Genomic DNA, 43,355 nt, shown 5'->3' with positions numbered 1-43,355 from the left:
ATTCTTTTGTGTAATTTCTTTATTTATCATATTTAAATTATACATCAAAAGTGGATCCCTCGGGACCCACTTTTGTATTTGGAAAAGAAAAAAAGAGCCATCTCGCTGTAGAAATCACTTTCTATTTTGAGACAGCCCCTTACTAGTGGAGGTAACAGTTTACCTTTTGCCTCCGTTGTTTTTGTTATTCATCAGTTGAATTTACTACACTATGATGTCTACCATAAAAAAAGTAAACTATAAAACCTAAGACAAGCCATACAACAAATCTTATCATTGTTATCACTGGAAGTTGTGTAATTAGGAATCCGCAGGATAAAACTGCAAGGCCAGGTACAATTGGTGAAAAAGGTACTTTAAATGATCTTTTAATATCTGGTCTCGTCTTTCTCATAACTATAATTGAAATCGAAACTACAATAAATGCTGCAAGTGTTCCTATATTAGTTAATTCTGCAACTACACCAATTGGAGTAAATCCAGCTGTTAACGCAGTAACTATACCAACTAATAATGTACTCTTTGCTGGTGTTCCAAATTTAGGATGTATTTTACCAAAAACCCTTGGAAGAAGACCATCTCTTGACATTGCAAACAAAATTCTAGTTTGTCCAAACATCATTACTAAAAGAACAGATGTTATACCACAGATTGCACCCACCGATACTAGTGCAGATCCCCAGTTTACGCCTACTTGCTGAAGCGCAAATGCAACTGGAGCTGATGTATCTTTAAATTGTAAATAAGGCACCATACCTGTAAGAATAGCTGACACAACAATATAAAGTATTGTGCAAACAATAAGTGATGTTATAATTCCTATTGGCAAATCCCTTTGTGGATTTTTTACTTCTTCAGCCGCAGTCGAAACTGCATCAAAACCAATGTATGCAAAGAATATTATAGCTGCACCTTTGAATACTCCACTCCAACCATAGGGCATAAATGGGGTCCAGTTTGATGGATGAACATGAAACACGCCAATGCAAATAAATAATAAAATAACAACAAGTTTTATACCAACAATTACATTATTAAACTTAGCACTTTCACTAACGCCTCTTGTTAATAGTGCAGTAATTGCTGCTATAATTAATATTGCAGGAAGGTTTATCATTCCACCATGAATTCCTGGAGCATTTATTAGTGCTGGTGGAAGTTTAATTCCTACCGAGTCTAGAAGACTTACCATATATCCAGACCAACCTATAGCAACGGCTGCTACTGCTACCGCATATTCAAGTAATAAGTCCCAGCCTATAATCCATGCCCAAATCTCTCCAAGTGCTGCATACCCATAGGTATAGGCACTTCCCGCCACGGGAACCATTGCTGCAAATTCTGCATAACATAATCCTGCAAAAGCACAAGCTGCACCTGAAATCATAAATGATATTATAAGTGCAGGTCCAGAATAATTAGCTGCTGCGATACCAGTAAGTACAAATATACCAGTTCCGATTATAGCACCAATTCCAAGCATTGTAAGTTCAAAAGCACCCAATACCTTTTTTAAAGATTTTCCACTTCCATCTCCTTTAGACTGTGCTAGTAATTGATCAATTGATTTTTTTTTAAGTAAATTTTGTTGCATTAATACATCCCCTCTTTAAGCTTGTCCTTCTTATGTTTTTTACTTATAAAATAATATTGTATATTTATCTTATGAATTATATTCCGTATAATTATTCATTATATTGAATATTTAAAATATTTAAAAGAGAGAAAAACAAACAATTTAAGCAACCTACAAAGATAAAGTCACGAATGCTATCATTTGCTTCCATTTATATAGTTTTTTAAAAAACAAAGTAGAAGAAATACAGGTCGATATTTTAACAATAATCTTCAAAAATAATTAAAGTAATGATATACTAAAAATAAACCATAATTGTAATCAGTATACAATTGAATAGTATAGCGGAAGGGGAACTTAAGTTGGATAATAAAGTAATAAGAATATTAAGTATATACGGAGATTCTATGAAGAAATTGTATAAATTTGTTCCAAAAAATTGTATAAAAGCTACTCCATATACAATATCAGATGTGTTAGGATATGACTTGGAAGTAAATATAGATGGAGTTATATTCACTGGAAAAGACGATAATTCTTACATAGGTATAAATAGCTCTAATAGAAATTATACAGAAGAAGAATTAATTGCTTTTCAAAAAATACTTGTAAAATGTTATACGTACCCATTTGGAGGCCTAGAAATTTCTTTTGGATTAAACATTTTTACCAATGATAAAACAGAGAAAACAATAAGAGCTCTCTTAAATAAATATAAAATAGAACCTTTGTTAGAGAATTTGGATTCAGAAGGTCATATAGAATTAAAGATTTCAAACGTGAAATACTTTGCTACACAGTCTTTTATAGAATTTATTTTAGAGTTGCAAACATTAACTCATTTATTAGATGAAAGATATGATCAGAATTTTCACATGTAATAAATTATTAGAACTACATAACTAACTCTTAACAATTTCTACCTTGTATTTTCGCCAAAAACAATGGAAAACCCTTGAATTCAAGGGTTTTCCATTGTATCAAAATTGGTTTCTTTCTATCGCAAGCGCAACATTTTCAGGAGAAAGCGGTAACTTATAGAAATTGATTCCTAAAGCATCATAAAGCGCATTTCCAATAGCTGACGGCACAGAAATCATTGGATGTTCACCTATTCCTCTGGCACCAAAAGGCCCATCTGGTTGGGGATTTTCAATTAAAATAGGGACTATCTCCATTGGAATATCCTTTGCTGTAGGTATTTTATTGTCTGTAAATGAAGGGTTCATAAGTCTACCCTCTGGACTAAACTTATAACCTTCAATTATTGCAGATCCAATTCCTTGGAGTACTCCACCCATAATCTGGCCTTTAACAAGCTTCCTGTTGATTGCCTGACCTATATCAAAAGCAGAGGCAATTTTAATGATTTGAATGTCCCCGGTTTCAATATCAACCTCAAGTTCAACTCCATGAGCTCCAAAAGTCCAGTCAAGAGCTGGTAATCCCTGTCCTGTTACTGGGTCAAGGAAAGTAAGTCCATTGGCCATATAAGTTCCCTTTGCTATAAGCGGTCCGCCGATACCATTACCACTTTCGTAAGCATAACCAAGTGCAAGATCTTTGTACTTTATTCTTCTCTGCTTATGATGGATATGATAAATATACTCATCTCCATACGTCAGATCTTCAACTGAAGTTCGAAGCACCTGTGCAGCCATTTCTTTCATTTGTTGTAACATATTTTGTGCACATTTCTTTACAGCATTTCCACCCATAAATGTATATTTTGAAGCAACAGTCGACCAATCATAAGGATGATGGTCTGTGTCATTATCCCACATTACCTTTACCTTTTCTATTGGCATGTCAAGTACTTCTGCAGCAATTTGTGCCATTACTGTATTTGCTCCCTGTCCTATATCTACAACACCAAGCATAATGCGGATATTTCCATCATCGTCCATCTGCATAATTGCAGATGTAGAAGTATGAGGAGGCATTGCAGGAGCCTTCTGAAGACAAGCAAGACCCTTTCCCCGTAATTTTCCCGTTTTAGAGCTTAATTTTCGTTCTTCTTCAGATTGATATCCTGTCCATCCAATTTCCTTTGCGACAGCGGCCAGGCATTCCTCAGGTCGTCCTGAATTTTCATTTATAAGCTCTCCACTGATTGTATGACAACCGCTTCTTAATATATTCTTCATGCGGAACTCATAGGGATCCATTCCAAGTATTTGTGCCACCATATCCATCTGTCGTTCCATAACCCAGTGTGTTTCAAGATGCCCAAACCCTCTGTAAGCAGTACTGAAGACTTTGTTTGTATAAAGTGTTCGAGAGTGAAGTTCAATATTAGGTATCTCATAGGCTCCCGCACCTGAATAGGTTGCTGACTTTCCAACATTTACACCATAATCAGCATATGCCCCACTATCCCAATCATAATATATTTCAGTAGCAGTAATTTTCCCATCTCTTTTTACACCAGTCTTAACATGTCCGCGCATCCCAGCCCTAGTAGGAAGTTGATTAAATTCCTCTTCCCTTGTTGCAATTAACTTTACAGGACGGCCTTTGCATGCACGTGAAAGCACTGCTACAAGTGGTTCAAGGTGTATTCCTGCTTTACCTCCAAATCCTCCCCCAACATAAGGTACAATTACCTGTATATCTGCTGTGGATATATTAAGTGCTTTTGCAAGTAGCTTACGTATTGCGAAGGGAGATTGCGTTGAAGACCATATTTTAATCTTATTTGTATAGGTGTCAGCCTGGGCTATAGCCACATGAGTTTCCATAGGTACATGGGCTACTGCAGGCAGGGTAAGCACGTTTTCAACAATTATATCAGCCTCCGCAAATCCTTTCTTGATATCACCCTTTATCATCTTATTCCAGCTAGCAATGTTGGAATCAGGCTGGGGGAAGAAAACACCTTTACAATATTCAAGATCGTTTATATCTTCATGGACAAGTATCTTGCCCTCTAATGCTTCATCTAAAGTTTGTATACTTGGAAGCTTTTTATACTCAATTTTAATTTTGCTTACTGCAAGTTCAGCGGTCTTTTCATCTATTGCGGCAACAGCCACAACTGGCTCCCCTTGATATCTTACAATACCTCTTGCGAGTATTCGCTTATCAACCATATAAATTCCAACTAGATAAGGTATATCATCACCAATAAGTACAGCTTTAACACCAGGTAAAGCTTTTGCCTCGCTTACATCTAACGATACAATTTCTGCTCTAGCATATGGAGAATAAAGGCACTTTCCATAAAGCATTCCCGGTAATTCCAGGTCCACCGTATAGATTGCCTGGCCCGTTACTTTTTCTAGTGCTTCAACTCGATCAGAAGATTTTCCAATATGGCGGTATTGTTTATCACTCATTTTTCATTTCCTCCCTTTCAAGTTTAGCAGCTGATGTAATGGCCGTTATAATTGGGAAATAACCTGTACACCTACAAAAATTGCCTGCAATAGCTTCCTTTATTTCTTTTTCATCTGGATCAGTATTTCTGTCTAAAAGGGCACGTGCTGACATTAGCATACCCGGAGTACAAAAGCCACATTGGAGTGCATCATGGCTTACGAATTCTCGTTGGAGTATTGAGAGTTTTCCACTTATATTAAGGCCTTCTACTGTTATAATGTTTGCATCCATAGCTTCTAATGCAAGTACAATACATGAATTTACAGCAAACCCATTCATTATTATTGTGCATGCCCCACATTCACCTTCCCCACAGCCTTCCTTTGAACCGAAAAGTTTTAACTCCCTGCGTAAAAAATTAAGCAGTGTCATGGTTGGATCAATATAAGTGCATACTTGTTCCCCATTTACGATACACTTAAGTGGCACTGGTTGAAGCCCAGAATCAACATGAACAAAACAGTTTACTTTATTATTATGGTTTTCGCACATATTATTTACCTCCCATTGATGATAAATGTAGCAGTGCACGTTTTACAAGAACCCCTGAAACATGAAGACGATATTCAGCTGATGACCTAACATCTGAAATCGGTCTTATAATATTACATATTTCTTTACCAGCTGCAGTCGCAATCTCTGTCGTTAAAGGCTGAGAACTTAGGGTTTCTTCAAGCTTTACTATCCTAATTGGGGTTGGTGCCACAGCGGTCATAGCCAATTTAACTTTTTTATCCGCTGTTAGCCTTGCAGTTACACCTACTATACCAAGATCATGTCCCTTTATCCTTGCCTGCTTTAAAAATATACTAGTATCACCCTCAGTAACATTTGGAATCGAAACACCTATAACAAGTTCATTATCCTTAAGCACTGTTTTCTTAACACCAGTAAAGAATAAATTAATATCAATTGTTCTTCCGCCTTTTGCATTCGCTATATGAACTTTTGCATCGTAAACCATAAGTGGACCGGCAAGATCGGCACCAGGTGAGGCATTACAAATGTTTCCTACAAGCGTAGCACGGTTTCTAAGTTGATAACAAGCTAGTGAATTTGCTGCTTGTACCAATGCTGGATACTTTTCAAGTATTAATTTTGATTCTGCAACCTTATTAACTGTAACGCAGGCACCTATAAATAATCCTTCATTTATTGTATATTCTAGCCTGTTTGTCTCTGGTATATCTTTTATATCAAGAATATGTTTCGGCATTGCTATATTATGGTGAAGGATGACCATTAAGTCTGTACCACCAGCGAGAATTTTAGTATCGGCATTTTGCTCTAGATAATTCAGAGCCTCAGTTAGGAGTTGGGGTTTTACGTAATCAAACTTACTTAACACGATTTACCTCCTTAGTGTACTCCCGAAAGCGCACACCTATATATTTTTAATATTCATTATTAAAAATTAATCTTGAATATTCTGAATTCTAATCCTATAATTGCTCAAAAATAGTAGTGTCGATATAAAACTCCACAGCTCAACCATGGAGTTTTTATTCATGGTCTTTATCTATTTAACATTCACATTTTCATCAGATTTTATCTTGTAATCCTCATTCATTAAACCAAATTTACTTAAAATATAGAAAATAAGTGATAATAAAACGCCTGTTACTGCAGCAAATGCCATACCTTTGAACTGTACTTGCCCAATAGTAATGCTAGCACCACTTACTCCAATAACAAATGTAACTGCACCTAAAACCATATTATAGTTTTTACTAAAGTCAACTTTTTGCTCAACAAACATTCTAATACCTTGAACAGCTATTATTCCATAAAGAAGCATTGTAATGCCCCCCATAACTGGCCCTGGAATAGAAGATATTGCAGCAGCTATTTTACCTATACATGAGAAACAAATTGCAAGTAAAGCAGCTCCTCTTATTACCCATACTGAATAAACACCTGTAATAGCCATTACACCTATATTTTCTCCGTATGTCGTATTTGGTGGGGATCCTGTGAATCCAGAAATTACATTACTAAGACCATCTCCAAGTAATGAGCGGTGAAGTCCGGGATCCTTCATTAAATCTGCTCCGGTAATTTTCCCAGTTACTATCAAATGACTAATGTGCTCCGCAAAAACGACTATAAAAGCGGGAGCCATTATGGCTATCGCACTAAGATCAAACACTGGAGCCTGGAATTTAGGTAAAGCGAACCATGGCGCAGACGCTATTGATGCAGTATCAACCATTCCCATTGCAAGCGCAAGGATATAGCCTAGTATTACAGCTGTAAGTATTGGTATAACCTGAAAGAATCCTTTAAAAATAATAGATCCAATTATACCAACACCCAATGTGAAGAGAGATACAATTAAAATGTTAGGATCAACAACATATGGCATAACTATCTTTCCAACTGCTGTTGCTGCAGGAGCTAAACCTGCCTGCACTGCTGCAACTGGAGCAAGTTCAAGTCCAATAATTGCAACAACTGCACCCATAACAGCTGGAGGCATTACGACATCAATCCATTTTATTCCAAATCTTTTTACAACAAAGGACATTAATATAAAGAATAGACCAAAACAAATAAATCCGGCTTGTGCGTGACTAAACCCTCCATGAGATCCAATAATTAGAAAAGTTGGTGCTAGGAAAGCAAAACTAGAACCAAGGTATGCTGGTATACCTCCCTTAGTTACGAAGCTATAAATAAGTGTGCCCACACCATTCATAAGTAAGGCAATGGCAGGGTTTATTCCAAATAGAATTGGTACTAATATGGTGGCGCCAAACATTGCTGTCAAGTGTTGAAAGCTGAGAGGTATAGTCTCTAGAATCGGAAGTTTTTCATGAATTCCTACGATACGCTTCATTTTTTTACACTCCTTTTTAATATTTATAATAAATAATTATTTAAAGCAGCAAAATAAACTTTGGCTATAGTCTACTGAACTGCAAATAAATCAAATTAATATTTAATCGTTTACACTAAAAGAGATAAATAGGGACAGTTACTAAGAAATTAAAGAGCCGCCTTCTTTAACAAACAATATCTAGTAACTATCCCTTAGGTGTAATTTGTAATTATAATGTTATATGATGTTATTTGAAAATAAATCCGTAATGATCCGCACCTATGCCTTCTTTTACAACTCCTACTGTTGCCATAAGCTTCATTCCTACCTCAGGGCACCCTACTTCTAATTGTCCACTTACAACAAGACCATTTGTGAATTTAACAATTCCAAAACCTAAATATGGTTTCATATAGCCCTCTGGAAGATTATATACTTTTGTATAGGTTACAAGGGTTACTTCTCCTTCTAGTGGAACTTCGTCAAACTTTCTATTTTCACATTTTTTACATACATAATGCTTTGGATGGTGAAGCGTACCACAAGCTGTACATTTATAAGCATATATTTTTTGCTCCATAATTATGATTCCTCCTTTGTGAGTATTGTTGCGACAACATTATTTCCAAAACCACCAAAGTTAACAGTAAGTCCAGTTTTAGCACCCTCAACTTGACGTCCTGTAGCTTCTCCCCTTAGCTGCTTAACAATTTCTACAACCTGAGAAACCCCAGTTGCACCAAGTGGATGTCCCTTTGCCTTTAATCCACCAGAAGGGTTAATTGGGATTTTACCACCAATCTTTGTTTCTCCATTTCGAGCTGCTATATGCCCCTCACCTCTCTTAAAAAAACCAACCTCTTCAGATTCAACTATTTCTAGTATTTGAAATGCATCATGAAGCTCTGCAACATCTATATCTTGCGGTGTAAGTCCTGCCATTTTATATGCCATTTGTGCTGCAAGACGAACAGCAAGTAAATCCGTAGGTACTTCTCGTTCAGCTACCGCATGTGTATCTGTCGCTTGGCCTATACCTGCTATTTTTATTGGTTTCTTCTTGAATTTATCTGCTTTGTCCATGGCACATAATAAAACTGCTGCTGCCCCGTCAGATACAGGACACACACTATACAATCGAAGTGGCTCTGCAACATATGGATTCATTACATTTGCATCCTCATCCTCTGTTATGCAATAAAGATTAGGTACCACTTGTATATGTGCTACTGGATTATGCATTGCATTCTCGTGATTTTTAACCGCCACTATTGCTAAATCCTTTTCAGTTATTCCATATTTATCCATGCATAATTTTGTAAAGAGTCCTGCGAGGGCTGGCAAAGTTAGTCCATAATTATATTCAGCCTCGGGGTGAAGCATTGTTGCAACAAAATCAGTTCCTTCCCAGCCGCTAACAACCCTCATCATCTCTCCGCCTACCACAAGCACACAATCACACATACCACTAGCTATAGCCATATAGCCAAGTTTTATAGCTGATGCTCCTGATGCTGGACCATTTTCTATTGTTTCAGCCATTGCTGGTCTTAAATTCAAATAATCCACAAGTGCAGATGCAATACCGCTTTGTTTATTTAGGATACCTGCACCCATTGTTGACACAAACACCTGATCAATCCCATGGCCGATACCTGTCTTTACACCAGCATCATCCAGTGCCTGGATAGCTGCCATACTTAACAAATCAGAAAATGTTCCGCCTGACATTTTACCAAATTTAGTATGGCCAACTCCTACAATACCAACCTCTCTCATCTTTTATATCCTGGAATCTGAGAGTAAGTTTCTGGAAGGATAGGATGATCTGCTGTTTTAAGTAATTCTTCCTTTACAGGACGACGTCCACCGAGCTTAGCCTCTTTATGTTTTTCCCACAATGCTTTAGTTAACACATATGTTGGTACTCCACCTAGTTCATGCCAAATTTCAGGTCTTGATTCAAGCTCATATTCAATCATCCATCTTTTAAATCCATTTGGACTCTCAGCAACAATCCAAACTTCTTCTTGATTTAAGAAATCTAAATGGTATTCCATTTTTGCAGCAAATAATTGCGCCCCAATTCTAAGCCCTTGCTTTAATGTCATCGTATGATAAGACATTCCTACCTTATCGTCAACCATACGCCCATTAACAATACCAACCAAAATTCCATCTATTGTTCCAATTAGGCAATATTCATCTTTTACTCTGTATCTGTAGTAACCTAAGAGCTCAGAGTATATTCTAGATGCAACAATATCATAAAAGTCGACTTCAACTGTCATTAAAGGTTTCACTGCTTCTAAGATGTGTGGCACTTCTTCCCTAGCAATTTGACGAATTACTAATTTTTCTCCAGTTGCCATAGTAATGTACTTAGGTGGATAAATTACCATTGGTGTTTCTTTTGGTCTAAGGCTTTGTTCCATTTTATCTACTATCATTATTTATCATCCTTTCAAATTATATTTTTTATAGTTTAATTGAGAAATAAAGCAGCTTTAATATTAATCTATTCTGCGTCAAACGCTACTATACGCGAAATGCAAGATTCTCCGCCTTCAAATCTCCATGGGAAACATCCTATTACCAATCTTTTGCCGAGTACTTTATCAATATCTCCACCGACATTTTCAGCATGAACAATGTTAACTGGGAATAGGTCATAGTGCATTAATTGATAATCATCCTCTGGCCAGAAATCTTCGATCCCTTTACCGTATTTAGCTTTTAAATATTTATCTGCACGTCTTGCTTCCTTTGGTGCCCATTCACGTATCTTTGTATTCATCGGATGATCTGCGGAACCACAGTCAACACCTATCCATTTAAATTGCATTTCCTTACACCAATTCGCAAATTCCTTTGTAGGCCCTGGATGTCTCATCATTACTCTTTCCTCATCTGCCTCAGGTTCATCCCAACCATATTTATGATAGCCAGTGTGTATAATTAAAATATCACCTTTTCTAACATCTGCTCTATCCATTATGTCCTTTGAAGTATATATTCCATAATCCTCAGCTATATCAGATATATCAACAACAACTCCAGGAGCAACAAGCTCTTCTAGTGGAATACTTGCTATATCTCTTCCATGTGTACAAAAATGTAGTGAACCATCAAGATGAGTACCAACGTGATTTGAATGAGTTAGGACCTGCCCATTTGCACCATTTGATGAGAGTCTTTTGAAAAACTTAATTTCAAGAGGCTCATAAGTTGGCCATGCTGGTGTTAAATGACTAATCTTTTGAGTTAAATCATACATTTTTACATTTTTAAAAAAATCAATAATATTCATAATAAACCCTCCATTTTTAATAAATTATTTTAAACTGTCTTTTTAATAAAAGAGGTAAGTGCATCTTCAAAACATTTCATTGGTGGATGAACTACACCTGCCCCTACTTGGCCGACACCGGCCCTATTACATGCAATTCCAGTATTTATTACGGGTAATATTCTTGTCTCAATAACTTTTCTAATATCAATTCCAGTTGGTGTTCCCCTAAAGTTTATATTTGGTATTTTAAAGGCATTATTTTCTGCGCAAGTTATTTCATACATGCTTGTCGTGTAATTTATAGCATCCTTTGGTGTTCCCCCTACAAATTGAACAATTGCTGGGGCAGTCGCCATTGCAAACCCACCTATTCCTGCTGTTTCTGTTATACAACTATCTCCAATGTCAGGATTCGCATCCTTTTCCTCAAACCCTGGGAAGTAAAGACCTTCAACGAGCTCACATGGTGCTGTAAACCATTCATCTCCTGTACCTGATACCCTTATCCCAAAATCACTACCATTCCTAGACATTGTATAAACAACAGTACTATTTGGAATATCACTTAAAGGATCTAAACTACATTTACATGCTGGCATTGATATGTTCAGGAAAAAATGATCATTTTTATCTATAAAGGATAGTACATCTGCTTTTTCATCATTGGAGAATTTGGTTTTAACAATGCAAGTTGCAAGTTCCCTAAACAATAATGAGGTTCCTGCCTTATTTCTGTTATGGCACTCATCTCCCATTTGTAGACTTTGAGCTATTATAGTTTTTAAATCTACACTTCCCTTTATTTCCATTGCTTCTCTAAGTACAGGTGCAAGCACCTTTTCCATCCAGTTAAGCCTATCTATAACTTCTTGGCTAAATGCTCCAAACCTGAGTACCTTACCTAACCCTTCATTAAAAGTACAATAAGCAAAATTTCCAAAGGTTTTATTTTGCAAAATCCAAACTGGCATTGAGCTTGTAACTACGCCTGCCATGGGTCCTACAGTGGAATGATGATGACAACAATCAAATATTATTTCCCCTGAAGCTGCAAGTTTCCTTCCATCCTCCTCATTTGTTACTAATCTTTCATATATAAGTCCACCAACAATTGCCCCTTTAAGTGGTTCGCACATATCATTCCAAGATATGGGTGGTCCTGCATGAAGAATTGTTTTTTTTGTCATTCCAGGTATACTTGATCCAGCAGTTCCTACGCCAACAATTATTGGTTCAGCTGCAAGAAGTCTTGTGATTGCTTCTTTATTTGCTTTTTCAATTTTATTACTTATGCTCACTTCTTCCAAAACAGAAAGTTTCATACTCGCCTTTGTTGGTGGTCTCCAATTAACATGTATACTTTTTACCTTTTGTTCTTTTAAATCCTTTTGGAAAGACTCCAATCCAAGATTTATAACAATAAGTTCCTTACTAAATAACTTATTTATCGCAGTCATTGTACATCCCTCCTTTATATTTTATTTAATTTCCCAAGAATTAATGAGGTTAGTTTAACAGCTTGAGCATTAGAAGGCATTAGAATAACTCCTTCTTTTTCTAATTTTTCACTTTGGGATTTGTAATTTTGAGGATCGACCTCTGTACCACATATATAACCAATTACACATAAATATTTATTTCTATTTTTCATAGCTTTTTTAGCATTAATTATAGTTTCAAGCATTTCTCCTGCTGGATCAATGTTTGATCCATACCCAAGCACAAAATCCATAAGTACTATCGCAACTTCATCATCCACTGCTTCCTTTGGGAGCCTTTCTACTCTGGCAATTGGGTCTATCATAGGATGTGGTTTACCAAGAGTAAAATCATCATCTCCCAGGTCAAGGCATGTGTGCTGCTTGCTAATATGCACATCCTCTAATCTAAGTTCAGGGGACAATGGAATATTGGAATATAGCCTATAGCCATCCTTGCCTAACATCTTCATTGCTTCATCCGCCAAGGTTCCACCAGTATATAAAGCTCTTAAATATTTTTGTCCACTACTAAACTTTTTGCATTCACTTTGGACAATTACATCAATTTCCTTGTCTGTTAATGTAAAGCCAATAAAATCTTCTATTTTCTTTCCTTTTGACAGCAATACTGCCTTTCTTGCTGCATCCTCTAAATCTACACTTGAGTAAGCACCGTATTTCTCAATCTCGATTCTATCACCACCTATAAAGCTTGCAACAACTGGCTTATTTGTGGTTTTTACCATATTTAATATTTTTTGCGCTACCTCAGGTGCTGGTGGTTTAGAAATTAACACAATAATCTTTGTTCCATCATCATCTATTAAGGCTTTAAAACCCTCAATCATCATAATTCCACCAATTGCACTCTTAAGATCTCTTCCACCTGTACCAATAACTTGGGATACTCCGCCGCCCATTTTATCTATAATTACGGTAATTTCCTGTGTTCCTGTTCCAGATGCTCCCACAACACCTATATCTCCTCGTCGTACAACATTTGCAAAACAAAGAGGTACTCCATTAATAATTGCAGTGCCACAATCTGGTCCCATAACTAAAAGTCCCTTTTTTCTACCTAGTTCCTTTAATTCTATTTCTTCTTCAACTGTAACATTATCGCTGAAAAGCATTACATTAAGATTATTATTTAATGCTTTTTTCGCCTCATAAGCAGCATATGCTCCAGGTAAGGATATAATTACCATATTAGCCTTCTCTAGATATTTAACCGCGGCACCAAGCGTTGTCGGTTTATATTCAAGTTCAGCGTCATCAAAATCAACCTTAGCATTTAGTAATTCATCGACCTTTTTAACGATGATTTCTAATGAGTTTTCATCAATACTCATTGCTGCTATGAAAAAATCATTTGGTGTTAATCCCTTTATTTCATCATTTGATAAGTTCAAATTTTCTGTTAGCTCCTTATTGAGGTCTGTTCCCATACCAACTATAACTTCTTTGACACTTGGCATTTTTTTAATTTCCTTAGTTATTAACATTAATGCCACAGAATCATAGTAAGTATTTTTTCTAATATCCACGCAATGATTCATTTAACCATTCCCCCCTATACCCTAAGTTTGTTAAAATCTTAAGCCCAACGTAAATTCCAAGTACTGTGTCAGTTCCTGATGTTTCACCGTATCCAATAACTTCTATCAAAGCTTTTATAATGATTGAAGCATTTTCATCATAAACATTTAGAATTGATGCCATTAAATCCATAACAGCCTCATTTGTCTCTCCAACTGACGAATGCTTTAACATTTCAGAGCTAACTCTAGTTGTTTTGTGCAAGCTTGAGTTAATGATTTTACAGTGAAATTCATATATTCTAGCGTTATCTAGATTATAATAACTTCCCATATATATGTACGAAATCATTAAACCACTAATAAAATCATCCATTGCTGGTGTAAGCCCACATCCGAAACCTATAACTGACTCTGCTCTGCATCCTATTTCATCTACATTTGCTTTTAGCACACCATAAATAAAATTTATAAACCTATACTTTATAAATTCAAAGTTTTTATCAAAAGGATATTGATTAAAAGTGGCAATTTTAAGCTCTGGTAGTTTACCTCCAAGCATATTTATAAGTGGGCCCATACCATTAAGTTTTCCAAAAGTTCTTAACCCTTGCTCAATAATCTTTATGTTCTCCAAAAGTTGATTTTCCGAACAATTTTTAGTATTTATTTCAGCAAGAGATGACCATTTATAAGCATCTTTCATTTCTATAAATAAATTCCTTTGACTACAATAAATTTCATTTTTGCTAAATTCAAATTTCAAACCTCGTTTTATATTTAGATCATTAAAATCGACTTGTTCTAAACCTGCTACAATCACACTCATCGGCGACATTTTCTTACCTTTACTTAAAAGTGTTATGAAAAAATTATCACATTCAATATTACAAGCATTCTTAAAGACAGAGTGAACATAACCTCGTACTATTTCTCCTTTCAAAATGATTTTTTGGAGATCCTCGCATATAATTAACCCCTTCAATAAAACCATCCCTTTACTTTAATCTTATTATTAAATTTATGTTTATATTCTCTACTACCCTTGTAATAAACTTCTAAATATTCTAGCAACTAATTGTTAACAATTACCAATTGCTTAATATTTATTTCAATAATTACATTTGTAATCATACTATTCTATGTTAATAACTAACAAAAAGGCTAACTCACTAGGAGCTAGCCTTTTATTATATTTTAATTAGGTCTATTGCCTTAAGAGCAATTTCAAGATTAAGTCTACTGTCTCCATTCTCTAAATCAAGTCCCGTAATATCACTTATTTGTTGTACCCTATAAATGATTGTGTTATAGTGCATATACATATTCTCAGCTATTTTTTTCATGTTTCCATCGAATTCAAAATATGCCTTTAAAGTCTTGATAAGTTCTGAATTATTTATCTTATCATATTCTATAAGTGGCTTTATTGTATCAGAACAAAATTCAAGAAGTTCACCCTGAAGACCCTCGAATGCAAGAATCCTATATAATCCCAAATCATCATAGTGTTTAATAGTGCTCATATTTGTGTTGCTTAAACTCTCAACAATTAATTTTGCTTGCCTATGACTTTTATATAATTGTTCAACCTTTTCATAGGAACGCCCTATACCTATTGTTAGCTCATCACTATGGAATTTTTTTAAAGCTTCATCTAATATCTTCTGACAAAAATAAATGACGTCACTCTTTATTACTTGAGGATTTTTACTCTCCTCACTTCCATAAAGTATTAATATTCTATCACTTTTATCAACATATACTACTTTTTCTCTATTAAGTTTTGCAATTCTACCCGTTATAAACAATAAATCACTTATGCCTTCGCGTTGCAAACTCGCCTTATCAATTACATGTTTATTTGAAGAATATATATCCTTTAAAAGAATTACAATAACAGTATATTTAAGGGTCATATGCAAGTTAAATGTTTTTGCTCTTTCTATTGCTCTTTTCTGCCTATTTTCATTATCACTTAGTAAATCATCTAAAAACTCAATTTTATAATTGCTTTCCATATTATATATAGAAAGTTTTTTAACAAAATCCAGTGCAATTATGTGTACATATGACTCTATAAGCATATTATCTAGAGGAGTTAAATCTTTTTTGTCAAGCCAAACAAAAACACATCCATATTCAACATTTTCTATAACTATTGGAATAGCCACCCTTTCAATAATCCTTCCTCTAATTTCATCCTTATGTACTTTATAACATCCTTCATCATCATAATTACTCTCTTCGATGTACTTCAGACTTATATGCTCATATATAATGTTATCAATCTCATTTCTATCTTCTTCATTACAGATTATTTCACAACTATCACTCATATTTTCGTATATTGCCAATGAATTTCCTATGTTCTCATGTAATTTCCCAGCTATTTCTTTTAGACTACCACCCCTCATCATAATGCTTAGGACTTCTCTATTAAACCCATTAATTTTTATGAGCATATTCATTTGATCATTAATTACCTCAGTAAGTATGCCTGATATTATGTCAGTATGAGAAATACAAAAAGGTACTTCAATAATTGGAAAACCTAATTCATCTGCTAGGTTAATAACATCAGTGGGCAATTCGCTAACATATCTACCCACCTTGATACCAAGACCAACTACACCTTTCGTATTTAATTTAGGAATAAGTTCAAGAAGTACATTAATATTATCCTTTATAGAGTAAGCTGTTGTAAGTAAAAACTCTCCTGCCGTAACCCACTCCAAAATATCAGGTACCTCCATAACATTTACCTTTGTTATTCTTCTAGATAAACCTGCAGCTCCACCTAAAATTTTGGCACCGCTAAATATCTCAAGGGTTAGCAATTTTTCCAAGGAAATCCCCAAATAACGGTACAATTAATCACATCCTTTATAGATTAATATAATTTTTTTGATATTCTTTCATTATATATTTTTTTACATTTAATTACAATAAGTTTTCATCGAATATACTAATCATTTAATCCCTTTCCATTGAGAATTTGCTGCATACATTTTTCAACCCTTGACTCTCGGGTTTTAGATTGTTTGGGTTGAGAAAAATAGAAAATGTATGCCCTTTGCCGTCCCGGCGTCAATGCTTCAAAAGCAGTTTTCAAGGCAGAGATTTCATCCAATTTATTTTGAAATTCTTCGGAAATTATGAATTCTGTATTCTTTTTAAAATTCACTTCCAAACCGGCTTTTTCAACTTCAATGGCTTCATAAATATAATCTTTCAAGATGGCTTCCATTGCAACTATTTCTCCAACATTGGTGAACCGAATCTGGCGTCCCGCCTGTACATTCTCCGTTTGCTTAATTAGAATACCCTGGGCATCATGTAACAAGGCACCTTTGATAAACAGAATCGCACAGTATTCTTTAAATCCATGTATTAAAACTATGTTTCCTTTCTGAAACGTGTAACAAGGAACACCCCACTTCAATTCTTCGGTCAGCTGACAGTCAAGAATGATCATTCTCAATTTCTCAAATTCTTCCTGCCACTTTTGGGCTCTACTTAAAAATTCATCAACCTTAGGATTCATTCTATTATTTGTCATCAAGGAACACCCCTCTTCAATTTTACTAGTCTTGTCAAACGTGACTATTACTCTTCTTTTGAACATTATATAGTAATTATTTTTTAAAATCAATCTGTGTTAAAAGAATTAGATATAATTAAAAGGATTATAACCTGTAATATTTTATATGTAGAATTAATATAATTTAGGTTATAATGTATCTAAGTCACAACGGTAAAATAATGTGGAATAAGGAGGTCTTTTTAAATGAATAAGAAATTAGTCTTAAGTGTAATGTTAACAGCAATTTTGCTTGCAACACCTATAACCAATGTATACGCTGATTCATATAAAAGTGTTACTATAGGGTCTGATTTGACGAATCAACAGAAAGAAGACATGCTAAAGTATTTTGATGTAGATAGAAATAGTGCGAGTGTTGTTGAAGTTACAAATAATGAGGAGAAGGAATATCTAGGAGATACAGTATCTAAAGATCAATTAGGTAATAAGTCGATATCATGTTCCTATATTGAGCCAACAACTAATGGTGGTTTAGTAGTAAATACAAATAATGTAACTTGGGTAAATGCTAATATGATAAAGAATGCCCTAATTACAGCAGGAATTGAGAATGCTAATGTTAAAGTTTCTGCACCATTCGCTGTATCAGGTACGGCAGCTATGACTGGCATACTAAAGGGATTCGAAAATAATAAAGACGGTAAGAAATTAGATGAAAGTACAAAGAAAACAGCTAATGAAGAGGTCGCAGTTACAGGCAAACTAGGTGAAAAAATTGGACAAGATAAAGCTGCTGGATTAATCAATGAAGTAAAGAGTGAAGTTATAAAAGATAAACCTACGACTGAGGAAGGTATAACAAAAATAGTAAATGATGTTACAAATAATTATAATTACGATCTGTCTAAAGATGATGTAAGTAATATTGTTGGATTAATGACAAATGTAAATAAATTAGACTTAGATTACAACAAAGTAAAAGGACAGCTTGAGGGTGTAGCTAGTACACTGAAAAATACATTAGATAGTGATAAGACTAAAAGTTGGTTCGCAGGAATATGTGCTTCTATTGGGAATTTCTTCAAAGGAATATCAGATAGACTAAATTTATAATAAAACCCACAACTAATTAAATTAGTTGTGGGTTTTATTGGTGGAGGGAAGCGTAGCCACGCTATTATTCCTTATTATTTACCGAAAGTTTCTTTCCAATCTTTTGCAAATTTTTCTATTCCATTATCAGTTAATGGGTGTTTTATCATTTGTTTAATAATTTTAAGTGGTACTGTAGCAATATGTGAACCTGCAACGGCTGCTTCTGTAACATGCATTGGAGTTCTTATACTTGCAGAAATTATCTCCGTATCTATTCCATGTACTTTAAAAATTGTAACAATAGTTCTTATTAAATCCATAGCATTGGCGTTTATGTCATCAAGTCTCCCAATGAAAGGACTTACATAAGTAGCCCCTGCTCTTGCAGCAAGTAATGCTTGTCCTGCAGAGAATATTAATGTTACATTTGTTTTTATTCCTTCTTTTGAAAGTACCTTTACAGCCTTAAGCCCATCTTGAGTCATTGGTATTTTAACAATCATGTTTTTATGTATTTTAGCTATTTCTCTTCCTTCTTTTATCATGCCCAATGAATCTAGTGAAATAACTTCTCCACTTATAGGTCCATCAACAATAGCTGCTATTTCTTTTATAACTTCATTAAAGTCTCGACCTTCCTTTGCTATTAGAGACGGATTAGTAGTTACACCACAAATAACACCCATTTCATTAGCTTCACGTATATCTTCAACATTGGCTGTATCAATAAACAATTTCACAATTAACGCTCCTTCATTTTTAAATATTATTTTAATAAAGTAACTATATGTAAGCAAATAAGACTAAACTTATTATTTAAATCATACTTACTGACTTAATAAGAATCCAACAGCCATTAAAACCTGACTGTCAGAATTTATTAAGAGGTACAAATTTTGCTTGAAAATTATAGTTTAAGTTCTTCTGTATTATCTGTATTAAGTGTAACCTTTCCTGATTTTTTTACCATAAATGCTACTATCCCGGCACCTAGAATGAAAGATCCACCTAGGAAGAACATACTAGCATTAAATGATCCTGTTGCATCCTTTATATATCCAACAATGTATGGTCCAAAGAATCCACCAAGATTACCTATGCTATTAATAAGAGCTATACCACCTGCAGCAGCAGCTCCTGTTAAAAATGATGGTGGAATAGCCCAGAACGGAGAATATGAACCAAATGATCCGCAAACAGCGATAGTTAATAATATGAAAGCTCCGATTATGCTGAATTTTGCAACAAGGACACTTGCAATCATTGCAACTGAAGCTACTGTTAAACATGCAGCAACATGAAAACGTCTCTCATTAGTCTTGTCAGAATGGATACCAACCAGATACATAGTAACCATAGCACAAAAATACATAAAGCCTACAATCCATCCTAAATTCATAGTGCTGATGTTAAGTGATGTAGCTAATCCTTTAGTAATAGTCGGTAAGAACATATTTATTCCATAGTAACCCGTCATCCAGAAAAGATAACCTATAGATAGTACCAGAACATCTCTGTCCTTTAAAGCGTCCCAGAAGGTGTAATGTTTTACTTCCTCTTTTTTAAGTTTTTCCTTTGTTGTAACATCAATTAACCATGTTAATTCTTTCTTAGTAAGCCATTTTACATCTTCAATATGGTCATCAAGATAGAATAAACATACTATACCTAAAATTAAACATGGAATACCTTCTATGATGAAAAGACACTGCCATCCTGATAAACCAAGCAAGCTTATACCTAAGATAGAAGTTGCGATTGGAGAACCGATTGCATTGGCAGCCGGTATTGCAAGCATGAATCCTGCTATAGCTCTTGCATGATATTTACCTTGATAAAAATTACTTAAATACCATACCATGCATGGATAGAAACTAGCTTCAGCAACACCTAAAAAAAATCTAACTGTATAGAATTGCCATGGAGTTTTTACTAAAGCCATTAAACCTGCAATTACACACCATGAAATCATTATTCTGGCGATCCATCTTCTGGCTCCCCATTTAGTCATCGCTGCGCTTCCTGGTACTTCTAAAAGAAAATATCCTATAAAGAATATACCTGCACCAAATCCGTAAACCGAATTGGAAAAACCAAGTTCTTTGTTCATTGTCAATGCAGCAAATCCAATATTAACTCTATCCATTATCGATATTGAAAAACATAAGAATAGAAATGGGATTAATCTTTTAGTAACTTTTCTAACGGTTGAACTTTCGATTTGATTTATATCCATTAATAAACTCCCCTTTAATTTTATTAATATTAATATTAAAATTTCAATACGCTTACAACGTTTACAAGCTTTTTAACAGCATCTCCCCGTTTTTATCCTATGTCTTCATTATGATCCACTTCATATATATTCATAATTTATTTATAATTTCTCTCCTTATCATATGGTAGCTTATTTAATGTACCATCATATATGCAACTGTATACTTGTCTACCAAATATCCTTTCAGGACAAGCATATATTCCAGTAGAAGACTTGTCAACATGATTTACAGAAATTCACAAAATTTTTACGACAGTATTTCCATCATTCATTCTTAAGAAAAGCGGCTGTATAAATTGTTTCATAGAATTCCTACTATTTTCAAATAATATTAATACAGCCCTCTTCAAAAGTAATTATATGTTAAAATTAATGGTTTAGTATGTTAATCCATATGTGATCCACCATTTATATCTATATCTTCACCTGTAATATATGATGCTTCTTCTGAAGCTAAGAATGCAATTGTTGCTGCAACTTCTTTTGTTTCAGCAGGTCTTCCCATAGGTATTCCTGCAATAACTCCTTTGGCTACATCTTCAGAGAGAGATTTCCATATGTCCGTATTAACAAGTCCTGGTGCAACACAGTTTACTGTTATTCCATCAAGTGCAACTTCACGAGCTAGGTTCTTAGAGAATCCTAACACTGCAGCCTTTGATGCTGAATAGTTTGGACCACCAAATACTCCTCCACCTCTTTTTGCTGAAACTGAAGAAAGACTTATTATTCTACCATATTTTTGTTTTTTCATAGTTTTTAATACTGCTTGACTACATAAGAATAATCCAAACATATTAACATTAAACACTCTTTTTATATCCTCAAGTGTCATACCTTCAACAGTAACTTTTTGTGAAATTCCCGCATTATTTACAAGTATATCTATTCTACCAAATGCTTCAAGTGTTTTCCCTATCATTGCATTTACTGATTCTTGGCTTGTAACATTTAATTCTACACCTAAAGCTTTTCCGCCAGCTTCAGTAATTGCATTTACGGTCTCCTTAACTCCTTCGAAATTCATATCTGCAACTACTACAGTTGCTCCCTGCTTTGCAAATGTTAATGCCACAGTACGTCCTATTCCCCTTTCGGAACCACTTCCAGTAACTATAGCTACTCTATTATTTAATTCAAACATTATTTAATTCCCCCTAATTTAATTCATATTTATTATTATTTTTTAAATCCTGATTTATTTAAGCATTTCCTTAGCTGTATTCACTATGTTTTCTATAGTTATTCCGTTAAGCTCCATCAACTTTTCATAAGGTGCAGATTGTCCAAATTGATCCTGAACTCCTATCCTTCTTACTTTACCTTTTCCTTCTTCGGCAACTACTTCACATACTGCACTTCCAAGACCATTTATAATATTATGATCCTCAACAGTAATTACCTTACCAATATTTAAACATTCAACTACAGCTTGTCTATCTAAAGGTTTAATTGTATGCATGTCTAATAGTTTTACATAAATTCCTTCTTTCTCCAATTCATTAGCTGCTTCTAATGCCAAATATACAGTATCACCATTTGCAATAATAGCTATGTCCTTTCCGTCTTTTAACTTCTTTGCTTTACCTATTATAAATTCTTCATTTTCATCATATATTACTGGAATAGCATCTCTTGTAAAACGAAGATATACAGGCCCAGGAGTCTCTGCTGCTTGTTCTACTAGTTTTCTAGTAGAATAGTAATCAGCACCCATAATTACTGTCATGTTTGGGATAGTCCTTAGAACTCCCATATCTTCTATACATTGATGACTAGCACCGTCATTAGCTGGAGTAAGACCTCCATGAGAACAAGCTATTTTAACATTTAGATTTGGATAACAAACTTCTTGTCTTATCTGCTCGATCATTCTTAAGGAACCAAATACAGCATATGTGCTTACAAATGGTATTTTACCAGTTGTAGCGAGTCCTGCAGCCACTCCACAGGCGTTTTGCTCAGCTATTCCAACGTTTACATGCTGATTAGGTAGCTGTTTTGAAAATTCTCCAGTCTTACATGATTTACCAATATCTACATCAACAATATATATATTTTTATTTTTTTTCCCTAATTTTAATATCTCATCACCGTAAGCTTGTCTTGTTGACTTTTTTATCATTACTCTAACCCCCCTGCTACTTCTTCCATAGCCTTTGCATACTCTTCATCATTAGGAGCAACTCCATGCCATGAAACTACATTTTCCATAAAAGATACTCCTTTACCCTTTACAGTATTCAATACGATACACTTAGGTCTTCCGTTATCCGCTTCTCTCATGTAGTCTAAAGATTCAACTATCTCTTCCATAGAATGTCCGTTTATTCTTGTTGTTTCAAAACCGAAAGCTTTGAATTTCTTTTCTATATCCTGAGTTGGCATTATTTCTTCACAGGTACCATCACATTGAAGTCCATTGTCATCTATAAACACAACTAAATTATCCAAGCCATATTTAACTGCAGTTTGAGCTGCCTCCCATATCTGTCCTTCCTGGCTTTCTCCATCTCCTACTATAACAAAAACCCTGTAGTCCTTTTCATCTCTCTTACCAGCCAGTGCCATTCCAACTCCAACAGAAAATCCCTGACCTAAAGATCCAGTGGAGATATCGATGCCTGGACATTTTTTCATATCAGGATGTCCTTGAAGAATAGATCCATACTGTCTTAAAGTGTGTATTACTTCATATGGAAAATACCCCAGTGTTGCTAATGCGGCATACTGTATCGGACAAACATGTCCCTTTGATAAAATAAATCTATCTCTGTCTTCCCATTTAGGATTTTTAGGATCAATATTCATTTCCTTAAAGTAAAGTGCTGCAACTACATCTGCTGCGGACAAGGATCCTCCCGGATGACCGGATTTTGCTTCATGAATCATTGTAAGGACCGTTTTTCTAAGTTCAATAGCTTTTTTCTTTAGCTCTTCAACACCTATTTCTTTCATTACAATATCACCTCGTTAAATATTTGTCACGTTGTTAACTTGTATAACAAGTAACCTTATAACTTCATTATACTTATTATTCAATGAATGTCAATAAGAAAAGATTTTTATTTTTTAGTTCCAAGGATTTTCTAAAAGTCTGATAACAATGATAATTTATAGGATTACCCGTTCAATAAAATTTAATTTTATCTTTTACCATTATTTTATAAAAACAAAAAAAGATGCTGATAATACATTTTCATGCATTATCAGCATCTTTTTTAAGGTTATATAAAATTTAATGAACTTTATTTTAAAATTTATTCCTTCCAATACCTGTTATATAAGTTATTCATATGTTTCGTCATTACTTCCATTGCCTCTTCTCCATTATGGCTTTCAATGGCTCTAACAATTGATTTATGCTCCTTAACATTAACATCTCTATAATCTGGTTTATTAAAAGTTCTAGTTTGAATAAAAGTCCACATTTCCTGCTCTTTCATTGCCTCAATTATATCATTGGTAAATTTAATAAATAAGTCATTATGACAAGCTTTTGCTATTTCAGTATGTAATTTTACATCTGTTTTTGGATTGTAGATACCAGCAATTGCTTCTTCCTCAAACTCTTTTTCAACCATGCAAATATTCTCAACTTCCTCAGCCGTAGCCCTTTCCGCTGCAAGTTTTGCAATGAAAGGCTCTATAGTCATCCTTGCTTCAACAATTTCTTCCGGTGTCACTGATTCCAATACTGAAGTTGATTTAAGGTTTTCAGTTGTTGAATGGATGCTTAAAACATAAACTCCTTCGCCTTGACGGGAATAAATAAAACCATTCAGTTCTAAAGCACTTAAAGCCTGTCTGATAGGTGCACGACTTACATTGAACTGTTCACACAACTCTCTTTCAGGTGGTAATTTATCACCTATTTTAAATGTACCCAACTGAATTTGGGAAAGAATCTGGTTATAAATTTGCAGATATAATTTTTTATTAGAAACTGGGTTAAAACCCATATCAATCACCTCTTTTAAAAATCACTATTTCCATAATTTAAATCATTTAATGTTGTCTACTTACCAACTAAATAACCTCATAATATTAGTATATTCATCTTACTAAGGTCTGTCAATGCAGTCCTTTCATTAATCATATTTTTATAAATGGATAGTTAATATTTTCTTAACAGATTTTATATTTAACATACCTATCTGTATTAAGATGAATTGGGAAAAGTACAAAAACAAATACAAAGTAAGGAACCTACATTTGTATCGTAAATATCGTTTTCGTAAAGGTAAATGGTGATCTAGTAAAAATAGAAAATCAACTTATATTTATCACAAAAGTTAAGAAGGAAATAATTACTTTTGTGTAACACTTAAAAAATCATCACATAACTTATATTAGAGAAATAACTTTAGTCTGAGCTAACAATATTAACTATTATTCACTAGTTATACCAAAGGAGAATTTAGTCATTTGATAATGAAAAACATATATATTGGTAATCATATTATCATTTAAAAAAGTTTTGAAAGGAATGAATAAAAATGAATAAACAAAAAGCCGCAGTCTTATCTATATTTTCTAATACTGCGTTAATCTTTTTTAAAGTTATAGTTGGAGTATTAATGGGCTCGGTTAGTGTTATTTCTGAAGCAATCCATTCTTCTATAGATCTTTTGGCAAGCATTATTGCTTTTTTCTCTATTAAGATAGCTTCCAAAGCTGAGGATGATGGTCATCCCTTTGGACATGGTAAGTATGAAAATGTATCGGGCTTTGTTGAGGCTTTATTGATTTTACTTGCTGCCATTCTCATAATCTATCAAGCCATAAAAAGAATATTTGAAGGCGGAACTGTTGGGAATGTAGGTGCGGGTATATTGGTAATGCTTTTAGCAGCTATAGTTAACTTCTTTATTTCAATGATACTATTGAAAATAGCCAAGAAAACAGATTCGATTGCCCTAGAAGCTGATGCTATGCATCTTCTAACAGATGTATATACCTCCCTCGGAGTGCTTATTGGGCTTGTATTATTAAAAATAACAAAAATACCAATTATTGATCCAATTACTGCTATACTTGTTGCAGTACTAATAGTTAAGACTTCTATAAACTTAATCAAAAAATCTTTAAATGATTTAGTAGATTCTAAGCTTCCGGATGATGATATTTTAAAGATAGTAAGCATACTTGACTCACATTTAGAAATCACTAGATATCATAGCTTAAGAACTAGAAAAAGTGGCCCCACGCGAGAAATTGATGTGCAAATCCATGTTGTGGAAAACGCCTCACTAGTTGATGCTCATATACTCTCGGATAAAATTGAAGAAGAAATAAAAAATATTCTTCCTGGAGATGCCTATGTAATGATTCATCTAGAGCCAGAAACCCCTATAATAAAGATTATTTAAGTTGCTTTGCCTAGAAAATGTTGTAGAATCTAAATCTATGGAGATACTAACAATAAATTCAATATTTAGTAAACATATTAAAAATTATTATATATTAAATATATCAATGAACAGTAGTTTACGAATTAACTAAAACAGTAAAGGGGATACTAATTATGCAAAGAACAAAAATGATTTTTACAATTGGTCCAACTAGCGATAGTGAAGATATATTGACAGAATTTATGAATATAGGAATGAATGTTACGCGACTTAATTTTTCACATGGCACACATGAAGATCACAAAATAAAAATGGATCTTATAAAAAATCTCAGAGAAAAGCTTAATAAACCCGTTGCTATAATGCTTGATATAAAGGGTCCTAAAATTAGAACCCACAATTTTAATGGAGATAAGGTCCAAATTAATAAAGGACAGTCCTTCACTTTTAGTTGTGGTAAAGAGATACTCGGAAATAATGATATATGTTCTATTTCTTATGGAGATCTTTATCATGACCTTAAGGTTAATGATACAATTTTAGTAGATGATGGTCTTCTTGAGTTTAAAATTATTTCAATTGTAGGCACTGAAATAAATTGTTTAGCTCTTAATTCTGGTTATATAGGAAATCATAAGGGAATAAATGTTCCTAACGTTTCTATTGGTCTTCCTGCAGTAACTGATAAAGATAAATTAGATCTGATTTTTGGATGTGAACAAGATGTTGATATTGTAGCAGCGTCTTTCATAAGAAAAGCGGACGACGTGTTAGATGTTAGAAAGATACTTAATGCAAGTGGTGGAGAAAACATCCAAATAATATCAAAAATAGAAACACAAGAAGGCGTGGATAACATAGATGCGATAATAGAGGTTTCTGATGGTATTATGGTTGCTAGAGGAGATATGGGGGTTGAAATACCAATTCAAAAGGTTCCTATAGTTCAAAAAATGATAATTCATAAATGCAATAAGGCCGGTATTCCTGTTATAACTGCAACCCAAATGTTAGATTCTATGATTAGAAATCCAAGACCTACTAGAGCTGAAGCTTCAGACATAGCTAATGCTATTTTTGACGGTACTGATGCAATTATGCTTAGTGGTGAAAGTGCTAATGGTGCCTATCCATTAGAGGCTGCTTTAACAATGTCTAAGATAGCCATTGAAGCAGAGTTAAATATTGATTTTAGAGCAGCTTTAAATAAAAGAAAATATGAATCTGTTAGCAATATATCAAATGCTATAAGTCTTGCTACATGTACTACTGCTGATGAACTAAATGTATCTGCAATAATAACTGCAACTCAAAGTGGGCATACCGCTAGAATGGTATCAAAATATAGACCAAGGTGTCCAATTATTGCTGTAACACCCAGAAAGCAAGTTGCAAGAAGTTTATCTATTAATTTTGGAGTGCAATCTATAGTTTCAATAGAATTAACTTCTACAGATGAATTAGTGGCAGATGCAGTGAAAAAATGCTTGAATTCAGGATATATAAAAAAAGGTGACATTGTCATAGTTGCAGCAGGGATACCTGTTGGTGAGTCTGGCACTACAAATACGATGAAAATACTAAAAGTTTGACTACACAAATATTTTTGTGTAGTCTCTTTTTTTCTTATTTCCATTAATTTATTTTCACAGTCTTAGCTATCAGGCCAGTTCTCAATAGGTACAGTTTACTCTATTACTGTACGGCTGATGATTTCATCCTGTACTTCCTTGCAAAGTTCAACAAAAAAGGCACAGTATCCAGCAACACGTACAATAAGATCTCGATATTCTTCAGGATGTAGTTGGGCTTGTTTTAATGTTTTGTTATCCACGCAATTGAATTGCATCTCAGCATTGCCCATAATGGAGGCGGTACGCAATAGGGTAATTAATCCCTCCCTGCCTTCCGTATTATCCAAAAAACTACTGGATATTTTAAAGTTATGAGCCATTCCAAGACTCATTGATTCAACATTAATTTTGGATACTGATTTTATGTTTGCCGTTGCCCCTTTTTTATCAGCGCCCTGAGAAGGACTCATTGCGTCAGACAGTGGCAGACCTGAAAGGCGCCCATTTGGTGTTGCTCCAATCATCCCTCCCAGAGGTGTATTAAAGGACTGGGACAAAGTGCCATGGATCTGTCTTGCATAAAGTGACTTGTGCTGATTGATTCTGTGTTCTGTGTAATCGACAATATCGGTGACAATCAGATCGGCATAGTTATCATCATTACCATATTTGGGTGCGTCAAGGCAGTCACGACGTATTTGTTCGTACCCCTCCCAGTTGGCATCAAGGGCTTTTTTAATATCTGCAAGTGTGTACTTTTTATCATCATAAACAAGTTTTTTAATCGCAGCCATACTGTCGACATAAGTACCCAATCCTGCGAATATTGTTCCTGGTCCTTCATAAAGAACGGCGCCACCGGCAGTCACATCCTTACCTGTTTGAATGCAGCCGTCAACAAACAGTGACATATAAGGAGTAGGTGTAACATCCCTGAAAACTTGTTGTGTTATAACAGTACCCCTGGCATTCATCTCCAGCAGATAGTTAAGCTGTCGTTTCACAGCGGCATCAAATTGTTCATAAGTGGTCAATGCCTCAAGTTCTCCAGTGTCCAACCACTGCTTGCTTGGGTAGGACTTTAGAACGCCACGATTGAATACCATTTCAATAGTAATAGGCCATTGTGTAAACCCGCCAGCTGTCCACTGGTGGATACGTCCCGATTTTTGAGGTTCCACACATCCCATAAGGCAATAGTCACGAGCATCTTCAAAATCAAAACCTTTCCTAAGCATCATTTTGATATGTGCATCATCAAAATGGCATGCAGGCATGCCGCCGCCAGCTTTGATAACGTCCACAATTTTTTCTAAATAACGATGTGGAGATTGATTGTGAATACGGCAGGCAAGGGACGGCTGGTATATCTTAACTTTTTCCACAGCATCCATAATCAGATATGTTAATTCGTTTGTGCCATCTCCTCCTTCACGTTTTTGTCCACCTACACACATGTTAATAAAAGGCATATATCCCGCAAAATATTTAGCGCTCGCTTCCGGTGTATACCAAATCATTTCTGAGCATTTGATCATGAAACAACCCATCAATTCAAAAGCCTGCTGTTCGCTTAGCATTCCGTTCTCAATATCTGACGCATAGCAAGGGAATACATACTGGTCAATACGGCCCAGTGATGTGCTACATTGATTCTCTTCCATCAAAAACAGTGACTGTATTGTCCAAATGGCCTGTAATGCTTCATGAAATGTTTCCGGCGGATTAGCTGGCACACGAGCATTGACCTCTGCGATCTTTTTAAGCTCTGCTTTACGTTTTGGATCTTGTTCCTTTTCGGACAGTTCCCGTGCATATGCTGAAAGACGAGCGGCATATGTGAGAATTCCCTCACATGTTTCTATTGCAGCTTGATAAAAAGCAATTTTATCCTTGTCCTCAATTCTGTCAACGGATAAGCCGTCAAGATAAGTTTCAGCTTCAGCTTTAACTCCGTTAATACCCTTTTTAAAAAGGATAATATCATAGCCTGGACTGGTATCCCCGCCACCACTGGTAATATGATAGGTCAAATCACTTATGCACGCTTGGGCGCCGAATTCCCACAAATCTTCTTTACGAAGAGCTTTTTCACATTCCTCCGCTAGAGATTTACCTTTCCAAAATGGAAACAATTGCTCTCGCATAATCTTTTTGTCTTCTTCGCTTATAAAGTAAGGATCCTGTGATCTAGTGCTGATGGTATCTAGTTCATCACGGACCCACTCCCATGCGGTATCTGGCGAAAATGCACCTGCACGTGGTTTGCCACAAGGATGCCCCACTATAAGTTCATGTTCTTGTATAAGCATTGGAGCAGTTTCGCATGCTCTCCTGAATCCTTTGGCCCGAAGCACGTTCCTTGAAAGGTCAGGATACTTTTTGGCAATTTCGGTATATGCTAAAGCGCGACCAATAGTAATGCTTGGCTTGACCTTTAAATATGCTTCTTTCAATAGCTGAAGACGTTTAGGTAGATCTGACTTTTTCTGTGTCATAATATTCCTCCTCTAAAAATGTGAGTACTCCTGTAAACTCTATACTTCCGGAATTTACTCCTTGTAAACATTTTCAACAACATATTAATCTTAACTCAACAAGTCATTTATTTATGGCATAAAACACAATACTTTTTCTGTATATTCCCATTCAATTTTTAATGTTATTGTACTATCGTTACTTTCTTGCACTAATAGTATGCTGATTAATTGTTTTGTTTTAACGCTATTTAGAGTATTAAAAAACCCCTCGAAATCTACTCGAGAGGTTATATATTAATTCTAATTTGATATTAAAATTTGTTAAGTCGCATTGATTTCGTCTAGAGTTTTACCTTTAGTTTCAATACCCCCTAAAGCAACCACTACCGCAACTACTGCGAACACTATAGTTAGCATAAGAAATACATAAGTGAAGCCAGCCTGTTTACCTTTAGTCTCATACACCACTCCAACAATGTAAGGAGCGGCTATGGCACCAATACGGCCAATCGCAGCTGCCCAACCTGTTCCGGTGCCCCTAATACGTGTAGGATAAACTTCTGGCGTATAAGCGTACACCGCACCCCAAGCTCCTAGACTGAAAAAGTAAAGTAGGCATCCAAAAACAAGCACAGTAGCTTCTGATGTCGCTTGACCAAATAAGTATGCAGACACGGCAGTTCCTACTAAGTAGCTTACTAAAACCGCTTTACGACCAATCTTTTCTATTAGATACGCCGCACTGTAATATCCGGGTAACTGAGCAATACTTATAATTAATGTAAATTGGAAACCCCTTACTAAGCTGAAACCTTTGCCGACAAGGAGAGTTGGAGTCCATAAAACAAACCCGTAATAACCAAAATTAATACCTAACCATAAAATCCATAACACAAGAGTACGCTTAAAATAGACTTTGGACCATAAATCCGAAAGCGTGGTATTACTCATTTTTTCATTTCCCAGCTGGCTGGTTACAGCCTCTTCATTATTCTTTACTCCGGCTTGTTGCTCCATTTTACTTACAATTTCATCTGCTTCTTTGAAACACCCTTTTTGTTCCAGGAATAGAGGAGATTCCGGAATATTCCTTCTCAGATAGGCTGCATACAGTGCTGGTATTCCTCCCAATAAAAAGCCAATACGCCAGCCATAAATAGGAATCAAGAGGTATGAAATTAAAGCTGCAACAATCCATCCCCAAGCCCAGAAGCTCTCTAACAAGACAACCATTCTACCGCGCGATTTAGTAGGTGAGAATTCACTAACCAAAGTAGATGCTGCCGGCAACTCTCCGCCCAAGCCCAATCCTGTTAAAAATCGGAAGAACAACAACATGCTAAAGTTAGGCGCGATGCCAGATAATATACTAGCTACTCCATATAACACAAGGGTAAACGTAACGACTGTTCTTCTACCCCATTTGTCAGCAACCATTCCAGCAACAGCAGCACCAATAGCCATTCCAATCGCCGAAGCACTGCCCAATAACCCTAAATCAGAGGGAGTAAGTTTCCACACCTTTCCAATTGCAGCCATCACACCGGCGACCATCCCTTGATCCATGGCATCAAACAGCCATCCGATACCTACTAAAAACAGCACTCTCCAAAGCATGGGCGTAACTGGCAATTTTTCAATTCTTTTCGAAATACTACTCATTTAATTCATCTCCCTTTCTGCTTTAATATATTTTTCTAAGTTTCTCCATCTAAATAACTTTTATCTTTTGTGTATAATACAACTGACATATCTACGACAATAACAACTTCCTTCATAAATACTTGTAATAATATATATTTTATAACCTGAACATTTATATGCCTAGTGTATACACACATATAAATACACTAGTTATATTATAGTGTATACACCTATGTAAATACAATAGTTATATTAATTATTTAAAGCAACAATTTTCGTCATTTTGTGAGCAGTCTAAGGAAACATGAAAATCCGCTTAAAATATTTCTGCTAAAAAGTGCACACCCTATAATCAAGGGGGTACCTAGAATATATAGATTTTCTAATTTAATGTTATACCCATAAGACATAGCATTTCTGATAATTAAAGCATAACCTTTAAATGCTTAGCATAAGATGATATATATTCTGCGAAAGGAACGAACAATATGTATAAGACATATCCTTACTACTTTAACACTCCAATGTGTAGTTTATCCCCTTGTGATATCTGCAAAATGTACTCATGCCCTTACTGCGTTAATACACTAATGTATAACTCTGACTTATCGAGACAATTCACTAATTATGCAAATGATGAGGATAGAAATATAATAGGTTTTATTTCAACATTGAATAACGGAGGTTTTATTGTTCAAGAAGGGAAATTAAGCTATTTAGATATACTAAAGCTGTGCAGTGAAGGCAAAGTTGACAAGTGTTTAGGCAACAACGTAGGTGCTCCATATGCAGTCTGCTTACTTCCGCCAGCCCCCAATCAGGATCCATCAGAAGGACAGGAGCCTCCAATAGGATATAATCCTGATAACCCCAATAACTATCCAGCCAATATAGACTATCTGGCACCGGGATTTACCTCTAAGCTGCGACCTGACGAGGCTATTGTATTAATTGGAAGGACACCTCCTCCCGCCTTGTATTATAGTTTCCGAAGCTATCTCGGATTTGTTCCAAATAAACCAGAAAAAGACTACAGCGAATATATTACGGCTGGTAATGATTATACTAGCTTTTACCACCTAATTTTTGCCAGTCTAGGTGACCAATTAAATAATTATAACCTCTGGACTGATAATACTCCCAAAGGAGCGCCTGGAAATACTTTTAACAGCTCCACAATCATCATTAGCACTGCTGACAGAAACATAAACAAACAAATCCGTAATGCTCTAGGTATAGCCGGGTATAGTCAGGACATTATGAATGATGACAATATCCCTATTGAACTGGTTAACATGGGACTGGAAGTGGGAAAGGATAACTTCATATTTATGATGAGGATTGCATTATGGGCGCAGCAAAATATAGGCAACCAATATCTTAATAATATTGATAAATTTATTAAGGTATTACGCATTACACCTAAAATCCCCCTCCCTAATCTAGCTCCCTAGCAGGTACCAGCCCTTAAAATCAGGGAAACAGGCATTAGTGAATACCAGGTTGTTCCTAACTGCAGGAATGACCTTGATCACCTTCGAAATGAGATTATTGAAAAATATGGAGGTACAGAGTACGATCATGTGGATCTAGATTTTACTATCGGGATTCCTGATAATTATAATGCTATATTACGGGATATTAATGTTTATGGAGATAATAGAGATGCCGTGTATTTTAAAACAGAAAATTTCCAATTAACAAGTGATGATGATTTTGTGATAGTATATGGTATCAATCACGAACGAACAGGAAAAGCAATATATTCCAATGCAAGTTTTTACGGAGCGGAGCTTTTTAATGGAGTTGCCGGAGCTTTCAGTACAGTTCAATTTCCGGATACTGCCTTCGAATTTTTCCCTGAAGGGTATGAAAACGCCGGGTACTATTATGTATATAAAATGGCACGAAAAGTTGATGAGGACAATGTTGTTATCATACCTTACAGCACAGGGAACCCTCTAGGAAAAGCATACGGAGTAGATAATAATCAGGACGCTCTTATAACATTTAGGGTTTATCTGGACAAAATAGCTATGGTTGGTCCATACATTTTTGATATCATCTGGGACCGTATAATTTTTTTTACAAAAAAGAAAAAAACTTGAGCATAATAAAAACAATTAATATAGAAAAAATAAAGTTTTCCATAGAAAAGAGCACTAAAAACTAGTGCTCTTTTCTATGGTACCCAAGGTGCATTCCCCTTTCAAAATTCCAGTATTTCTTATATATACGCAATATCAGGTACCAGTAGTGGCGGAGATGTGGGTGGATGGTTTTTTAGGATTCTTTTTTAATCGTATGGGATTTGTTTGAAGAGTTATATTTTGAGCTTGTTGTAGGGTTTCATACATATGTTCATCAATATATCCTAGACCTAGTAAATCCGATCTACTAGCTATAGTTGCTTGTTTTCTACGTGTTAGTTGTCCAAATTTTTTTTTATTATAGTATCCCCATAAAAATAAAGATAGCTCGATTCCTAAAAATAAAAGGAATCCATTTAGAAAAAAATTGGATACTTTGATTATCTATGAAATACAGTCTTTCCATTTGTTTGGGTAAATAATTATGAAAGTCTAAAAGAGCACCCACAAAATAATATATCACGAGAATACAATAAATCCATACAAGTATTGTAAAAGTTAGTACAAGTGCTTCTCGCCACCAAACTTTTTTTGATTCAATAATAAAGGATCTATTTAAGAACGTATGTTTTATTCCAGAATTTTCAATCAATTTAAAATATATATAATTTTAAAAAATGCACTCCTAAATTCAAAATCTGTAGGTGGTGTGAATTTGTTACATTCTAATCTATAATTTCATGATCTCAGCTCTATTTTCATACTGTATTTCCGCCCAAAAAACAATGGAAAACCCCTAAATTCAAGGGTTTTCCATTGTATCAATATTTAAGTTTTCTTATGGTGGAGGCTATCGAACCCAATTAAATGATACTAATGCGCGTTAAAATAGATTTTGCGTACTAAAACTTTCATCATCATTTAGTCACAAAATTTATCCACTATTAGTTATAAAAATGCAAGGTTTTGTATAACATATTTTTCACTAATTTCCTCCAAGTTTTTGGGAAATTTCATTAGCTGAATCAAGCAAATCTCTGATAATAACATTCTTATTAGAAAGTATTCTTGTTTTTAATCCTGATATACTTATAGCTGCTTCTATGTTTTTGTCTAAAGTAGAAACTGTTGTAGCAATACAGTATAATCCATTCTCGCCTTCTTCATCATCTATAGCATAACCCTGACTTCTAAATTGTTCTAACTGCTCAATAAGTGTGTCCTTATTGGTAATTGTATGTGACGTGATTGGTATTAATTCAATATTCGATAAAATTTCATTTTGTTCCTTTTTCGTCATAGATGACAAGAAAGCCTTTCCTAATCCTGTATGATATAAAGGTCTATGATATCCTGGTTGAGCAGTTGTACTAACAGACCTATTGGAATCAATTTTCAATATATACACAACCTCATTCTGTGCACGAATTGCTAAGAAAACTGTTTCTTGAACTTTTTCCACCAATCTTTGTAATATTGGTTTTGCTAATACACCAATATCAAGAGTTTCCATTGCTACTGCTCCTAATTGGATTAAACGCACTCCAAGAACATATTTTTTTGTCTCATCTCGTGTAATATATCCTAAATCATGTAACGTTTTAACCAAGTTTGAAACACTACTTTGAGGAATATTTAATTTTTTACTTATATCTACTACAGATAATCCGTTTTTATTTTTTGCTAATAATTCAAAAATTTCTAATGCCCTAACTGCTGATTTAACTGCCATTTTTTCTCTCCTAAACATAAATTATATATATATTTCAAATTATAATTATACATGAAACTTATGTTTTTTTCAATGATATAAAGATGAAAATACTACAGGTTGTCTAAATGGCAGAATAGAGCTTAAGAGTTTTACTCAGATTTTATACTAGTTCTTAATCTACTAAAATTTTTACAAGCAATTTTTTAACAAATTGTGTATTATTAACTTTAATGCTTGGCATATGTGCGTCATTTGGTGTAAACAAAGCAAATGCTCCTTCATTAATAGTTATATAATCTCCTTGTCCTTTAACAAATAGAACATCCTTATTTTCTTCATATTCAATTAAAGGCTTCATATCATCAATGCAAGAATAGCCCATTTTTTCTTTTCCTGTGATAATATATTGGATGTCAATATAATTTCTATGTGCTTCCCATAATCCTTTCTCTAAATTTTTTGTTTCATATTCGGAAACAACAGCAAAAATCTTATCATCATCAATTTGATATTTACCTATTTCTATTTGTGACAAATCTATATTTTTAATATATTTAAAAGCTTTCTCAATCCTAGGCCCAAGTTTGTAATATTGTTCGGCATTGCTTAGTTTATCAACTATCATCTCTATCTCTCCAATCTTAACCAATTTTCAAATTATGATATTGTTTCAAATTTATCTTTTATTTCAATTTTATCCTTTAAAAATACTCCATAAGTAATTGCACTCATGATTAACATCATAGAACTTAGAACAAATACAAGTTTAAATGATCCTGTTTTAGAAACAATTATTCCAGTTAATATTGGAGCTATACTACCTCCTAAGTAACCAGCAAAATTCTGAATAGCACCTAATGAACCAACTAATTTTGCAGGAGCAACATCAGTCGCTAATGTCCAAACAACCCCATTAGGCATACTTGAAAATAAGAAACCAGCAGTTAACAATACTACAGAAAGCGATCCACTATTAACATAAGCTACTGGTGCAATAACAATAGAAGCTGCAAGAACTGCAAATATTATTATTGTCTTACGTGCTTTAATAGGGTTAAAACCTTTCTTCTTTATTAGATAGTCAGATAAATATCCTCCCAAGGGAACACCAACAATTCCAGCTAAGAATGGAATTGCTGCAAGCCATCCTGTTTTCGATAAACTAAATCCACGAGCGGTTTTTAAATAAGTTGGAATCCATGTAAGGTAAATCCAAAACACATATATCAATCCGAAGTTACCTACCATCATTGCCCATGTCGAAGGATGCTTTAATAGTAAAGTCCAAGAAATTTTTACTTTTTCTTTATTATTTGATGGTTTAGCATCAACGATTCCTATATTAGAATTTGATTTTTCTTTATAGAATATTAACCAAAGAAACGTAACTACAAAACCTGTCAATCCCAACCCTATAAACATTATTCTCCAACCAAATGAGATTAATAAAAAAGTTAATAATGGAGGAGCAATTGTGTTTGCTATTGGAGGTCCCATATTAATTACAGAAGTAGCCAACCCTCTATTTTTGTCATCAAACCATTTTTGTGTTATCTTCGCACCACAGATGAAAAAAGGAGCTTCTGCAATACCTAAAAGCACTCTTGATGCGTATAGAGATGAAAATGTTTGTGAAAATCCTGCTGCTATAGTTGCAATTGACCATAGTATAGTTGCTGCAGTAAATAATTTCTTTTCTCCATATTTATCTGTTATCCATCCTGCTGGCAAATTAGCTACAGCATAAGGAAGTAACATTGCAGAAAATAAAATACCCATTTGTATCGGACTTAAATGAAACTGAGTTGAAATAGTAGTACCGGAAATACTTAAGTTGACACGATCTAAATAGTTAACGATAGCTCCAAATAACATAACTGCGACAAGAATCCACCCATAATTTATCTTTCCTTTTTTCGGTATAATATTCTTGTTTATAATAGGTGTTGACATAAAGACATCCCCTTTATTATATAGAATTTATTTTATTAACAAATTTAATAGCTTTTTCTGTAAGCTCATTTAAATATTCTTCATTCACTGTAAACTTAGAATTCACAAGCGAACTTCCTAATCCTAATCCTGCAGATCCACACTTTATGTAAGTACCGATATTGTCCAAATTTATGCCTCCAGTGGCGAGTAATGGAATTTGTTCAAGGGGACCTTTAATATCTTTAATATAAGACGGTCCAACACAAGATATTGGAAAGACCTTTATAATATCTCCACCACTTTCAAATGCTTTTAAAATTTCAGTAGGTGTAAATGCTCCTGGAATGCTTACAGCGCCGTATCGTTTTGTCATCTTAATAGTTTCAGCATCAACTGTAGGCGATAAAATAAATTTTGCACCAGCAAGCAGCGCACTGCGTGCGGTTTGTGGATCTAAAACTGTTCCTGCACCAATAATTACTTCATCCCCAAATTCACAAGTTAACTCCTCAATAACAGAAAGAGCCTTAGGCGAATTCATGGTAACTTCTAATACTTTAATTCCACCCTTATTAAGAGCTTTTGCAATTGACAAAACATCAGCAGCTTTTGAGCCACGAATAATAGCTATAATTTTATATTCTAGAATTTTTGATAAAACATTCATTATTTTATAACCTCTTTTCTTAACGATTGATCTCATTGTCATTAGAACTAATCATGTAGTTTTTTAATGTTTCCCTATCTGGTAATCCTTCTATATCTCCATTTACTGTGGTTACAATGGCTCCAATTGCACATCCTATTGACACAGACTCTCGCAAACTTAATCCATCTAAAAGCCCAGATAAAACTCCTGCAGCAAAACCGTCCCCTGCCCCAACTGGGTCAACAACATTCTTAATCTTTACTCCAGGAATAAGCCCCTGATCATCACCGCTTATATAATAGGCTCCTTTTTCTCCAAGCTTTATAATTACTTGTGAAGCACCATTGTTTATAAACTCTCTTGCTATTGATTCATAATCTTTATCACCAAAAATAAATTTACCTTCACTTAATCCCGGTAACACTATATCTGCCATACTAGAAAGCTTTAAAATAGTTTCTCTTGCATATGTGCTATCCCAGAGCTTGTACCTTATATTGGGATCAAATACAACCTTTACACCATTTTCCTTTGCAATTTTTATAGCATAAAAAATACTATCATAACAAGATTGACTAAGTGCAGGAGTAATTCCTGTTATATATAAATATTTAGCTTGCGAAATATACTGTATATCAATATTGTCACAAGTCATTTTACTTGCAGCAGAACCTTTTCTGTAATAATACATTCTTACATCTTTTTCATTCACTACCCCTTTAAAAAATATCCCTGTTGGCGCAGATGAATCCTGTGTCACCATGCTTGTATCTACACCTTCACCTCTGATAGCTGTGATGATAAAATCTCCTAATTCATCTTTACCAATTTTGCTAATCCATCCTGTTTTATGTCCTAATCGAGCTAGTCCTATTAATGTGTTAGTTTCTGCACCTGCACATCTAGAAGAAAATTTACGAGCATATCGTATTGCCCCATTTGCTTCTGGAGAAAATAATACCATTGTTTCGCCTATACCTACTACATCCATACTTGTCCCTCCATATATTCAATATTTTGATCAGATTAAATAAATTTTACCGGATACATAATCATATATATAATGGCATATCACATTTGTGATTTGTATATAACTAGTATATCATCACTTTTTTTTCGTGTCAACGGTTACAAACATTTTTTACTAATAATTATTCTTTTTTTATCTTTATTAAAGTGAAGCTAATATTACCGCTATTCCAACAACCGCAAAATATGATATTAGTTCAGACAGCGCAGCCAATTATAATGCTAGTGTTCTGAACAAGATATTTTAAAATTATTATAAAAAGTATCAGGTTTCCAATATTCCAATAGAAAGCTCATATCATTTATAGTAAAATTAGGTCTTAATCATTTAATCTAATTAAATTAGGAATCGAGTAGGAGCTAAATAATTAATTTATTTAGCGACCTCTCACACCACCGTGCATGAGTCTGTCTAACAATTAATACAGTAAGTTTTAAATCAAAAAGGAATTAGCTCATTGGTGTCGAATATATACTGTAAGGGGTTGATACGATGCCATTTATTGTAGGAGAAGATAGATTCCAAATTAAATTATTGCCTAATATCTTAGATGATTATGTAGATGAGAATAATCCGGTAAGGGTTATTGATGCTTATGTTGATTCATTATGCTTAGAGGACCTTGGTTTCAAAATCTTCGAAGGGACTAGACCAGGTCAGAAACCATATAAGCGGAAGGACATTCTTAAAATATATATATATTGTTATACCAATAGAATAAGGAGTTCACGTAGGATGGAAACGGAAACTAAAAGGAATATTGAATTAATGTGGCTGGTGAAAAAAATCAATCCAGATCATGGAACTCTTTCATCTTTTATGAAAGATAATAAGGCAGCTATCAAGCAACTCTTTAAAGGTTTTATTTTATTTATCAAGGGATTAGGGTTAATAGATGGTGATTTACTTGCAATTGATGGTACAAAGTTAAAGGCTAACAGTGCTAAAAATAAGCATTTCAACGAAAATATAATTAAGAAGAAAGTCGAGTATTATGAGTCTAAAATCAACGAATATATTAATGAATTCATAAATTCTACAATTGATGAAAGTAAGAAATTGGTACTAACTGAAAAAGTTGAAACTTATAAAGAACGAATAAATCAGTTAAATACAATAAAAAACGAATTAAAGAGTGAAGGTAAAAAACAAATTTGTTTGACCGATCCAGATTCAAAATCTATGAAGAATAATGGTAAATTTGAAGTTTGTTATAATGTGCAAACACTAGTTGACAGTACACACAAATTTATAGTTGATTTTGAAGTAACAAATGATGTTAATGATCAAGGCCAGTTATCGAATATGTCGTCCAAAGCTAAAGAAATTTTCGCTGATAAAGTTAAAATTTCTGTAGTTGCAGATACTGGATACTATAATATGAAAGAAATAGTAAATACTATAGACGAAAAAACTGAAGTTTTGATAAAGAGACAAAAGGAAAAAAAGAGTAAAATAGAAAGTGGATTTAATAGAACAAAGTTTACATTTGATAAATTAAATGATACTTACACATGTCCTTTGGGTTATACGCTTCCCTTTAGATGGAATAGTAGAGAAGACGGTAAGGACTATAAACGCTACATTTGCACGGATTATCAAAGTTGCGGAAAGAAACAACTCTGCACATCCTCAAAAACAGGAAGATCTATTAATAGGTTTAGCGATGAGGAGATTATTGAAAAAGTTGATGAAATAACCTTAAAGAAAAATTACATATATAAACGTAGAGGAAGCATAGTTGAGCACCCATTTGGGACAATTAAGCGACATTTTGGGTATACATATTTCTTAACTAGAGGACTTCAATCAGTTAACTCTGAAGGAAGCTTTATTTTCTTTGCCTATAATTTAAAAAAATTGATAAATATACTAGGAACTAGAAAATTGGTAGGCATATTAGGCTAAGAAATATGCCTACTACTTTTTAAAACTTCTTATTGGGGATAATTTTTTAAAATAAATACCATTATTCTACTGTTTTATATAGTTTTTTGTTATTGTTAGACAGACTCACGTACCGTTCGGTATACGGCGTTTCATTAGTTTACGGTTTAACGTGGCTATAGTAATCCGAAAAGAATATGTAGTTATGTTTCTTTAATGTATCATTTGTTAATGAGCGACTCATGATTGGGCTGTTGGAAATTCTCCAATAGCCTTTTCTTGTGTTTGCGAATTCCAATGCTTTACTTTTCTCAATGCCAAGAGAGATTAGTTGACTAAATCTAGTTCTAACTCTCTTCCATTGCTTCCAATAAACCATGCGTATTCGTCGTCGCATCCATTGGTCCACTGTTTTAAGTAATGATTTTATATCTGCAATTTTAAAATAGTTAATCCATCCAATAATGTAACGTCTTAACTTTATTGGTCTTTCTTCATTACTTAATCCATAACTTCTCCCTGTAAGAACCTTAACTTTGGTTCTCATCTTGCTAATAGACTTTGGATGTATTCTCACTCTAACTTCACCCTTGGTTTTATAAAATGAAAATCCAAGGAACTTTAACTTCCATACTAGGTCTACCTTAGTCTTTTCTCTATTTACTTTTAAAAATAGTTTCTTTTCTACAAATGATACAGTATTATCCATAATACGCATTGCACTTCTTTTACTTTTACAATAAATCATAAGGTCATCTGCATACCTTGCAAAGCGGTGACCTCTTGCCTCTAATACTTTGTCTAATTCATTTAACATAACATTCCCAAGAAGCGGACTGAGTGGTCCGCCTTGCATAACACCCTCAATTGTTTCTTCAAAGGTGCCTCCAATTACTACTCCAGCCCTAAGATATTTATGGATAAGTGAGATTACTCTTCCATCCTTAATTGTCCTAGATAAGATTTCAATAAGTTTGCTATGGTCGATTGTATCGAAATACTTCTCTAAATCCATGTCTACTGCGTAGTTATACCCTTCTTGGATATACTGTTGGCATTTACGAATGGCTTGATGAGCACTTCGATTTGGTCTAAATCCATAACTGTTATCTGAAAATTGAACTTCGTACATAGGGCTTAAAATCTGCGCAATTGCTTGTTGGATAACTCTATCAACTGTAGTTGGTATTCCTAACTTTCTTTTCTTAATCCCGTCTTCCTTAAGTATTTCCACTCTCCGAGCGGGATTGGGACGGAATTTCCCATCCATGACTGATTGTTTCAAAGTAATCCAATTTTCGTTGAGATAAGCACGAAGTTCATCGACTTTCATCCCATCTATTCCATGGCTTCCTTTATTTGAAATAACTCGTTTTAAGGCAACTCTTACGTTTCCCTTATCCATAATTTTCTCTAACAATCTGTCATTTACCACGAATCCATTGGTGATGTTGTTTTCAGTTATCTTTGAAGAAGCATACGCTCCTGCATTGCTTTCATGTTCCGCACTATCCTCTTGCCTAGAGCCTTCAAAATTAATTTGAAGTTGGCTGTATTTAATTCCTTCATTAGTAACCTTCATTTACTTTCACCTCCTAATGTTCAGTCCTTCCCAAATATCGTTAACAATATCTGGTACTATGACGTCTGCTGACTTCTCATGATTAACCGTTTTCGACCAAGCTTTGAAATTCATCTCTGCATGTCCATGAGATCTCCCAGGGTAAGACAATTCACTTTCATTCCATTCACCCACATTCTTTACACCTATTTGTCTATGTAGTTATTGGACTTTGTCTTGTTTAGCAGACTCATCCACAAATAGCTTGCCTGAAAATGTTCGTATTCCTTGGGTCGGAACTTTGCCTAGGACTTCCTTCAGTTCACACCTCACGGTGGATACCTTGTCTTCAGCTAGTGGTTGGTAACTACAGACCCCCACAGTGGACTTGCACCACCTAGTTAATTGCCATGCCTGGCACACTAAAA

35 protein-coding genes are annotated in these 43,355 nt (G+C 34.5%); 7 read left to right on the top strand and 28 right to left on the bottom strand.

From position 1 onward, the window contains the following. Nucleotides 1-184 precede the first annotated feature (184 nt). Nucleotides 185-1,594, bottom strand: a complete 1,410-nt coding sequence (locus VIM70_RS13275) for an amino acid permease (protein WP_331946248.1) — start codon at nt 1,592-1,594, stop codon at nt 185-187. Nucleotides 1,595-1,938: 344 nt separating this feature from the next. On the opposite strand from VIM70_RS13275, the gene VIM70_RS13270 reads away from it, so the two are divergent. Next, nucleotides 1,939-2,457 (top strand): hypothetical protein, encoded by a 519-nt coding sequence (locus VIM70_RS13270; protein WP_331946247.1) that lies wholly within the window; start codon nt 1,939-1,941, stop codon nt 2,455-2,457. Between the two features lie 99 nt (nt 2,458-2,556). On the opposite strand, the gene VIM70_RS13265 is transcribed toward VIM70_RS13270, so the two are convergent. The 13 genes from VIM70_RS13265 to VIM70_RS13205 form a co-directional block, all read right to left on the bottom strand. After that, on the bottom strand, nt 2,557-4,914 hold the full coding sequence (locus tag VIM70_RS13265; protein ID WP_331946246.1) for a xanthine dehydrogenase family protein molybdopterin-binding subunit: 2,358 nt from the start codon (nt 4,912-4,914) through the stop codon (nt 2,557-2,559). Continuing rightward, nucleotides 4,907-5,449 (bottom strand): (2Fe-2S)-binding protein, encoded by a 543-nt coding sequence (locus VIM70_RS13260; protein ID WP_331946245.1) that lies wholly within the window; start codon nt 5,447-5,449, stop codon nt 4,907-4,909. Before VIM70_RS13260 ends, VIM70_RS13265 begins: the two co-directional genes overlap by 8 nt. Before the next feature lies 1 nt (nt 5,450). Continuing rightward, nucleotides 5,451-6,305, bottom strand: a complete 855-nt coding sequence (locus VIM70_RS13255) for a xanthine dehydrogenase family protein subunit M (protein ID WP_331946244.1) — start codon at nt 6,303-6,305, stop codon at nt 5,451-5,453. A gap of 171 nt (nt 6,306-6,476) precedes the next feature. Next, nucleotides 6,477-7,796 (bottom strand): uracil permease, encoded by a 1,320-nt coding sequence (gene uraA, locus VIM70_RS13250; RefSeq protein WP_331946243.1) that lies wholly within the window; start codon nt 7,794-7,796, stop codon nt 6,477-6,479. Between the two features lie 229 nt (nt 7,797-8,025). Then, on the bottom strand, nt 8,026-8,358 hold the full coding sequence (locus VIM70_RS13245) for a Zn-ribbon domain-containing OB-fold protein (protein ID WP_331946242.1): 333 nt from the start codon (nt 8,356-8,358) through the stop codon (nt 8,026-8,028). 2 nt (nt 8,359-8,360) lie between these two features. After that, nucleotides 8,361-9,557, bottom strand: coding sequence for a thiolase C-terminal domain-containing protein (locus VIM70_RS13240; protein ID WP_331946241.1), 1,197 nt, complete (start codon nt 9,555-9,557; stop codon nt 8,361-8,363). Further along, nucleotides 9,554-10,228 carry a hypothetical protein gene (locus tag VIM70_RS13235; RefSeq protein WP_331946240.1) on the bottom strand — a complete coding sequence of 225 codons (675 nt, stop codon included), beginning with the start codon at nt 10,226-10,228 and terminating at the stop codon, nt 9,554-9,556. The genes VIM70_RS13240 and VIM70_RS13235 overlap by 4 nt, the downstream gene beginning before the upstream one ends. A 68-nt stretch (nt 10,229-10,296) precedes the next feature. Further along, nucleotides 10,297-11,088: a cyclase family protein gene (locus tag VIM70_RS13230; protein WP_331946239.1), complete on the bottom strand. Its 792-nt coding sequence runs from the start codon at nt 11,086-11,088 to the stop codon at nt 10,297-10,299. A gap of 29 nt (nt 11,089-11,117) precedes the next feature. Then, the gene (locus VIM70_RS13225; protein ID WP_331946238.1) at nt 11,118-12,527 is read right to left on the bottom strand and encodes a DUF1116 domain-containing protein; all 1,410 of its coding nucleotides are present in this window, start codon (nt 12,525-12,527) and stop codon (nt 11,118-11,120) included. 14 nt (nt 12,528-12,541) lie between these two features. After that, complete coding sequence (gene fdrA / locus VIM70_RS13220) at nt 12,542-14,110, bottom strand: acyl-CoA synthetase FdrA (protein WP_331946237.1); 1,569 nt, start codon at nt 14,108-14,110, stop codon at nt 12,542-12,544. After that, complete coding sequence (locus tag VIM70_RS13215) at nt 14,088-15,074, bottom strand: DUF2877 domain-containing protein (protein WP_331946236.1); 987 nt, start codon at nt 15,072-15,074, stop codon at nt 14,088-14,090. The genes fdrA and VIM70_RS13215 overlap by 23 nt, the downstream gene beginning before the upstream one ends. A gap of 205 nt (nt 15,075-15,279) precedes the next feature. Beyond that, the gene (locus VIM70_RS13210; protein ID WP_331946235.1) at nt 15,280-16,938 is read right to left on the bottom strand and encodes a PucR family transcriptional regulator; all 1,659 of its coding nucleotides are present in this window, start codon (nt 16,936-16,938) and stop codon (nt 15,280-15,282) included. A 119-nt stretch (nt 16,939-17,057) separates the two neighbouring features. After that, nucleotides 17,058-17,651 carry a YdeI family protein gene (locus VIM70_RS13205; RefSeq protein ID WP_331946234.1) on the bottom strand — a complete coding sequence of 198 codons (594 nt, stop codon included), beginning with the start codon at nt 17,649-17,651 and terminating at the stop codon, nt 17,058-17,060. Nucleotides 17,652-17,879: 228 nt separating this feature from the next. On the opposite strand from VIM70_RS13205, the gene VIM70_RS13200 reads away from it, so the two are divergent. Further along, nucleotides 17,880-18,749: a DUF1002 domain-containing protein gene (locus tag VIM70_RS13200; RefSeq protein ID WP_331946233.1), complete on the top strand. Its 870-nt coding sequence runs from the start codon at nt 17,880-17,882 to the stop codon at nt 18,747-18,749. Nucleotides 18,750-18,823: 74 nt separating this feature from the next. On the opposite strand, the gene fsa is transcribed toward VIM70_RS13200, so the two are convergent. The 6 genes from fsa to VIM70_RS13170 form a co-directional block, all read right to left on the bottom strand. Continuing rightward, nucleotides 18,824-19,471, bottom strand: coding sequence for a fructose-6-phosphate aldolase (gene fsa / locus VIM70_RS13195; protein WP_331946232.1), 648 nt, complete (start codon nt 19,469-19,471; stop codon nt 18,824-18,826). 167 nt (nt 19,472-19,638) lie between these two features. Continuing rightward, nucleotides 19,639-20,967 carry an MFS transporter gene (locus VIM70_RS13190; RefSeq protein WP_331946231.1) on the bottom strand — a complete coding sequence of 443 codons (1,329 nt, stop codon included), beginning with the start codon at nt 20,965-20,967 and terminating at the stop codon, nt 19,639-19,641. Nucleotides 20,968-21,394: 427 nt separating this feature from the next. Next, nucleotides 21,395-22,153: a 3-oxoacyl-ACP reductase family protein gene (locus tag VIM70_RS13185; protein WP_331946230.1), complete on the bottom strand. Its 759-nt coding sequence runs from the start codon at nt 22,151-22,153 to the stop codon at nt 21,395-21,397. A 54-nt stretch (nt 22,154-22,207) separates the two neighbouring features. Further along, a complete protein-coding gene (locus VIM70_RS13180) occupies nt 22,208-23,134 on the bottom strand; it encodes a transketolase family protein (RefSeq protein ID WP_331946229.1) in 927 nt (308 codons plus the stop codon). Then, nucleotides 23,134-23,967, bottom strand: coding sequence for a transketolase (locus VIM70_RS13175; RefSeq protein ID WP_331946228.1), 834 nt, complete (start codon nt 23,965-23,967; stop codon nt 23,134-23,136). The genes VIM70_RS13180 and VIM70_RS13175 overlap by 1 nt, the downstream gene beginning before the upstream one ends. 302 nt (nt 23,968-24,269) lie before the next feature. Then, on the bottom strand, nt 24,270-24,971 hold the full coding sequence (locus VIM70_RS13170; RefSeq protein ID WP_331946227.1) for a FadR/GntR family transcriptional regulator: 702 nt from the start codon (nt 24,969-24,971) through the stop codon (nt 24,270-24,272). A 537-nt stretch (nt 24,972-25,508) separates the two neighbouring features. Between VIM70_RS13170 and VIM70_RS13165 the strand changes: the two genes are divergently transcribed. Together VIM70_RS13165 and pyk are read left to right on the top strand one after the other, a co-directional pair. Then, entirely contained in the window at nt 25,509-26,381 is an 873-nt protein-coding gene (locus tag VIM70_RS13165) for a cation diffusion facilitator family transporter (protein ID WP_331946226.1), read from the top strand. Nucleotides 26,382-26,536: 155 nt separating this feature from the next. Continuing rightward, entirely contained in the window at nt 26,537-27,955 is a 1,419-nt protein-coding gene (gene pyk / locus VIM70_RS13160) for a pyruvate kinase (protein WP_331946225.1), read from the top strand. 95 nt (nt 27,956-28,050) lie between these two features. Here the strand turns inward: pyk and cutC are convergent, their stop codons facing one another. Together cutC and VIM70_RS13150 are read right to left on the bottom strand one after the other, a co-directional pair. After that, the gene (gene cutC, locus VIM70_RS13155) at nt 28,051-30,435 is read right to left on the bottom strand and encodes a choline trimethylamine-lyase (protein WP_331946224.1); all 2,385 of its coding nucleotides are present in this window, start codon (nt 30,433-30,435) and stop codon (nt 28,051-28,053) included. A gap of 303 nt (nt 30,436-30,738) precedes the next feature. Then, nucleotides 30,739-32,079 (bottom strand): MFS transporter, encoded by a 1,341-nt coding sequence (locus VIM70_RS13150; protein WP_331946223.1) that lies wholly within the window; start codon nt 32,077-32,079, stop codon nt 30,739-30,741. 470 nt (nt 32,080-32,549) lie between these two features. On the opposite strand from VIM70_RS13150, the gene VIM70_RS13145 reads away from it, so the two are divergent. Both VIM70_RS13145 and VIM70_RS13140 read left to right on the top strand, forming a co-directional pair. Then, a complete protein-coding gene (locus VIM70_RS13145) occupies nt 32,550-33,515 on the top strand; it encodes a hypothetical protein (protein WP_331946222.1) in 966 nt (321 codons plus the stop codon). Between the two features lie 129 nt (nt 33,516-33,644). Then, entirely contained in the window at nt 33,645-34,169 is a 525-nt protein-coding gene (locus VIM70_RS13140; protein WP_331946221.1) for a hypothetical protein, read from the top strand. A gap of 967 nt (nt 34,170-35,136) precedes the next feature. On the opposite strand, the gene VIM70_RS13135 is transcribed toward VIM70_RS13140, so the two are convergent. The 5 genes from VIM70_RS13135 to VIM70_RS13115 all read right to left on the bottom strand — a co-directional run bounded on the left by VIM70_RS13135 (nt 35,137) and on the right by VIM70_RS13115 (nt 39,440). Further along, complete coding sequence (locus VIM70_RS13135; protein ID WP_331946220.1) at nt 35,137-35,883, bottom strand: IclR family transcriptional regulator; 747 nt, start codon at nt 35,881-35,883, stop codon at nt 35,137-35,139. 154 nt (nt 35,884-36,037) lie between these two features. After that, nucleotides 36,038-36,490, bottom strand: coding sequence for a YhcH/YjgK/YiaL family protein (locus VIM70_RS13130; RefSeq protein ID WP_331946219.1), 453 nt, complete (start codon nt 36,488-36,490; stop codon nt 36,038-36,040). A gap of 32 nt (nt 36,491-36,522) precedes the next feature. Beyond that, nucleotides 36,523-37,818 (bottom strand): MFS transporter, encoded by a 1,296-nt coding sequence (locus VIM70_RS13125; RefSeq protein WP_331946218.1) that lies wholly within the window; start codon nt 37,816-37,818, stop codon nt 36,523-36,525. A 16-nt stretch (nt 37,819-37,834) separates the two neighbouring features. After that, nucleotides 37,835-38,467, bottom strand: a complete 633-nt coding sequence (locus VIM70_RS13120) for a bifunctional 4-hydroxy-2-oxoglutarate aldolase/2-dehydro-3-deoxy-phosphogluconate aldolase (protein ID WP_331946217.1) — start codon at nt 38,465-38,467, stop codon at nt 37,835-37,837. A gap of 19 nt (nt 38,468-38,486) precedes the next feature. Then, nucleotides 38,487-39,440 carry a sugar kinase gene (locus VIM70_RS13115; protein ID WP_331946216.1) on the bottom strand — a complete coding sequence of 318 codons (954 nt, stop codon included), beginning with the start codon at nt 39,438-39,440 and terminating at the stop codon, nt 38,487-38,489. Nucleotides 39,441-39,971: 531 nt separating this feature from the next. Between VIM70_RS13115 and VIM70_RS13110 the strand changes: the two genes are divergently transcribed. After that, nucleotides 39,972-41,387 carry an IS1182 family transposase gene (locus VIM70_RS13110; protein WP_331946215.1) on the top strand — a complete coding sequence of 472 codons (1,416 nt, stop codon included), beginning with the start codon at nt 39,972-39,974 and terminating at the stop codon, nt 41,385-41,387. A gap of 139 nt (nt 41,388-41,526) precedes the next feature. Here the strand turns inward: VIM70_RS13110 and ltrA are convergent, their stop codons facing one another. Continuing rightward, nucleotides 41,527-42,948 (bottom strand): group II intron reverse transcriptase/maturase, encoded by a 1,422-nt coding sequence (gene ltrA, locus VIM70_RS13105; RefSeq protein ID WP_331946214.1) that lies wholly within the window; start codon nt 42,946-42,948, stop codon nt 41,527-41,529. Nucleotides 42,949-43,355: the final 407 nt, after the last annotated feature.

The sequence above is a fragment of the Clostridium sp. genome (genome assembly GCF_036569345.1).
GTDB lineage: Bacteria > Bacillota > Clostridia > Clostridiales > Clostridiaceae > Clostridium_AD.
This window is presented reverse-complemented; position numbering and strand designations above follow the sequence as displayed.

Excerpts from the sequence above, each read along its gene's own strand:
- VIM70_RS13275 (WP_331946248.1), bottom strand. The coding sequence starts at position 1,594 with ATGCAACAAAATTTACTTAAAAAAAAATCAATTGATCAATTACTAGCA.
- VIM70_RS13265 (WP_331946246.1), bottom strand. The coding sequence starts at position 4,914 with ATGAGTGATAAACAATACCGCCATATTGGAAAATCTTCTGATCGAGTT.
- VIM70_RS13260 (WP_331946245.1), bottom strand. The coding sequence starts at position 5,449 with ATGTGCGAAAACCATAATAATAAAGTAAACTGTTTTGTTCATGTTGAT.
- uraA (WP_331946243.1), bottom strand. The coding sequence starts at position 7,796 with ATGAAGCGTATCGTAGGAATTCATGAAAAACTTCCGATTCTAGAGACT.
- VIM70_RS13245 (WP_331946242.1), bottom strand. The coding sequence starts at position 8,358 with ATGGAGCAAAAAATATATGCTTATAAATGTACAGCTTGTGGTACGCTT.
- VIM70_RS13240 (WP_331946241.1), bottom strand. The coding sequence starts at position 9,557 with ATGAGAGAGGTTGGTATTGTAGGAGTTGGCCATACTAAATTTGGTAAA.
- VIM70_RS13235 (WP_331946240.1), bottom strand. The coding sequence starts at position 10,228 with ATGATAGTAGATAAAATGGAACAAAGCCTTAGACCAAAAGAAACACCA.
- VIM70_RS13230 (WP_331946239.1), bottom strand. The coding sequence starts at position 11,088 with ATGAATATTATTGATTTTTTTAAAAATGTAAAAATGTATGATTTAACT.
- VIM70_RS13225 (WP_331946238.1), bottom strand. The coding sequence starts at position 12,527 with ATGACTGCGATAAATAAGTTATTTAGTAAGGAACTTATTGTTATAAAT.
- fdrA (WP_331946237.1), bottom strand. The coding sequence starts at position 14,110 with ATGAATCATTGCGTGGATATTAGAAAAAATACTTACTATGATTCTGTG.
- VIM70_RS13205 (WP_331946234.1), bottom strand. The coding sequence starts at position 17,651 with ATGACAAATAATAGAATGAATCCTAAGGTTGATGAATTTTTAAGTAGA.
- VIM70_RS13200 (WP_331946233.1), top strand. The coding sequence starts at position 17,880 with ATGAATAAGAAATTAGTCTTAAGTGTAATGTTAACAGCAATTTTGCTT.
- VIM70_RS13190 (WP_331946231.1), bottom strand. The coding sequence starts at position 20,967 with ATGGATATAAATCAAATCGAAAGTTCAACCGTTAGAAAAGTTACTAAA.
- VIM70_RS13185 (WP_331946230.1), bottom strand. The coding sequence starts at position 22,153 with ATGTTTGAATTAAATAATAGAGTAGCTATAGTTACTGGAAGTGGTTCC.
- VIM70_RS13180 (WP_331946229.1), bottom strand. The coding sequence starts at position 23,134 with ATGATAAAAAAGTCAACAAGACAAGCTTACGGTGATGAGATATTAAAA.
- VIM70_RS13175 (WP_331946228.1), bottom strand. The coding sequence starts at position 23,967 with ATGAAAGAAATAGGTGTTGAAGAGCTAAAGAAAAAAGCTATTGAACTT.
- VIM70_RS13170 (WP_331946227.1), bottom strand. The coding sequence starts at position 24,971 with ATGGGTTTTAACCCAGTTTCTAATAAAAAATTATATCTGCAAATTTAT.
- VIM70_RS13165 (WP_331946226.1), top strand. The coding sequence starts at position 25,509 with ATGAATAAACAAAAAGCCGCAGTCTTATCTATATTTTCTAATACTGCG.
- pyk (WP_331946225.1), top strand. The coding sequence starts at position 26,537 with ATGCAAAGAACAAAAATGATTTTTACAATTGGTCCAACTAGCGATAGT.
- cutC (WP_331946224.1), bottom strand. The coding sequence starts at position 30,435 with ATGACACAGAAAAAGTCAGATCTACCTAAACGTCTTCAGCTATTGAAA.
- VIM70_RS13150 (WP_331946223.1), bottom strand. The coding sequence starts at position 32,079 with ATGAGTAGTATTTCGAAAAGAATTGAAAAATTGCCAGTTACGCCCATG.
- VIM70_RS13145 (WP_331946222.1), top strand. The coding sequence starts at position 32,550 with ATGTATAAGACATATCCTTACTACTTTAACACTCCAATGTGTAGTTTA.
- VIM70_RS13135 (WP_331946220.1), bottom strand. The coding sequence starts at position 35,883 with ATGGCAGTTAAATCAGCAGTTAGGGCATTAGAAATTTTTGAATTATTA.
- VIM70_RS13130 (WP_331946219.1), bottom strand. The coding sequence starts at position 36,490 with ATGATAGTTGATAAACTAAGCAATGCCGAACAATATTACAAACTTGGG.
- VIM70_RS13125 (WP_331946218.1), bottom strand. The coding sequence starts at position 37,818 with ATGTCAACACCTATTATAAACAAGAATATTATACCGAAAAAAGGAAAG.
- VIM70_RS13120 (WP_331946217.1), bottom strand. The coding sequence starts at position 38,467 with ATGAATGTTTTATCAAAAATTCTAGAATATAAAATTATAGCTATTATT.
- VIM70_RS13115 (WP_331946216.1), bottom strand. The coding sequence starts at position 39,440 with ATGGATGTAGTAGGTATAGGCGAAACAATGGTATTATTTTCTCCAGAA.
- VIM70_RS13110 (WP_331946215.1), top strand. The coding sequence starts at position 39,972 with ATGCCATTTATTGTAGGAGAAGATAGATTCCAAATTAAATTATTGCCT.
- ltrA (WP_331946214.1), bottom strand. The coding sequence starts at position 42,948 with ATGAAGGTTACTAATGAAGGAATTAAATACAGCCAACTTCAAATTAAT.